Genomic DNA, 56,077 nt, shown 5'->3' on the forward strand with positions numbered 1-56,077 from the left:
GCACGGAGGCGCAATAGATGCAGCCGTTGTAGCGCGAGGTCGCGGCAGCGGCGAGCTCGCGCTCGGCGCGCGGCAGGCCGTCGGCGACGTTGTAGAAGATGTCCTTGTCGGTCTTGGTGCGGGCTTCCAGCACTTCGGGATCGCGCACCAAAAGACGAAAGTATTCCGACTTGGCGCGGGCGCGGTCGACGAGGCCGGCGTAGTGCCGCTCGGTCAGCTCGGCCTCGGGCAGCGGGTCGATCCACGAGACCCAGCCGAGCTCGTCCTGGGTGAAGACGACGGGCGGATTGACGGTGCTCATGATTGGGCCTCCTACGCGCTTGCCGCGGCGAGCGTGCGCAGGCCGCTGACGACGCGCACCTGGAACGACAGGAACGCAACGAGCTGGGACAACGTGACGATGCCGGTGGATGACCAGCCGGCAGCCAGTAGCGCCTTCATGTCGGCGGACGCGGCATCGCGCGGGTGGAAGAGAAGCAGATGCGCGTGCTCCAATGCTGCGACCAGCCTGGCGCCGAGGACAGGCTTGCGCTCCGCGCTGACGCGATAGATCAAGCCGGCCTTGTTCTCGATCGACAACGGACCGGCCGGATAGGCGCCGTATGGGCCGGAGGTCTTGCCGCGCTCGATCTCGGCGTTGATCGCATCGAGCAGAGGCGCGCCATCCGCAGTCGCGGCAAGCTTGTCGCGATAGAAGGCGGCGACGGGGGACTCGCCATGGAGCCCGGTCACGAAGGCCGCGACCACCGCGCGCTCGGCAAGCGAAAAATCGCCGGCCTCGATCGGCTCGAACAAAGCGAGATAGCTCTTCTGCGCATTCTCGCGCGCCTGCAGGCGGCGCGCGCGGATGGCGTCGAGCGTGGAGCCGGGCTCGATGCCGGCGAGCGTGTCGATGATGTCTTGCGTTCCCATTATTCAGCCTCGTGCAACGCGTTTTTCGTTCATTCCGGCTAACCTGCGAGGGCAATGTCTTTGGCGGCCGTCCGGGTCCAGCCCAGCACTGGGGCGACCTGGTCGGCGACGAGCTCGATCGAGCGCAGGACGTCAGGATGCGGCGCATCGACCGAATGCACCTGGAAGACGAGATCGGTCACCCGTTCCAGCGTGGCGTCGGTGCGGAGCGAGGCAATGACGTGGTCGGCATCGCCGACATGGGTGTCGAACGCGGTGATCATCTCCTCCAGCGTCTCGCCCGGAGGGGGATGTCCGCCCTTCATGAATTGCGGCAGCGCGCGGCGCAGTCCGATATCGGCAAGCCGCAGCGCCTCGCGATGGTCGTCGGCAACGAAGATGCTGCGCGAGGCCATGATGCGCGGCTCGCAGCCCGGCGGCAGCGCGGCGAGATAGGCATCGATGATCGGGTTCTGGATCTCGGCGAGCGTCGCGTTCGGCGCGTCCTTGGCCCGTGGCTGCGTGCGCGAGAGCAGGAGGCCGTCGCCGGCCTTGCCGGCGCGGGCGCCGCCAGCAACGGAGAATGTCGCCTGCCAGATGCGCTTATCCAGTTGCGGCCGCTGCGGATAGAGCGTGTCGCCGCCATCGAGCGGCTTGCCGGTCAGGGCGTTGCGGACGATATCCAGATTGCGGCTGAAAATCTCATTGCGCTGGGCGCTGTCGAGGCCGAAGGCGGCGAAGGCGGACGGGTTGCCGCCGGTGCCGACGCCGAGCTCGAAGCGGCCGTTGCAAAGGAGATCGAGCACCGCGGCGTCCTCCGCCACCCGCACTGCGTTCTCCAGCGGCAGCGTGACGATGCCGGTGCCGAGGCGGATGCGCGAGGTCTGCGCGGCCGCATAACCCAGGAACGTGAAGGGCGACGGCAGGCCGCCCTCGCGCTCATGGAAATGATGCTGAGCGATCCACGCGGAATCGAGCCCGGCCTTCTCGGCGCGCACGATCTGCTCGGCGGCGAAGCGATAGCGGTCCGCCGCCGGCGCCTCGTCGAGCAGCCGCGTGAAGAAGCCCAGACGTTTCAGGTTGGCAAAGCGTTTCATACAATCCCTGTCGGGCGAGGATGGGCCCCGATGATGTCGGTTGCCGCAGTTCCCGACAAGCGGGCATTCAAGGCACATACGCAAGCCCCATACGCAGGGCTGCCCGCCGGATCGCCTTCATGTGGACTCTGGGCGGGCAGATTGCCTACCAGCTCGGCAGCACCGCGCCCTTGAACTTGGTCAGGACGAACTCCTTGACCTCAGGCGTGTGGTAGCTGTCCACGAGGATCTTGACCCAAGGCTTGTCCTTGTCGGCGCTGCGCACCGCGATCAGGTTGACATAGGGCCCCTTCGGGTCCTCGCGCAGGATCGGATCCTTGACCGGATCGAGGCCCGCCTGGGTTGCATAGTTGGTGTTGATCGCGGCGGCATCGACGTCGTCGAGCGCGCGCGGGGCCTGCGCCGCGTCGACCTCGATGAACTTCAGCTTCTTGGGATTGTCGGTGATGTCGAGCACGGTCGGCTTGAAGCCGGTGCCGTCCTTCAGCTTGATCACGCCCTTGTCGCGCAGCAGCAGCAGCACGCGGCCGCCATTGGTCGGGTCGTTCGGGATCGAGACCTTGCCGCCCGCGGGGATGTCGCCGAAGGCCTTGTGCTTCTTCGAGTAGACGCCGATCGGGAAGTTCACGGTCAGACCGACGGATTCGATCTTGTAGCCGCGGTCGGCCTTCTGGTTGTCCAGGTAAGGCTGGTTCTGAAACGAATTGGCCTGGATCTCGCCGGCATCGAGCGCGGCGTTCGGCACCACGTAATCGGAGAATTCTAGCAGCTGGATGTCGAGGCCCTGCTTGGCGGCGATCGGCTTCACCGCTTCGAGGATCTGCGCATGTGGCCCGGGCGTCACGCCGATCTTGATGGTCTCGGCCGCGGCTGCGGCGGACCATGCGGCCAGCACGGCAGAGAGAATCAGGGGAAGGCGAAACGGCATCTTGGTCTCCTTGGGTCTTGCGGCAACGGACCCGTATTCCCTTTTCTGCGGTGCGAAATCAATGAAATGGAAATCCAAATTGTCCGCGGCTCGGGGCCAGCCTTTCTCCATTCGGCCGCAAACGGAAAACGAATGCAGAGTGCGACAAAGTGCGCGCGCGTAACCCGGATGAAGCGCCGCGCAAGCAGGGCTGCTGCCGCTCGTGGCAAGAATCCCGGATTACACTTTCGTTCCATCCGCAGCCGGGCCGGCGTCCTTCTCTTTGACTCCACCACGCCCGACGTGCTGAGTTAGCGCGCACTGAGCCGGTGGCGACGAAGTGGGGATCATCCAATGAACGAGAACGAAATCCGCAATCTGGTCGCAGAGGTGAAGCAAGGCACGCTGTCGCGGCGCTCATTCATCAGGACAATGGCCGCGGTCGGAATCGCGGCGCCGATCGCGAGCCAGATCTTGGTCTGGCACGACGTCGCGATGGCTGACGCCACGCTGCCGTACAAGCCGGCCAAGGCCGGCGGCGGCGGCACGCTCAAGATGCTGCTCTGGCAGGCGCCCACCCTGCTCAATCCGCATTTCGCGCTCGGCACCAAGGACCAGATCGCCTCGCGCATCTTCTTCGAGCCGCTCGCCGGCTGGGACAAGGAGGGCAACCTCATTCCCTGCCTCGCCGCCGAGGCGCCGACCAAGGCGAACGGCGGCCTTGCGGCCGACGGCATGAGCGTGATCTGGAAGCTGAAGCGGGGCGTGACCTGGCATGACGGCAAGCCCTTCACCGCCGACGACGTCGTCTTCACCTGGCAATACGCCGCAGATCTCGCCACCGCGGCCTACACCACGGGCTCCTACAAGGACATCAAGGTCGAGAAGATCGACGACCACGCTGTCAAGGTGATCTTCCGGGCGCCGACGCCGTTCTGGGCGGATCCGTTCGTCGGCTCGGTCGGGATGATCCTGCCGAAGCATCATTTCGGCGAGTATGTCGGGGCCAAGTCGCGCGAAGCGCCGGGCAATCTGAAGCCGGTCGGCACCGGCCCGTACAAATTCGTCGAGTTCAAGCCCGGCGACATGATCCGCGCCGAGCGCAATCCCGACTATCACATCAAGAACCAGCCGCATTTCGACATGGTCGAGATCAAGGGCGGCGGCGACGCGGTGTCCGCGGCGCGCGCCGTGCTGCAGACCGGCGAGTACGACTTCGCCTGGAACATGCAGGTGGAGGAGGAGGTCCTCAAGCGCATGGAGGCCGGCGGCAAGGGCAAGCTCGAGATCACGCCTTCCGGCAATGTCGAGTTCATCATCCTCAACACGACGGACCCCTGGACCGAGGTCGACGGCGAGCGCTCGAGCGTCAAGACCAAGCATCCGACGCTGTCCGATCCCGCCGTTCGCCGCGCGATCAACTTCCTGATCGACCGCGATTCGATCCAGAAGTTCATCTACGGCCGCGGCGCCATCGCCACCGCGAGCTTCGTCAACGCGCCCAAGCAGTTCAAGTCGCCCAAGCTGAAATACGAGTTCGACATCGACAAGGCCAACAAGATCCTCGACGAGGCCGGCTGGACCAAGGGCGCGGACGGCATCCGGGAGAAGGACGGCAAGAAGCTCAAATACGTATTCCAGACCTCGACCAACGCGCCGCGGCAGAAGACGCAGGCCATCATCAAGCAGGCGTGCCAGAAGGCCGGCATCGACATCGAGATCAAGGCGGTCACCGCCTCCGTGTTCTTCTCATCCGACGTCGGCAATCCCGACACCTACTCGAAATTCTATGCCGACATGGAGATGTACAACACCACGCAGCCGCAGCCCGATCCGGAGCGCCTCTTGAACCAGTGCGTGTCCTGGGAGATCGCCACCAAAGACAACAAATGGCTCGGCCGCAACAATTCGCGCTATTCCGACCCCGAAGCCGACAAAGCCTACAAGGCCGCGCAGAACGAGCTCGATCCGGTCAAGCGCGCCGCGCTGCTGATGAAGGTCGACGAGATCTTCTGCGAGGCAAACGTGTTCCTGCCGCTGCTGTCGCGCCACGTCGTCAACGCCGGCGCCAACAATTTGATGATCGACATCTCCGGCTGGGACACCATCACGTGGAACCTGGCGGCGTGGTACCGGACCTGAGGGGCTCGTGAGCGCGCTGATGGTTGCAGCGCAGCGCGGCCGTCAGAACGTGACAGCGAATCCTCTCCACTGTGTGCTCCAGATCACAGCGGAATCGCGCACCATCGCCTACAAGGATCGGGCATGGCCGCAAACAAGGTAACGGCGGTACGCACGAGGCTGGGAAGACGATCAACAGCTACGGACTTTACGACGCCGCCAGGGTGAAGAACCCGGCGGCTTTTTTCTTGCTCGCGCGACCGGAACCTGCGGTCCGCGCGCAGAGGACGGAGATACCGCCCGGCGCTATGAAGCGCCCGAGCTCTTTCGCTCCTCGCGTTCATCTTCGATCTGACGTTCGGCTTCCAGCCAGAACTCCAACTCGCGATTGCTCGGCCGTCCCGCCTGCTCCCAGAGCTCATAGGCGCGTGTGCGCACCTTGCCACGGCGCATTATGCGAAGCAGCTTTCGTTTCAGTTCCTCCGCGAAGCTCCTGAAGCGTTGTCCGGTAATTTCATCCCTGACGAGCGAGGCCGCTCGCGTTGCGAGTTCGATCTGGTGCTCTAGCTTCTTCTGCTCGTCCACCACCGAAACTGCCGCGGAAAGAATTGTTGTCGGAGCCGTGCGGACACTAAATTCCTTTCCGGGATGGTCCGTTCCCTGAGGTGCAGCGTTTCGGAAGTGACCAGCCGAGCAGGCATCGGTTGGGCGCCGCTAGTGCCACGTCGTGTCGGCTTCGACGATCACCACCCTGATTTCAGGGTCCTCAGTCGTGTTGCAGGAGCAGGGCATGCCCTCGCCACAGCGGCAGCCGCCGAGCTTCTCGCTCCAGACCCGGAGCGGATGGTTTTCGCAGACCCATCCAAGACCCTGGCAGAATGGGCAGGTCTTGTCGGTCACAGCGTATCCGGCGTCCGCAGCGTGCTCGACCTGTCCTCGTTGCGCAGCTCCTGCTCCGCCGCGTGCCAAAATTCCTCCTCGCGCCCTTCGGGCTTGCCCGCCTGCTCCCACAATTGGTGCGCGCGTTCTCTGATCTCTTGCTCGGTCGGCTCGGACAATTGCACCTCCTGCTTGGAAGCACGGCCCCACCCAGGGGGGTATGGGGGGCTTGGAGGCGGGGCCGTGCAGGCCAGCGATCGGCGGCGATGCTGACCCGCGGAGTCAAGTTTCGATCGGGCGCGAGAGTTCCAAGCTGCGCCTGTGCGGCACGACGCCGCGAAGGAAAATCCAGGACGCGGCAAACAATCCACCATGTTCCCAAGGCGAGCGGCCGCAGCAATTGCCTCAAGGCAGTCGGCACTCGGGGCACAGCTGCTGCTGTGCCCCTTTCTGAGATGCCAAGGACGCGCGTTAGAGCAATCCCACCCTGTGCATGATTTCCCGGATCTGCGCCGGATTCGGATCCACCATCATGGGCGCGACTGCCGCGCCTGCGGTCTGTGCGGGACCGTGAGCGACGGAGCTCGATCCGTTCTTGATCGGATCGACGGACTGCAGATTCATTGCGGCCGCCGTTTGTGCCGGACCGCGCGCCACGTGGATCGCACTGCCGTGCACGGGATCGGCGGACGGCGGCGGCGACCCCACGGGAACCATGCTCGGCGCTTCGACCGACTGCAATCCAAGCAGACGCCGCAACGTTGCCAGCGCAGGGTCGGTTGCGGTAGCGGCGGCGATCACCGGGGCGACGCCGGTTTCCAGGCCGAGTGCCCGCATCACGTTCGGCAATCCCGCGCCGGTCCGATTTGGGTCGCCAAACTGCAGCGGCGTCGCGGTTTCCTTCAGAATTTGGAACAGCCGCTCGACACGGCGTGCGTCGCGATTCTGAAAGTTGCCTTTGGTGAAGTCCGGATGATGCGCCAGCACCAGCGCGGCCAGGCCCGTGACATGGGGAGTCGCCATCGAGGTGCCGTCCCATGCTCCGAAGCCATCGGCGGGAAGCGACGAGACGATCGCCACACCAGGCGCGCAGACGTCGACCTCCGGACCGAAGCAGGAGAACTTTGCCGGAAAATATCCGTCGCGGCTCTGGAAGCCGTCGAGGGCCTGCTGCGAGTGATAGCTGTCGTTGGGGAATTCGCCCCACTTGCCGATCGCGGCAACCGCCAGGCAATGCGGCGTCGACGCGGGAAACTGCACCGGCCCCGAGGAATTGCCCGCGGCGATGATGCAGGCCATACCCATTTGCTTGGCCCGGATGATGCGTTCCTCGATAATGCGCGAAGGCTCGCCGCCGCCCAGGCTCATATTGGCAACATCGATGCCATGCTCCATGCAGTAATCGAGCGCGGAGACGAGATCGCTGAACCGGCCGCCGGGGAAGATGCGGCAGACGTGGATTTCCGCCGCGGGAGCGAAGCCGCGGATGCCGCCACCGGCGCCGACGGGTCCGCCAGCGATGATTCCAGCGCAATGCGATCCGTGGCCGATCGTATCGACGGTCCAGGCCGCCTTGTCGGTCCCGACGATACTGGTGCCTGCCGTGATGCCGTGCAGATTGCGATGGGTCGGCGCCAGGCCGGAATCGATGACTGCGATCTTCATGCCGGCGCCATCGAAGGACGGAGGCAGACGATCAAGGCCCATCGCGCGCTCACCCCATCCTATCAATTGCTGGCCGGGGAAATTCCGCAACACCGCGCCGAGCGCCCTGGCAACGATCCGGTTGACGCTGTTAGGAACGAGCTGCGGACGATCGAGCCAGAAGGTCCAGTAGTCGATCTTCGGTTTGACCAGGATCGAGCGGATGGTCTCGGGTCTTTCGCCTTGCAGGGTCACTGTGGCGCGGCCGGTGGCGTCGGTGATGCCTTGGGCCGGCCACATGCTGCCGAACACATAAACCTCGGCTTCAGGCAGCGGACCATCCTGGCCCAGCACTTCGATCGTGGTCGTGAAGCCGTCGGCCAGCGGTGTCAGCACCCCCGGATTGGGCAGCTGCGGCGTGGTCGGATCGAGCATGTAGCTCAGCCGCTCGTCGCGCTCCACCGCGCAACGCTGTCCCGCCTGGGTCTGCAGCAACTTGGCCTTGTCAGGAGTCATCTTGGCGAGGACCAGCGGGCTGAGCGGCACTTGTCCGAGCTCTGCGCTCTGAAATCCGAACAGGCGCGGCGGAGAGACCGTTTTCACCACTTCGATGTCGGGACTGTTGCTGAGCTGCTGAGTCAGGAAATCGACGCTGAAGGTCGCAAGCCCGGGCTGCTGCTGCGGCGCGATCATGAATTGCGCCGGGCGCGCTGCGATCGTTGCGGGCTCCTGCCCCCGTGACGATGATGGAGCGGTGCCCTGGTCCGGAACGGACCCGTTGCCGTTCATCGCGGCTTCGGTCGCGTCGTGCTCGCCCTGCGTGGAAGTTCCTGATTTGCCTTTCGTGGCCATCTGCGGCCTCCTTGATGTTTTGCGTGTCCAATGTTTGCCCACCGACGTCAGTCGGCATCGAATGGCTTCAGCGCTGAATCCGGTTCGACCACCAGCGTGGCAAACGTCGATTTCAGGCGATCGGCCTGTGTCGTCGTCATCGACAGGATGACGACATCGGGTGCGACTTGCGCGACTCGCTTCACGCCGGGTTCACGCTGCAAGTGTTCGTTGAGCTCACCGGATTGGACCGGGCCTCCCTGCACGATGAATTGCTGCGACGCGGTTGAATCGGCCATCTGGTTTCCATTCACGTCTAAGCGCAGAGGGCGGGCTTGCGCCCGCCCCCACGCGTTGGGTCTAGTGCATCGTGCCAGCGGGCTGGCCGGCGTTGAAGACTCCGAGCTGACGGCCGATATCGAGGCCGGTCTGGGCGCCCTGGCCGATCTTCTTCAGCACGCTCCAGAAGCCCTGCAGCTCGATGTCGGAGACCTGCGCCGCCGCGGGCTGCAGGCCGGGCTGGGCGCTGAACACGCCGAGCTGCTTGCCCACATCCAAGCCGGTCTGCACGCCCTGGCCGATCTTCTTCAGCACGCTCCAGAAGCTCTGCAGCTCCATGTCGGAGACTTGCGCCGCCGCGGGTTGCAGGCCGGGCTGGGCGCTGAACACGCCGAGCTGCTTGCCCACATCCAAGCCGGTCTGCACGCCCTGCCCGATCTTCTTCAGCACGCTCCAGAAGCCCTGCAGCTCCATGTCGGAGACCTCCGCCGCCGCGGGCTGCAGGCCGGGCTGGGCGCTGAACACGCCGAGCTGCTTGCCGACGTCCAAGCCGGTCTGCACGCCCTGGCCGATCTTCTTCAGCACGCTCCAGAAGCTCTGCAGCTCCATGTCGGAGACTTGCGCCGCGGCAGGCTGACCGCCGGGGCCGGCACTGAACACGCCGAGCTGGCGACCGATATCGAGGCCGGTCTGGGCACCCTGGCCGATCTTCTTCAGCACGCTCCAGAAGCTCTGCAGCTCGATGTCGGAAACCTGCGCCGCGGCGGGCTCCAAGCCGGGCTGGGCGCTGAACACGCCAAGCTGCTTGCCGACATTCACGCCGGTCTGCACGCCCTGACCGATCTTCTTCAGCACGCTCCAGAAGCTCTGCAGCTCCATGTCGGAAACCTGCGCCGCCGCGGGCTCCAGGCCAGGCTGGGCGCTGAACACGCCGAGCTGCTTGCCGACATTCACGCCGGTCTGCACGCCCTGGCCGATCTTCTTCAGCACGCTCCAGAAGCCCTGCAACTCCATGTCGGAGACCTGCACGGTACCTTGCATGTCCGGACCGGCCGAGAACGGCAGGAAGCCACCACCGATGTTGCCGATCGCGCCGCCGATCTGCTTCCCCTTCTTGCCGCCGAGCAGGTTGCCGATAACGCGTCCGGCCGCGCCGCCGAGGATCGAGCCGAAGATCCCCTGCGGGTCCAATTGGCCGTAGTCCTCAGTCTGTTGCTGAAATCCAGTCATGTTCAAAATCTCCTGATGAAGTGCTTGAGCCGTGAGCGACACGCGCTCCCCACAGGGAGGCGGGATCACTGCGCACGATTGTGCGAGCGGCTGAAGGCTACGACAGGGATCGTGATGCAGGCGTCACGTCGAGCGTGAAAGTTGCGTCAGAATTCTTATCGCGAGGCAATTTGAGTGAAGTAGATCTCACAGCGGCTCGGAACGTGTGCCGGATTTCGAGCTGCAGCCGTTCCGTCTCTCGCTCCGGCGCTGCGCGAACCTCGCGCCACAGTACGGAGCGGCAGAGATCGTACTGACGGAGCGCATCGGTCCGGCGGCCTTGCTGCGCGTAACAGCGCATCAAGATGCGATGGATCTCTTCCTGCAACGGGTCGATTGCGAGGATCCGTAGCGCGAGTGCGATCGCGATATCCATGTGTTCGCGCCCGCCGGAGTCGAGCAGGCCCGCAAGCGCCCGCATCGCCTGGGTCCGCAGTCGCTGGCGCTCGGCAGACAGCCAGGCCTCGAATTGGCATGAAGTCGAGCCGATGCCCTCGAGAAGGTCGCCGCGATAAAGCACCGCCGCGCGGGCCAGACGTTCGGGATCCCCTCCCGTCAAAAGCCGCTCGAATTCCCCGACATCGGTGTTGATGCTGTTCGGACAGATGCGTATATCATCGCGATCGGCCAGGATCACATCCGAATATCGCGGCAGCTCACGCCGCAACGTGAGCAGGGCTTGTCGAAGACTGGCGCGCGCGCGATCGCCGAAATGACCGTCCCACAACAGCGTCGCGAGCTTGCCGCGCGAAATGGCGCGAGGGGAACTGAGCGCCACGTAGCCCAGGAGAGTTGCAGCCTTGCGACTGGGGATCAACACCGACTCGCCGGTCGCACACACGACCTCGACACCGCCGAAGAGATTGATCTGGAGCAGCGACATTGTCCTTTTCCTTCGGTCATTGTCTTCTGTCCCTCATTCTATCCGGGGGCGAACACTCTTCTTATGATCATGATCACTAGGACACGGACAGCGCCGATTGGCCGCACATCGTCGATCAGACCGGATGCTCTTACGGGCACCATACAATCTAGGTTAGACAAAGCAATGGAACTCGCCTTGGCTCCGCGTCAGCAATTTGTGAGAGCGGAAATTTCAGATGTGTGAGGTAGCCCATAGTCAGCATGCAAATTGCAGGCGCCACAATTGCTCGCATTTGATGCATTTTTCGTGCGGACGCCGGGCGCCGCAAGCTGTCGCATGACGTGACGCACCGAATGCCGTGCGAGTTGTCTCACTCGGCGGTACTCGACAAAGCGAAGTCATGGGTCATGATTGCATCCATATAGAGCAGATCCGTCGACAACGGGTTCCGCGGCTTCGCGACCGCCTTACGTCATTCGAACCCAGACGCCATTACCCGCGGACGACTTCACCGCAGCCTCGATCAACTTCACGCCGGCGAGGCCATCCTCGACCGTCGGGAAGACGACATCGGGATGCGGCTTTTCACCGGCCGCTGCCGCGCGGATGGCGCGCGCCGCCTCGGCATAGATCGTTGCGAAGCCTTCAAGGTAGCCCTCAGGGTGGCCTGATGGGATGCGGCTAACGCGGGCGGCCTCGCCCATTGCGCCGGCTCCGCCGCGGGTCAGGAGCTGCCTGGGCTTGCCGTAGGGTGTGAACCAGAGATGGTTCGGATTCTCCTGCGCCCATTCGAGGCCGCCTTTGCTGCCGTAGACGCGCAGCGTGAGCCCGTTCTCGTTGCCGACGGCAACCTGACTCGCCCACAGCATGCCCTTGGCGCCGCCCTTCCACTTCAGGAGGATCTGGACATCATCGTCGAGCCGCCGTCCCTCGACGAAGGTCGACAATTGCGCGAGCAATTCGTCGAGCTCGAGCCCGCTGACGAAGCAGGCAAGATTGTAAGCATGGGTGCCGATGTCGCCGATGCACCCGCCGGCGCCGGACCGGGACGGGTCGGTGCGCCACGCCGCCTGCTTCTGGCCGGTGGTTTCCAATGGCTCGGTCAGCCAATCCTGCAGATACTCGACCTTGACGAGACGGATCTCGCCGAGATCGCCATTCGCGACCATGGCGCGCGCTTGCCGGATCATGGGATAGCCGGTGTAATTGTGCGTGACGACGAAGATCCTGCCGGTCTTCCTGACCAGCGCCACCAGTTCCTCGGCCTCTGCAACGGTCGTCGTCAGCGGCTTGTCGCAGATGACGTGGATGCCGGTTTCGAGGAAGGCTTTCGCGACCGGGCGGTGCATGTGGTTGGGCGTCACGATCGCGACCGCCTCGATGGCATCCGCCCTCGCCGCTTCAGCCCGCGCCATCTCCTCGAACGAGCCATAGGCCCGGTCGTCGGCGATACCGAGCTCCTTTGCGGACGTCTTGGCGCGAACCGGATCCGACGCGAGCGCGCCGGCGACCAGCTCGAACTGGTCGTCGATGCGCGCGGCAATGCGGTGGACGGCACCGATGAAGGCGCCTTGGCCCCCGCCGACCATGCCGAGGCGGATACGGCGATGGCCGCCGGTTTCATTGCTTGCTTCGATCGCCATGTTGCACCCTCTCTTTTAGGAGATGCCGAGCATCTTGCGGTTGGCAGCCGCGTCAGCGCCGCCGCCTGCGAAATCGTCGAAGGCTTTCTCCGTCACCCTTATGATATGGTTTTGGATGAACTCGGCGCCTTCGGCCGCGCCTTGCTCGGGATGTTTCAGGGCACACTCCCACTCGAGCACCGCCCAGCTGTCGTAATCGTATTGCGTGAGCTTGGAGAAAATGGCGCCGAAATCGACCTGACCGTCGCCGAGTGAGCGGAAGCGGCCGGCACGGTCGACCCAGCTCTGGAAACCGCCATAGACGCCCTGGCGACCGGTCGGATTGAATTCGGCGTCCTTGACGTGAAACGCCTTAATGCGCTGGTGGTAGATGTCGATGTAGTCGAGATAGTCGAGCTGTTGCAGCACGAAGTGCGAGGGATCGTAGAGCAGGTTCGCGCGCGGATGATTGTTCACCCGCTCGAGAAACATTTCGTAGGAGACACCGTCGTGGAGGTCCTCGCCAGGATGGATCTCATAGGCGAGATCGACACCGTGCTCGTCGGCATAGTCGAGGATCGGCCGCCAGCGCTTGGCGAGTTCGTCGAAGGCGGTCTCGATCAGGCCGGCGGGGCGCTGCGGCCAGGGATAGACATAGGGCCAGGCAAGCGCGCCGGAAAACGTTGCCTGGGCCGTCAGCCCGAGCCGCCGAGACGCCAGGATGGCGCGCTTGACCTGATCGACGGCCCATTCCGTGCGGGCCTTGGAATTGCCACGCACGTCCGGCGCGGCGAAGCCGTCGAACGCCGCATCATAGGCCGGGTGAACGGCGACGAGCTGGCCTTGCAGATGGGTCGAAAGCTCGGTGATGGAAAGCCCGTGCCGAGCCGCAACACCCTTCACCTCGTCGGCATAGGTCTGAGACTCCGAGGCTTTGTTCAGGTCGAAGAGCCGCCCATCCCAACTCGGAATCTGAATTCCCTTGTAGCCAAGCGAGGCGGCCCATCCGCATATGGCATCGAGCGAATTGAACGGCGCCGCATCGCCAGCGAACTGAGCGAGGAATATCGCAGGCCCCTTGATCATCTTCATCGCGTGCTTCCTTCCTTGGACGTTTTTGGGCGCTTTTCCGCGCACTTGGTTCGAGGATGCCGGCCATCAAGGGAGAGAGCAATACCGGACTATGCAACGAGAAAAGCTTCAAACGGCCGCAGGACAGATCCAGGCCGCAGCTTCATCGCTTCTGCAACACTGTGGAGAGCGCCGAACCATCGTTCAAGATCGAGAAGATTTCTCGCGAGGATAGATGCTCTGCGGCCTCCTCGAAAGTTTCGCTTGCATCGACCTTGGCACGGCCGACCGCCAGGTTGGCGTCGACCGTATCGGGCCTGGTGGCGCGAGGAGGCAGCAGCTGCGCGAGGTGGAAGGCCAGGAGCGCGGGGTCTTGGCGCAGCTCCACCAAGGCGGGGCTGCCCCCTACGTCTGCCGACGCGCTGAGTTCGTTCGCTCGCCGCAGCACGGAAGGCGGCTCTCGTTCTTCGGGAGTAACAAACAATCTTCCGGAGGCGGGCATGGCGGTCAGCGCGCCTATGGGAACGGCGAACAGCAGCCCAACGATGACCGGCGACATCCAAAGCAGAAGGGGCACCGAAACCGCGTACGCGCTTGCGGCCATCGCAACGCCGCACAGGGTTGGAATGCCGTACTTCCGATAGAGCTCGCGGCGCTCCACCGTGCCGTCGTCGCGCCTCTGGGTCTGCCAGCCGGCATCGCGGCCGGCCAGAATCTCGACGACGGCGATCGACTGAAAGATCATCATCACCGGCGCCATCAGCGCGGACACGACGATCTCTGCGAGAACTCCGGCCGAAGCACGCAACGCGCCGCCGAACTGGCGTCTCACCGAGCCCCGCATCCAAACGAGGACCAGGCTGAGCAGCTTCGGCAACAGCAGCAACCCCATGGTGGCGACGAACACCCAGATGGCGAGCACGGGATCCTGGGCCGGCCAGGTCGGAAACAACGAGAACCCCTTCGGAAAATACTCCGGCCGCACGAACCGAGCCTGCAGCGAGATCAGCATTCCCAGCAGCAGGAACAGCAGCCACAGCGGCGCCGTCAGATACGCTCCTATGCCCACCATGAAATGGACACGCGATACCCAGTGGAGGCCCCGCGCTGGCACGACAGCCAGATGCTGAAGATTGCCCTGACACCAGCGTCGGTCGCGCGCCGCAAAATCGAGCAGCGAAGGCGGCACCTCTTCGTAGCTCCCGCCGAGCGTCGGCAGCATGTAGATGCCCCACCCGGCCCGCCGCATCAAGGCAGCCTCGACGAAATCGTGGCTCAGGATGTGCCCGCCGAATGGCTTGCGCCCGCGCAACTGCGGCAGCGCGGCCGATTCCGCGAACGCCTTCACCCGGATGATCGCGTTGTGGCCCCAGTAATTACCTTCCGAGCCGTGCCACCAGGCGACGCCGGCGGCGATCATCGGTCCGTAGAGGCGGCCCGCGAATTGCTGGACCCGGCTGAACAGGCTTCGCGCGTTGACGACCATGGGGAGCGTCTGGACGAGGCCGGCGCTCGGATTGCTCTCCATGGCATGGACCAGTCGGACGATGGTCTGCCCGCTCATGAGACTGTCGGCGTCGAGCACGATCATGAAGTCGTAGGCGCCGCCGAACCGCGTGATCCACTCGGAGATGTTGCCGGCTTTCCGAGCCGTGTTGTCGGCTCGATGGCGATAGTACAGCCTGGGCGTTCCGACGGCTTGTCGCAGCACGAGGAGCGCTTTTTCCTCGGCGACCCAGATGTCGGGATCGGTGCTGTCGCTCAGAACGTACCAGTCGAACAGCCTTCCTTGGGAGGTCGTCTCCAGGGATTCGATGATCGCGCGAAGCCGCGCCGTCAATCGGTGCGGATCTTCATTGTAGGTGGGAAGCAGCATGGCGGTGCGGCTTGCGATCACAGGCAACTCCGCCTCTGGCGCGAGGGCGCCCGGACGATGGGCCAGCAGCACGACGAAGCCGGCCAGCGCGGAGGCGAACGAGAAGGCGACCCAGGCGAGCAGGACCAGGAACAGCGCCAGCACCATGGCTTCAAGGATGGTGACGCCGCCGACCTGCAGCACGCGATACATCTCATATCCGCCGGCCCCCGTGAGCGCCGCCGTCGAGAGCAGGATGAGGCCGCGCCGCCAGGCCATTGCGGGGGCAACCGGCGCAGGAATACGGTCGGGTACCAGGCTTTTTCCGAGGTCGCCAGGAGCCATCGGAAGGGGGGCCTCCGTCGGCAGCAGGCGCTGGGTCGCGATATCGCCGGCAATCGGCCGCGGTGCAGTGCTCAGGGTGCCCATCGGTAGACCCAGATTTCCGACAAGGGCTTGTCGCCTTCTGCCAGAAATGCCCGCAGCTCGATCGGTTCGCCTTTGACCCGGCACTGGAAGCTGAGCCGCCAGCCACCGGTGTAGGGATTGGGCTGCGTGACGATGTTCTTCACCTCGGACTTCTCCGCCGTCACCACGCCTTTGACGGCGGCAGGATCGACGCCCTTGAGGTTGTCGCCATGCAGATCAAGCACGAACAGGCGCGCATCTCCGCCCCTCGCCCCTATCCCGCTTCGCGTAAATCTGGCCAGCGAATGCGGCTTCGGGCTATCTGGCCCCCAATGCAGCCGATAGGTGTAGTTGTGTTCGCCCTTGGCCTGGAGCGGGCTTTTCGGGCGCCAGAATGCGGCAATGTTGTCGTGGATCTCCTCCTTGGTCGGGATCTCGAACAGCACGACGCCGCCCTCGCCCCAATCGCCGATCGGCTCCATCCAGAGGCTTGGGCGTTTTTCGAAACTGGATTCGATGTCCTGGTAGGCGAAGAAGTTTCTCTCCCGCTGCATCAGCCCGAAGCCACGCGGATTGAGATCCTGGAAGGTGCTGATCTGGAGATTGCGGGGATTGCTGAGCGGCCGCCAGAGGCTTTCGCCCTTCCCGTTGAAGATCGCAAGGCCATCGGAATCGTGGACGGAGGGGCGGAAATCGTCGATGTCGTTGCGGTCGTTCGGACCATAAAAGAACATGCTGGTCATGGGCGCGAGACCGGCGCGCGGCATCTCGACGCGCGGGTAGACCGACATCTCGACGTCGAAGACCGTCGTCTCCCCGGGGCGCACGGTGAATCGGTAGCTCGCGGTGCAGCTCCTGCTGTCGAGCAGAGCATGAATCACCAACGAGGTCGCACCCGGTGCCGGCCGCTCGAGCCAGAAGGCCTTGAACAGCGGAAATTCCTCGCCCTTGGCTTCGCCCGTATCGATCGAAAGTCCCCGGGCGGAGAGCCCGTACGTCTGCCCCTTGGCCACGGCGCGGAAATAGCTCGCGCCCAGGAAGACGCAGACCTCGTCGTAATAGTCGGGACGGTTCATCGGCGCATGGATGCGGAAGCCCGCGAACCCGAGATCGCTGTCCTCGAACGGCGGGACCTTCTCACCGAAGGAGAAGTCCGCCTTGCGGTACTTGAGCTCGGATGCCTTTCCGTCCGCGACCTCGAAGATGTTCACTCTGTTCTTGTAGAAGAAGCCGCGGTGGAAAAACTGCGCTTCGAACGGAAGATTCTTGCCGCGCCAGAGCGCCCGCTCGGGCAAAAATCGGATCGAACGATACTGATCGTAGTCCAGGTCCTTCAATCCGCCCGGGAGCTTCTCGTCCGGCGCCTCGTACGGCTTGCCCGCCAGCCTCCGCGCCAGGTCCCTCACGGTGGACGGCCCGAAAATGTCATCCGAAGGGGCGGCCAGACTGCATCGGGAAGCAAGCAGCAACGCCGGCAGCACTGCCGACCCTTGAACAAGCTGGCGTCGGTTCACGTGCTCTCCCCGATCGTTACTGCTGCCCCGGCCAAGCAAACGACCATCACGCCCACGAGTTCCAGCCCGTCCGGCGCCCAACTCGAGGAGCGGCCAAATAGAGGTAAGCTAAATGCCCAAACCGGATGAAATTCGCCGTCCGGCAGTGTGCCTGGTGCAAGCGCTGGCGATCGGCTTCAATGTCGCAGCTGACTGACATAGCAGGAAGAGGATCATGGCATCGCCTGACGGGACGAGGATTTTGGCTGGGCAGGTGGCCCTGGTGACCGGCGCAGGGCGAGGGCTCGGCCGCGCCTTTGCGGAAAAGCTCGCCGCGCTCGGTGCCAGCGTCGCGATACACGGCATGCGCGAGAACGGACCGGCCGAATATGGCGAGGGCACCACGCTCACTGCCGTTGCCGCGGAGATCAGCCGAGAATTCGGCGTGAGCACCGTGCGCGTCCTTGGCGATCTCACCAGGACCAACGATATCTCGCGGGTGATTGCCGAAACCGAGGCCGCTCTCGGTCCGATCGACATCCTCGTGCACAATGCGGGCGGCGATATCGCGGCTGCGGGTGGCAAGCCCGATCCGAACGATGCCGTGAACATCAAGGAAGCCGACATACGGGCCGTGCTGGAGCGGAACCTGCTCTCGACCATCCTGACCTGCCAGGCGGTCGCGAAGGGCATGATGGAGCGGCGGCGCGGCCGCATCGTCACGCTCGGCTCGGTCGCCGCCTTCAAGGGCCGCACCAACGGCTCGATCTATGCGGTGGCGAAGGCCGGCGTGACGCATTACACGCGTTGTCTTGCCGACCAGCTCCGTGCCTACGACATCGCCGTCAACTGCATCGCGCCAGGTGACACCCGCACCGGCCGATTTCTTGGCACCCGAGCGGTCGACCCCAACCGGATGGTCGAGACCGGGACGCTCGACCGCATCGCCACCGTCGACGAGGTCGCGCGCGTGGTCGAGTTTTTTGCAGGACCCATGGGTGCCTTCGTCTCGGGCCAGGTGTTGCGGATCGACGGCGGTGGACAGGCGTGGCCGGCGTGAGCCGCCGAAAATGTCACCCATGTCGCAAGTCCGATTGCCGGGCACGATGCGTGACCCGCGGACAGGGCGCTTGCGCCGATGGACCAAGGGGCAACATGCCTCCGACAGGCGCCACTCATTGGAGGCGACCTAGCAGCGCCGTTCGTCCGCGCAAGGATGAGCCGGGATGGGCGGGGTGTACGATATTCCGAATTTCGAGCTCCATACCGTGAATTTTGGCCGGCGCGACAGCCAAAGCCTTGCGTCTCATTTCCCGGCAACGAAGTAAAAATCCTGCCGGCCCGAGACCGATCCGTAGCTGAACGGCTTTTGTGCACGATTGGTCGCCTCCATGACGTCGTCACGCACGACGTCGAACAGCCGGCGCACCTCGAGACCGGGCTTGCGCATGTTGTTGACGAACGCCGTGGCGAACGGGCTGTTCCTGCCCTCTCCGTCGAGCGCCATCTCTCCGTCCTTTGCGGCATACACCACCAGCGTGCCCGCCTCGGGCTCGATCGCCGCAAGGCCGCGCGACACCGAACGCGACGCCAGCGTCATGGTGCGCTTCATCCGGTTGGCGAAGGGATTGTCGCGGCAGGCATCGAGGACGATGAGGCGCAGCCGCTTGGCGCGTTCCGCCGCGTTCAACACCTGATCCAGCGCCACGGCTTCGAAGCTGACGTCGCGGTCGGATACGATCTTCGCGTCGATCGGAATCAGGTAGTTGACGCCGCCGACCTCCATGCCGTGACCGGCGTAATACACCATCGCCCAGTCGGCGATTTCCGCCCGCCTTGCAAAGTCGCGCAGCGCCGCGGTCAACGCATCCTTGCGCAGATCGGTCAGCAGCGTGACGGAATCGAATCCGGTGAGCTTGAGCGTTTCGGCGACGAGCGTCGCATCGCGCGCCGGATTGGCGAGCGCTGCGACATTCTCATAAGCGGAGTTTCCGACCACGAGCGCGATGCGCCTGTCATTTCGACTTGACGGTCCCGGCAGCGCGATGACCGACGTGGTGGTGGCGGGAACGGTCTTGATGGACGTATCGTCCAGCGCGGCGAGGCGTTCGCGCGCCTTGTCCATCGCCCATTTCGCGCTGTCGTACTTCTGCGGCGCAGCCAGAGCTGCGTTGAAGTCGGCGCGGGCCTTTGCGACCTCGCCCAGCTTCTCGAACACCATTCCGCGGTTTACCAGCGCGCTCTGATGTTGCGGATCATTGCGCAGCGACTCATTGAAATCGGCGAGGGCTTGATCGTACCTGCCCTGAAGGAGATAGATGTCGCCGCGGTTGTTGTAGGCCAGCGTCGTCCTCGGCAAAAGCCGGATCGCCTCGCTGAAATCGGCCACGGCACGCTCGGACTGGCCGGTGTCCCGATAGGACAGGCCGCGATTGTTGAACGCATAACCGTAGGTCGGGTCAATGCGAATGACCTCGGAGTATTCGGCGATCGCCCGGGTGTGGTCGCCCTTGCCGGCATAGAGCCGCCCTCGATTGAAGTAGGCGAACTTGAACCTCGGATTAATGCGGATCGCTGCGTTGTAATCCGAAAGCGCGCGCTCGGAATCACCTGCTGCGGCATAGGCCATGCCGCGGTCGTTCAAGGCGTTCAGATTGTTTGCATCGAGCCGGATCGACACGGTCAGGTCGGCGATGGCCCGATCCAACTCGTTCCGGCGAAGCAGGGCGGCGCCGCGATGCTGCCAGGCAAGCGCGTATTTCGGATCGATGCGGATGGCCTCGCTGAAATCGGAGATGGCGCGATCGTAGTCGCCCTTGTCGCCGTATTCGGCACCGCGATTGTCGAACGCCACGGCGTCGCGCCCGCCGCTCTTTGCGATCAGCCGCGAGCACGCGGCGATGCGGTCTTCATGGCCGCGCTGCACGCAGATTGTCCGGTCGTCTGCGGCCGCAAGATCAGCAGCTGCCAGAGACGTGAAGAAAAAGAAACTGAAAACCAGTACAATCCGATTCCGCATGGTCGCCACCCTGCTCCGAGCCGGCAATATAGACAGAGAAAGGCCGCCACGCCTGTGATGGTGATCACAGAACAGGTCGCTTGCTTCCCGAGCAAACCTTCGAGGGCCGGCGCGACGGCCAGGTCAAATCGGTATTCGAGCATAAACCGGCGTGAGCGGTCGAGGGTCTCGTCCTTGTCTCCAGCACGGACGGGGCGCCCGCGCCGAGAGAGTAAAGGGCAGCGTCGTGGGGCCCGACAGCGCTTCGCATCACAGACACGCCTTCGCAGCCTCGCGGCTGATTTCGCCCGAGCTTTGCCGGATGTTTCGCCCATCTGAAAGCCAAGAGGGCGCAGGGAAGGCCAGGTGCCGACATCGCACCCGCGGTCTGCTGCGCAAAATGCACACGCAAAAGACCGCACAGCAGCATACAGGTGGTGCCGATCACTCGGCCTTCCCTGCGCGATGGTCGGACGGCTTATGCCGCGCTCTCCCGGGAGCCGAGTTCCTTCTGGCCTCCCTCGCGCCTCGCGGAATTCACCGGCACCCGCGCCGGTTGACGCGACTGCCGCCTCCGCAAGAGCTTGACCGTAGCAACGACGGCCAGGACCACACGGTTTTGCCGTACGCACGGCCCGCCATTTCGCCCGCAGTATTCCCTGACACCGTCGACAGCGCCGGAAACTTACAGACGAGACGAAACCTAGCAGCGCCGTTCGTCCGCGCGCGGCCGCGAGCTCACCGGGGACTACCCTCCCTGCCCGCACCTTTCGCGCCCGACGCTGCCGCGTCCACCGCAAGCCCGGCTCGCGATCAAGACGACGACGCGATCGCCCCTCAGGATGAGCCGGGATGCGTGGGGGTATACGATATTTCCGAAATTCGGTAAAGGTGAATATTTTTGTGGGGAGGGGTTGACGAGATGCGGGTGTTTTGCCCGACGGCTCGCATCGGACAGCTGCGGGCCCAGACCGCAAAGTAAGGGGCGATTCGAAACAGCCATTTGCAAGGCGAGCAACTCGTCGGCGGACCGAAGAGGTTCATTGGAAGTCGCAACGTTCAACTCATACGAGCAGCGTCGGCGGCACTGAACGAGGCTAGGGACGGCAAATCTAAAAGTCGCCATTCTACAAAAAAGAGATCAATAAGTAACACTATGACGTGATCCCTGGCTCACCTGAGAATGGATCGTCTGGCCCAAGATACGTCCAAGCGATACTTTTGCCCTTCTCTTTCACGGTCGCAAGCAAGAGACCCAACCGATCCGGGGCGAGAGCGGCCGATACTTCTCCAAGCAGCTCGTAGTCTGGCCCAAGAATCTGCCCTTTCGATCCATCGCTCGAACCCACGATGCGAAGTGCCGAATCGACGTCTAAGTTCGGCTGCCTTATCTTTGCCGAGCCGCTTGAGCAATCGCGCAACTCGCTTCGGCGAGGAATAGTGATTAGGTACCTCCTTCGCGAGGGCCTCGATGGCTACAGTTCGTTTTGCGGGATCGGCGCTGAGAACGGTCAGACGATTTGCCTTGATCTTCTGATCCACCGGATCGCACCAAGCTTTAAGTTGAGACATGGATGTCCGGGGCTCGTTGGTAAGGCGAAATGATTCAAGATAGTGTATTCTAGCAAGATCAACTAAAAATAGCGGCAACTATTCTAGGTGTTTCGCGGCTGGCTCGAAGCGCAATGCAGCCAGCTACGAAAACGTGAGATGCCCCGCACACCGGAACGGCCGTGCGTGCGCTCGGTCCATTTCCAAGGTAAGCGCAATAGCCACCTTTGCTTGTACGGAACTTGTAACAAGCCTTTCTGAGGATGAGGATGCAGAGAACACGGATCGCATCAAAATGGTAGCGGGGGAGGGACTCGAACCCCCGACCCCAGGATTATGATTCCCGTGCTCTAACCAGCTGAGCTACCCCGCCACAGGGATCGCGGCGGCGACTTGAGGCCGATCTCGCGAACGCGCGGCATATAAGGAAGGGGGCGGGGGTAAGTCAATCCGCCTTCGCTAAAGCTTCGGCGCGACAAGCCCGCTTCGGCCCGATTTCTCACCAGAATTTGCGATTTTTTACGGGGCCGGACTCGTGGATGGTGTCCCCTCACCCGGAATCCGCGCGTCGCGCGGATTCCGGCCTCTCCCAGCGGGGAGAGGCGAAGGGAAGCGTCCCTTATTTCGGCCTTACATTGGGGTCGCCGCCGGGGCTGCCGGGGGGCGGGATCACCGGGGTGTTGCTGTCGGTGCTGGGGGCCGGGGCGTGCATCTCGGGATCGACGCCCGCGGGCGGGCAGAGCACGCCGTCCGTCTTGGCCAGCTTGTCGCCGAGCGGTTCCCGGGACTGGCCGGTGGTGGTGCCGTCCGGCGTCGTGGCCAGCCGGTCGGATGGGGCACATCCGGCGGCGCGTTGCGGGGATGGCGGCGCGGTCGCTTGCGGCGGCGTCGCCGGGGCGGGCGGGGCCTGCGCGATCGCTGTGCCTGAGGCGGCGATCAGGAGGCCCGCGAGAATTAGGTTTGTCGTGCGCATGGGAAACAAACGCGCGCGCGAGGCCCCCTGTTCCCGCAGGTGGCAATCACGATTTGCGGTAGCGGATCAGCGAGAAATGGCCCATCGGCGGCATGGGCCTGCGCTCGGTGAGCGCGACGCCGCCGTGCCTTGCGGCCCAGCCCTCGAGCCGCGCCCATGGGAATTCCGGGCGCCAGCCGAGACGGCGGGCGATGGGCGCGAAGGCGAGCTCGAACAGCTTGCGAGGGCCGCTCTCCGCACCGATGTGGTTGACCAGGATCAGCTCGCCGCCTGACTTAAGCACGCGCATGAACTCGTCGAGCGTGCCTTCGGGATCGGGCACGGCCGTGATGACATATTGCGCCACTACCGCGTCGAAGAAATCATCGGGGAAGGCGAGGTTCTTCGCATCCATCACCGAGAGCACTTCGACGTTGGAGAGGCGGAGCGAGCGCACGCGCGCCTGCGCCTTGCGCAGCATCGGCTCGGAGATGTCGACGCCGCAGACCTTCGTGGTGCGCGCGTATTCGGAGAGCGAAAGACCGGTGCCGACGCCGACGTCGAGGACACGGCCGCCGATGCGGTCGGCCTCCGCGATGGTCGACTGCCGGCCGGCGTCGAACACCTTGCCGAACACGAGATCATAGACCGGCGCCCAGCGGCCATAGGCCTTCTCGACCCCGGCCCGCGAGATGTCTGCTGCCATGCCCCCCTGCCTTGCGCGAAGATTCTCTAAGGTGTGTTTGTTGGTGAGAACGGATCCCGCCCCGCGGGAGGTCTAGTGCCTCTCCCGCGTGCGGGAGAGGTCGCGCCGAAGGCGCGGGTGAGGGTTCTCTCCGCATCGGGAGTATCCCATCGCGGAAGCACCCTCTCCCCTACCCTCTCCCGCAAGCGGGAGAGGGGGCGCACCGTGGCTGCGGTGACAGTTGGGCTCAATCTCATCGCGCTCAGCCGCGCACGGCTTCCGCGAGCGGGCGCGATGTGCCCGTGCCGACCTTGGCCGCGGCGCTCTGGATGAAGCCGCCGCCGAGCACGCGGGCCTGGCCGCTCGCTGCGTCGTAGAACACGCAGGCCTGTCCCGGCGAGACGCCCTCCTCGCCGGCGACGAGCTCGACCTCGTAACGGCCGTTGCTGCCGCGCAGCCATGCCGGTTGGGGGCTGCGGGTCGAGCGCACGCGCACGAACATTTCGAGGCCGCTTCCGATGGCGCGGTCGATGTCGCCGTCGCCGATCCAGTTGACGTCGCGAAGTGCGATGCGGTGCATCTTCAGCGCATCGCGCGGGCCGACCACGACGCGGCGGGTCGCCGCGTCCAGCCGCACCACGAACAGCGGCGCATGGGCTGCGATGCCGAGGCCGCGGCGCTGGCCGACGGTGAAATTGGCGATGCCGTTGTGCCGGCCGAGCACGCGGCCCTCGAGATCGACGATGTCGCCGGGGTCCATCGCATTGGGGCGCAGGCGCGTGATGATGTCGGTGTAGCGGCCGGTCGGCACGAAGCAGATGTCCTGGCTGTCGTGCTTGTCGGCGACCGCAAGGCCAAAGCGGCGCGCGAGCTCGCGCGTCTCGGGCTTGGTCATGTCGCCGAGCGGAAAGCGCAGGAAGTCGAGCTGTTCCTGCGTGGTCGCGAACAGGAAATAGCTCTGGTCGCGGTCGGCGTCGGCGGCGCAGACCAGCGCGCGCGAGCCGTCGCCCCGGCGGCGCGAGGCGACGTAATGGCCGGTGGCGAGCGCCTGGGCGCCGAGCTCGCGCGCGGTCTTCAGGAGGTCGCGGAATTTGACGCTGCGGTTGCACTCGATGCAGGGCACCGGCGTTTCGCCGAGCGCGTAAGAGTCGGCGAAATTGTCGATGACGGACTCGCGGAAGCGGTCCTCGTAATCGAGCACGTAATGGGGAATGCCGAGCTTGGCCGCGACGTCGCGGGCGTCGTGGATATCCTGGCCGGCGCAGCAGGCGCCCTTGCGGTGGGTGGCCGCGCCATGGTCGTAGAGCTGCAGCGTGATGCCGACGACGTCGTAGCCCTCAGCCTTCAGCAGCGCAGCCGTCGTCGAGGAATCGACGCCGCCCGACATGGCAACGACGACCCTGGTGTCCTCGGGACGGCCTTCGAGATCCAGACTGTTGAGCATGGGCCCTAGAGCGTTGTGACGGCGGCGACGCGCGATTTGCTTTCTCGGGGGACGGCGGCGATCCCCCGGAACCTTGGTTCCCGAAGAGCACGACTGCCCAAGTCGAAAGCGGCTGAGAGTAGCCTCTTTAATATAGGCGGCATTCCGGTGAAGCAATCACGCGAGCCCCCCGCTTAGGGCAATTCTTGCCGGGGCGGCAGAAATGGCGGGGTCGGAGCCGGCGGCCCGGCAATGCACCCACATCGCTAAAGCGTTGATTATATTACTGAAATATTCGGTTCGGGGCGCTGGCCCGCTCCTTGCTCCCTCTTGATGCGAAGTTGCTTGCAAGGGGTTGCCTGTGGTCGGTCGGATGTCAGATGTCGTGGCAAGCGTGCAAATCCAGAGCGCGCAGCAGAAGCCTGCCCGGTCGCAAGGCCCGAGAGACACGCCCGCGAGCGAGGCTTTCGGCTCGCTGGTCGACAGCAACACGCAGGCCGGCGGCAACAACGCGCCGGCGCAGGACAGCGCACCACGCCGGAGCGAGCAGACCTCGTCCTCCCCGGCGGCCGAGCGGCCGTCGCGCGACACCTCGTCCACCGACCAGGCTTCGCAGAGCAAGGCGAGCGACGATGCCGACCCTTCCGCGCCGGCGGAGAATGACAGGGGCGAGGCGTCCAGCGATCCGGCCAAGGACGCCGGCAAGGTCAAGGACAAGTCCGAGACGGCCGACGCCAAATCGGCCGACAAATCCGACGAGCCCGAGAGCGACGCGACTGATGGCACCGAGGTCCTCACGGCCGCCGTCGAGGCGGCTGCCGCCGCGCCGTCCGCGACGACGCAGACCGCCCTGCCCGACCCCGGCATCATCGTTGCCGCGCCGGTCGTCCCGGTCGACCCGAATGCAGCTGCGAACCAGGCTGGCGATGCCGCCGCCGCGCCGCTCGCGATCGCCGCGGCAGGTCTTGCCGCCAGCGCCTCCATCGCGGCCCAAATCGCCGGCACCAAGACCGATACTGCCACGGCGAGCGCCAAGGCCGCAGGCGCCGAGGTCGATGCCGAGACCACGACGACGCTCGGCGAGGCCGCGGCCGGCACGACCGAGACCGCCTCGACCGATGGAAAAGCTGGTGGCGGACTGATCGCCGCGGTCAGCCAGGGCACGCCCAAGACTGCGTTCAAGGATGCCGCCACGGTGCAGGCCGAGACCGACATCTCGAATATCGGCCAGGACACCGGCAAGACGAACCTCGCCACGGCGCAGGCACCGGCCGCCAGCGCCGCGCATGCGCAAGGCGTCAAGCCGCAGCCCGATCGCGTCGCGACCGACGCCAAGGCGGGTCCCGCCGACCGCGCCGCCGATCAGGCCCAGGGCACGTCGGCCGCGCCGGCGCATGCCGGCCCGCAAGCCACGATCGCTCCGACGGATACCAGCGCGCAGGCCGCTTCTACCGTGCAGGCGCCGCTGACGAATGCGACCTCGGCCGCGACAGCATCAACCGCGACGCTCACCGCGACCGCGGCGACCCACACTACGGCGGTGCCGATCAGCGGCATCCCGATCGAGATCGCAGCCGCCATTCGGTCCGGCAAGTCGCGGTTCGACATCAGCCTCGATCCGGCCGAGCTCGGCCGCATCGACGTGCGCATCAACGTCGACCGCGCCGGCAACGTCACCTCGCATCTCACCGTCGAGAAGCCGGAGACGCTGCAGATGCTGCGTCAGGACGCGCCGCAATTGCAGCGCGCGCTCGACGATGCCGGCTTCAAGACCGGCAGCAACGGTCTGTCCTTCAGCCTGCGCGACCAGAATTCATCGGGCCAGCACTCAGGCCAGAACAACGACAATGGCGGCAATGCCCGCCGCCTGATCATCAGCGAGGACGACAGCGTTTCCACGGCGCCCATCGGGCGCGGCTATGGCCGCATGCTCGGATCGAGCAGCGGCGTCGACATCAGAGTGTGAGGAGTATCTGGCAATGACCACCACGAATGCCGCCACTTCGCCCCCGGTCGTCTCCGGGACGACCGACCTGCCGAAATCCTCGTCGAATTCGTCGATGAGCTCGACCACGGGATCGACGCTCGCCGGCAATTTCCAGACCTTCCTGACCCTGCTGACGACGCAGCTGCAGAACCAGAACCCGCTCGATCCGCTCGACACCAACCAGTTCACCCAGCAGCTGGTGCAGTTCGCCGGCGTCGAGCAGCAGCTCAAGACCAACGAATCGCTGGCTCAGCTCGTCACCCTGCAGCAGACCACGCAGGCGACCCAGGCGCTGGGCTTCGTCGGCAAGACCGCGCTGGTCGACGGCTCGACCGCGACGATGACCAACTCGACGGCTGTCTGGCATCTCAACGTCCCGACCGACTCCACGGTCGAGATCTCCATCGCCAATTCGAGCGGCCAGACCGTGTTCAACGGCAAATATACCGCCGCCGCCGGCAACGACATTCCCTTTACCTGGAACGGCATGGGCAATGACGGCACGCAATGGCCCGACGGCAAGTACACGATCTCGGCCACGGGCAAGGACGTCGCGAACAACAATGTCGGCATCGCCGCGCAGGTGCAGGGCGTGGTGTCGTCGGTCGATCTGACCCAGTCGCCGCCGCTGCTCACCATCGACGGCGCCAGCTACACGCTGAGCCAGGTGAAGAGCATCATTGCGACGAGCAATTGATAGCGGAACACTGCAGCAACAAATTCAGTGTCATCCCCGCCTAGTGCGCAATTGCGCACGGGGGGCGGGGATCCATAGCCCCAGGAAGTCGTTTTCGCATGAAGCCCTAACCCCGAGGCATCGTCAAACTACTCCCTGGGGTTATGGATCCTCAGATGCGCAATTGCGCATCATAGCTCGCGCTGCGCGCGCCCCGGGATGACTATCAGGGTCTTTGCGACACCACCGCAGACCCCGCTTGTTAGTAGAGTATTTACCTTCTGCCCCGCTCAGCCGGCCGAGATTGCGTCTTTCGCCCGCCGAGTCGGCCGCGTTCCCGCAAGATTCAACGAGAATTGTATTGAACCCTTAGGCTTAGCGGATTTTTAAGCCGCGGGGGTTACGGTTACGGCGTGAGTTCAGTGGTTGAGAGTTTGTGAGTACGCCATGACAGAACCCCATCGCCCGAGGGTAAAATACGTCATCGGGCCGGACGGCAGTCCGTTGACGATCGCGGATCTGCCTGCACCCGGCACCAAACGCTGGGTCATCCGCCGCAAGGCCGAAGTCGTCGCCGCTGTCCGTGGCGGACTTCTCTCCCTGGAGGAGGCCTGCAGCCGTTATACCCTGACGGTCGACGAATTCCTCTCCTGGCAGTTTTCCATCGACCAGCACGGTCTGGCGGGTCTTCGCACCACCCGCATCCAGCAATATCGCCAGTAGGCGATCCGGAATTCTGCGGTCTTTGACGAAAATCGGCCTCGCTTTGCGAGGCCGATTTTTTTCATGATGCACTTTTGTCCGACCTCTTAACCTTCGTTAACCATATCGAAACCATCACCTAGGCAATAATTGCCCAGTCGACCGCTCGGTTGCGGGTCGGATTGGTCGGGGCGGTTGCTTGCAAGGTCTTGCGGACTTCTTAAAAAGTATCGGTGCCGCCCGGTTCGGGGCGATGATCGCGGTCACCGCCGCGCTCATCGGCTTCTTTGCCTTCGTCATCATGCGTGTCACCACGCCGCAGATGACGACGCTGTTCACGGACCTGTCAGTCGAAGACTCCTCCAGCATCATCAAGGACCTGGAACGCCAGGGCATCCAGTTCGAGATCCGCAATGAGGGCTCCATCATCATGGTGCCCAAGGACAAGGTCACGCGGCTGCGGATGAAGCTCGCCGAGGGCGGCCTGCCCAAGGGCGGCGGCGTCGGCTACGAGGTGTTCGACAAGTCGGACGCGCTCGGCACCACCTCCTTCGTCCAGAACATCAATCATCTGCGCGCGCTCGAGGGCGAGCTCGCCCGTACCATCCGCGCCATCGACCGCATCCAGGCCGCCCGCGTCCATCTGGTGCTGCCCGAGCGGCCGCTATTCGCCCGCGAAGCGCCGGAGCCGTCGGCCTCGATCGTGGTGCGCGTCCGCGGCGCGCTGGAAGCCCAGCAGATCCGCGCCATCCGCCACCTCGTCGCCTCCGCCGTCAACGGCCTGAAGCCGCAGCGGGTCTCGATCGTCGACGAGGCCGGCCAGCTGCTCGCCGACGGCGCCCAGACCGATCCGGAACAGGCGATCGGCGAGGAACGCCGCATCGCCTTCGAGAAGCGGATGCGCAAGCAGGTCGAGGACATCGTCTCCTCCGTGGTCGGCTCGGGCCGCGCCCGCGTGCAGCTCTCCGCCGATTTCGACTTCAACAAGGTCACCCAGACCTCGGACAAGTTCGACCCCGAAGGCCGCGTGTTGCGCTCGAGCCAGACCCGCGAAGAGCAGAGCATGACCGCCGACAACAACGGCCAGGTCACCGTCAACAACGAGCTGCCCGGCAACCAGCAGAACAACGGCGTCGCGCCCAAGGACCAGAGCAAGAAGACCGAAGAGACCAACAATTACGAGATCTCCCGCACCACCAAGACCGAGGTGACCGAGGCCGGCCGGGTCAACCGCATCTCGGTCGCGGTGCTGGTCGACGGCATCTACAGCAAGAACGACAAGGGTGAGCTGGCCTACCAGGACCGCACCAAGGAGCAGCTCGACCGCATCGCCACGCTGGTGCGCTCGGCGATCGGCTTCGACCAGAAGCGTGGCGACCAGGTCGAGGTCGTCAATCTGCGCTTCGCCGACGCGCCCTCCACCGCCCCGATCGGCGAGCCTGGCGGCTTTCTCGGCATGCTGCAGTTCACCAAGGACGACGTCATGTACTTCGTCGAGCTCGGCGTGATGATGCTGCTCGGCCTCGTCGTGCTGTTCCTGGTGATCCGCCCGCTGGTCAAGCGCATTCTCGCCTCGGACGAGGTCGCCGCCGCCATCTCCGGCGTGCTGACGGGCCCAGCCGCCTCGGAAGAGGCCGCGCCGGCCGGCCAGCCGCTGCTGCCGAGCGGCGGCACCAGCGCCATCGACGTCGCCACCATTCAGGGCCAGGTCCACGCCCAGTCCGTTCACCGCGTCGGCGAGCTCGCCGAACGCAATCCCAACGAAACCGTTGCAATCATCCGCCAGTGGCTGACTGAGCCGACGAAATAACCAAAGCCAAGTGCATCAAGAAGTGATCTGACATGGCCGCTAATCTGCAAAACGCCAACTCGAACGACATCACCAGCGTGATCTCCACGCTGGGGCAGCGCGCCGGCAATCGCGCCGCCGACGGCAAGGGCCTCGCGCAGCTGCCCGGGCCGAAGCGTGCCGCGATCCTGATGCTGGCGCTCGGCGAGCAATACGGCGGCAAGATCTGGGGCCTGCTCGACGACGACGAGGTCCGCCAGCTCTCGCTGGAGATGTCGACGCTCGGCACCGTCGAGGTCGACACCGTCGAGGACATGCTGCTCGAATTCGTCTCGCGCATGTCAGCCTCGGGCGCGCTGATGGGCAATTTCGACGCCACCGAGCGGCTGCTCCAGCAATACCTGCCGCCGGAACGCGTCAACGGCATCATGGACGAGATCCGCGGTCCCGCCGGGCGCAACATGTGGGAGAAGCTCTCCAACGTGCAGGAAGAGGTTCTCGCCAACTATCTCAAGAACGAATACCCGCAGACCATCGCCGTGGTGCTGTCGAAGCTGAAGCCGGAGCACGCCGCGCGCGTGCTCGGCATCCTGCCCGAGGAGCTCGCGCTCGACGTCGTCAACCGCATGCTGAAGATGGAGGCGGTGCAGAAGGAGGTGATCGAGAGTGTCGAGAAGACGCTGCGCACCGAATTCATGTCCAACCTGTCGCAGACCCGCCGCCGCGACGCCCACGAGGTCATGGCGGAAATCTTCAACAATTTCGACCGCCAGACCGAAACCCGCTTCATCACCTCGCTGGAAGAGGACAACCGCGAATCCGCCGAGCGCATCAAGGCGCTGATGTTCACCTTCGACGACCTGGTGAAGCTCGATTCCGGCTCCGCCCAGACCTTGATGCGCAACGTCGACAAGGACAAGCTCGGCGTCGCGCTCAAGAGCGCCAACGAGGACGTCCGCAACTTCTTCTTCGGCAACATGTCCTCGCGCGCGGCCAAGATGCTCCAGGACGACATGGCGGCGATGGGCCCCGTGCGCCTGCGCGACGTCGACGAAGCCCAGGCGCTGCTGGTCAATCTCGCCAAGGACCTCGCCGCCAAGGGTGAGATCATGCTGACCAAGAACCGCGCCGACGACGAGCTGGTGTACTGATGGCCGCTCCGGCAAAATTCCTGTTCGATACCGACTTCGCGGCGCCCGAGCGCGCGACGCGCGAGAAGGCCGCGACCGCGGCAGAGATCGCGCAGAAGGTCGCGGAAGCCGAGGCCCGCGCCTATCAGGACGGCTTTGCCGCCGGCCAGCGCGAGGCCAAGGCCGAGAGCGACCGCCGCGTCGCGCTCGCGATGGAAGAGATCAACATCGCCATCCGCGGCGTCGCCGCCGGCATCGGCAACATCGAGACCAGAATGGAGACCGAGGCGGTCGAGGTCGCAATCGCGGTGGCTCGCAAGCTGTGCGCCGACCTCGTCGCCGCCGAGCCGCTCGGCGAGGTCATCGCGCTGGTCAAGGACTGCTTCTCGCATCTGGTCGCGACACCGCATCTCGTCGTCCGCATCAACGATTCGCTCTACGACAGCGCGCGCGAGAAGATCGAGCGGCTCGCCAAGCAGAGCGGCTTCGAGGGCCGGCTGGTGATCCTGGCCGAGCCGGAAATTGCCACCGGCGACTGCCGGATCGAATGGGCCGATGGCGGCGTCGTGCTGGAGCGCGGCGCCATCGCGGCCAAGATCGACGAAATGGTCGGACGCTATATCGCGTCCCGCAGGGGGAGCTGAACCATGAGCGACACCGACGGACAGGTCCCGCTGCCCGATCTCAACGGCCCGATGCCGCCTGCCGGCACCGACGTCGGCTACAACGAGGACGAATATGCGGCGCGTGCCGCCGCCGACCTCGAGGCGGTGTTCGACGTGCCGGTGCAGGTCTCGGCCGTGCTCGGCCGCTCCAAGATGGACGTCGGCGAGCTCCTGAAGCTCGGACCGGGCACCGTGCTCGAGCTCGACCGGCGCGTCGGCGAGGCCATCGACATCTACGTCAACAACAAGCTGGTCGCCCGCGGCGAGGTCGTCCTGGTGGAGGACAAGCTCGGCGTGACCATGACGGAAATCATCAAGGCCGAACGCGGCTGACACGCAAGGACATGACGCGCGACGGCGCGAGCAGACGGACAGGAGACTGACATGCGGCTTCTCATCGTTGGCACATTGAAGGGCCAGCTCACCACCGCCACCAAGATCGCGATGGAGAACGGCGCCACCGTGACCCATGCCGAGGATCACGAGCAGGCGATGCGCGTGCTGCGCGGGGGCAAGGGCGCCGACCTCCTGCTGGTCGACGTCGCGCTCGACATCCGCGACCTCGTGCTGCGGCTGGAAGCCGAGCACATCCACGCCCCGATCGTCGCCTGCGGCATCACCAACGACGCCCGCGCCGCGGTCGCTGCGATCCATGCCGGGGCCAAGGAATACATCCCGCTGCCGCCAGATCCGGAGCTGATCGCCGCGGTGCTGGCTGCCGTCGCCAACGATTCCCGCGAGCTGGTCTACCGTGACGATGCGATGGCAAAGGTGATCAAGCTCGCCCAGCAGATCGCCGGCTCGGACGCCTCGGTGATGATCACCGGCGAATCCGGCACGGGCAAGGAAGTGCTGGCCCGCTACGTTCACTCCCGTTCGGCCCGGGCCAAGCGTCCGTTCATCTCGATCAACTGCGCCGCCATCCCGGAGCACCTGCTGGAATCCGAGCTGTTCGGCCACGAGAAGGGCGCCTTCACCGGCGCGGTCGCCCGCCGCATCGGCAAGTTCGAGGAGGCGACCGGCGGCACGCTGCTGCTCGACGAAATCTCGGAGATGGACGTTCGCCTGCAATCGAAACTGCTGCGCGCCATCCAGGAGCGTGTGATCGACCGCGTCGGCGGCACCAAGCCGGTTCCGGTCGACATCCGCATCATCGCGACCTCGAACCGCAATCTCGCCGAGGCCGTGCGAGAGGGCACGTTCCGCGAGGACTTGCTGTTCCGCCTCAACGTCGTGAATTTGAAGATCCCGCCGCTGCGCGAGCGTCCCGCCGACATCCTCGAGCTCGCCCAGCACTTCGTGAAGAAATATGCCGACGCCAACGGCGTGCCGCTGCGTCCGCTCTCGGCCGAGGCGCGGCGCGTGCTCTCCGCCAACCGCTGGCAGGGCAACGTCCGCGAGCTCGAAAACACCATGCACCGCGCGGTGCTGATGGCCCAGGGCGACGAGATCGGGCCCGACGCCATCATCACGCCGGACGGCGACCGCCTCGACCTCGCCAAGACCGCCCCGGCCGTGGCGCATGCCACTATGGCCGCCGAGCAGGTGACGCGCGCGCTGGTGGGGCGCACCGTCGCCGACGTCGAACGCGACCTGATTCTGGAGACGCTGAAGCACTGCCTCGGCAACCGCACCCATGCCGCCAACATCCTCGGCATCTCGATCCGCACGCTGCGCAACAAGCTCAATGAATATGCCGACGGCGGCATCCCGATCCCGCCCGCAGGCACGCCGGGAGAATATCCGCGGATGCCGATGATGGGGGCGTAGGCGCCCGCGACCATCGAGCGGACGCGAATGCCCGGGCCAAGTCCGGGCATTTTTCGTTTGGCGCAGGCCGCCACCCCGTCATTGCGAGCGCAGCAAAGCAATCCAGAATCCCTCGGCGGCGACAGACTGGACTGCTTAGCTGCGCTCGCAATGACGAACCTCAAGAGCATCCTTCGCATGACCGAACCGCGCCACGTGACTATGCCATCCGCGCGGCACGCCCTATAACCCCGCCCGAAAACCACGCGAGGGACCACATGTCTGAAGCTCAAATCACGGATTGGCTGGCGTCGCAGAAGCAGGCGATGATCGACCTGCTCCGCGACGTCGTGAACATCGATTCCGGCTCCTACGACAAGGAAGGCGTCGATGCCGTCGGTGCGCGGTTCGAGCGGCATTTTGCCGAGCACGGCATTCCGTTCCGGCGCGAAAGCCACGGCACGTTCGGCGACGCGATCCATGCCGAGGTGGCAAAGCCCGGCAGCAACGAGAAGCCGGTGCTGTTGATGGGACACCGCGACACGGTGTTCGGCAAGGGCGAGGCCGGGCGGCGGCCGTTCACGATCCGGGATGGCCGCGCCTATGGACCCGGTGTCGCCGACATGAAGTCCGGCCTCGTCATGAACGTGTTCGTGGCCGCCGCCTTCCACAAGTTCGGCGGCGCACCGCATCCGATCAAGGTGCTGATCACCTCCGACGAGGAGATCGGCTCGCCCTCCTCGCGCCCGGTGATCGAGCGCGAGGGACGCGCGGCACGCGCGGTGTTCAATTCCGAGCCGGGCCGGCCCACGGGCAACGTCGTCACCGGGCGCAAGGGCGGCATCTTCATGCACATGGCCATCACCGGCAAGGCCGCGCATTCCGGCGCCAACTTCGCCGCCGGCGTCAGCGCCATCGGCGAGCTCGCGCACAAGATCGTCCAGATCCACGCGCTCACCGACCTCGACAAGGGCATCACGCTCAATGTCGGCCTCATCTCGGGCGGGCAGTCCGTCAACACGACGGCACCTTACGCGGAAGGGCAGATCGACCTGCGCTATGTCGATCCGGCCGATCGCGCGCGGATCATGGGTGCGATCGAAAAGATCGTCGCGACCTCCTTCGTGCCGGGCACCAGCGCGACGCTGTCGATCAAGGGCGAGTTCGTGCCGGTGGTGCAGAGCGCGGACTCGAAGGCGCTGTTCGAAGGCTATCAGTCCGCCGCAAGACAGGTGGGCCTCACCACGCTGCAGGGCGAGTTCTCCGGCGGCTGCGCCGATTCCGGCTTCACCGCCGCGGTCGGCACGCCGACCATTTGCGGCCTCGGCCCGGTCGGTGGGCTCGCGCACACGCCGGAGGAATATTTGGAGATCGACAGCATCGTGCCGCGCGCGCAGGCGCTGGCGCTGGCGATTCTGCGGGGGTGAACGGAGGTGCGTAGGGTGGGCAAAGCGAAGCGTAACCCACCTGGTCATTTTCCGTGGAGACAAACAGTGGTGGGTTACGCCTTCGGCTAACCCACCCTACGAGACCGTCACGAATAGCTCGGCGCATCCGGCTTGCGGAAGATGTGGATGGGATCGCCCGGCACGATCGGAGATCCGGAGAACATCGCGTAGGCGTAGAGCGCGAGATAGGCGATCGCGAGCGCGCCGATGGCGTAGAAGATCAAGGTAGCCACGCGCTTCATCGTTCCGCTCCATGCGTCCGGCGGGACAGTCAGGAGCGCTTCTAGAGCGACGAGGCGGAAAAGGCCAGCCTTGCGCGAGGCTCGCCGACGGCGATCAAATGCCGCGCCGGCCGCGCGCGGGAAGGCTGACATCGGCGAGCCGGGCCGCGTCTTCGTCCTGGTCGACCGCCACGTATTGGCCGTGCCAATAGGCCAGCGCGGCATTGCGGGTCGAGCTCCTGATGTCCCGGACACGGCCGATGACGATGCCGTGCGAGTGCCGCTCGACGATCTCCTCGACTTCGCAATCGAAGGCCGAGAGCGCGCCGACCAGCAGCGGGACACCAGAGACTGCCGTCACCCACTGGCTGCCTGCAAAGCGATCCGCACCCTTCAGCCCGCCCTTGCCGGCAAAGCGTTCGGCAATGTCGAGTTGGTCAGCATTGAGGATGTTCACGCCGAAGGCGCCGTGGCGGCGGATCAGCGGAAACGACGAGGCGTCGCGGTTGATGCTGACCAGCAGCGTCGGCGGCTCGACCGACAGCGAGGTGACCGAGGTCACCGTCATGCCGGAGATGTCCTTGCCCCGCCCGGCCGTGATGACGCTGACGCCGCCGGTAAGGTGGCGCATGGCGCCGCGGAAATCGGCGGACGAGACGGGAATTTCGGTCATGAGCTCGCGGGGGACTACATTCATGGCGCTACTCCCCGCAAGCGGGGTTCCCTCTATTTAGGTACGATCGTCGGCCGACAACAGGTGGCTCAGGATCGAGCCTTCGAGCCCGGCAAGCTCGGCCGAGCCGCGCTGGCGCGGCCGGGCGGCGTTAACCGTGACGTCATGGGCGATGCGGCCCTCCTCGATGACGAGCACGCGGTCGGCCAGCGCCACGGCTTCCGAGACATCGTGGGTCACCAGGATCGCGGTAAAGCCCTGATCGCGCCAGACCCGCTCGAGGAGCCGCTGCATCGAGATGCGGGTCAGCGCGTCCAGCGCGCCGAGCGGCTCGTCGAAGGCGAGCACGCGCGGGCGCGAGACCAGCGCACGGCCGAGCGCGACGCGCTGCTTCTGGCCCCCTGAGAGCACCGAGGGCCATTGATCGCGCTTGTCGGCGAGGCCGACCTCGATCAGCGCCTTCTCGGCGCGGGCATGCGCATCGCTTGAGGCACGATCGCGGCCGAGGCCGACCTCGACATTGGCGAGCACGCGGGCCCAGGGCAGCAGCCGCGGCTCCTGGAACATCACGCGGATGTCCTCGGGCTGAATATCCTGCCCGAAGCTGATGCTGCCGGCATCGATCTTGTCGAGGCCGGCGATCAGGCGCAGCAAGGTGCTCTTGCCGCAGCCGCTCTTGCCGACGATCGCAACGAACTGCCCGGCGGGAATGTGCAGGTCGATGCCGCGCAGCACCTCGTTGTTACCGAAGGATTTGCGCAAGCCGCGGATGCTGAGCGGCAGGCCGCTGGCCTGAACTCGGTGTTCTTTTTGCCGCTCCTCGCGCACCACGCGGGCGTGTGGGGCGAAAGCGGCGCGGCCGGCGAGCTCGGTCTCGGGAAGAGAGGTACGAAGCGCTGTCTGCATGTGATTCCCAGTATTTTGCTCAACGTTTCTGGAAGGCGGGGTGCCAGGAGAGCGTCAGACGCTCCAGCACGCGGGAGGCGCTGTCGGCGAGCTTGCCGAGCAGGGCGTAGATCAGGATCGAGAGCACGACGACGTCGATCAGCATGAACTCGCGCGCTTGCATCGCCATGTAGCCGAGGCCGGAAGAGGCCGCGATGGTCTCGGCGACGATCAGCGTCAGCCACATGATGCCGAGCGCAAAGCGGATGCCGACGAAGATCGAAGGCAGCGCGCCCGGGAAGATGACGCGGCGGAACAGTTCGCCATCGGTCATGCCGTAGATGCGGCTCATCTCGATCAGCTGCGGATCGACGGTGCGGATGCCGTGCAGCGTGTTGAGATAGATCGGGAAGAACACCCCGAGCGCCACCAGGAAGAGCTTTGCGCTTTCGTCGATGCCGAACCAGAGGATGACCAGCGGGATCAGCGCCAGATGCGGCACGTTGCGCACCATCTGCAGGGTGGTATCGGTGAGCCTGGCCGAAAGCTGCGACAGGCCGTTGGCGAGGCCGAAGGCGAAGCCGATGCTGCCGCCGATCAAAAAGCCGATCGAGGCGCGCCAGAACGACACCCAGATGTTGCGGACGAGCTCACCGGAGACCAGCAGCTTCCAGCCCGCGAGCACGACGTCGCTCGGGGCCGGCAGTACCCGCGTCGGCACGAAGCCGGTGACGCTCGCGACCTGCCAGACCGCGATGATGGCGAGCGGCACGATCCACTGGATCAGGCCGTCGGCCCGCGGCAGGCGGATGCTGCGCGGAAGCGAAATGCTGTCGATCAGGCTCATGACTGCGACACCCGGTGCTGCGGACGGAAATCGCTGCCGACGGTCTCGCCGAACGGACCGCCGTTGAAATGCAGCTTCGTCACGTTGCTCGGCTGCTCCAGCGCGAGCAGCGGGAACACCAGCTCGGCGAAGCGATAGGCTTCCTCCAGATGCGGATAGCCCGACATGATGAAGGTATCGATGCCGAGATCCTGATACTCCTTGATGCGGGCCGCAACCGTCTGGGCGTCGCCGACCAGAGCCGTGCCGGCGCCGCCGCGGACGAGGCCGACGCCGGCCCACAGGTTCGGCGCGATCTCGAGCTTGTCGCGCTTGCCGCCGTGGAGCTGCGCCATGCGCTGCTGACCGACCGAGTCCATACGGGCAAAGTTCTTCTGGGCCAGCGCGATGGTGTCGTCGCTGACGTGCCTGATCAGCTCGTTTGCGGCGTGCCAGGCTTCTTCGTTGGTCTCGCGGACAATGACGTGTAGACGGATGCCGAAGGAGAGTTTGCGGCCACGAGCTGCGGCAACCTCCCTCACCTTCGCGATCTTCTCGGCGACCAGCGCCGGCGGCTCGCCCCAGGTGAGATATTTGTCGACGGTGTCCGCCGCGACGTCGATGCCGGCATCGGAGGAGCCGCCGAAATAGAGCGGGGGCCGCGGCGACTGCACGGGGGGAAACAGCAGCTTGCCGCCCTCGATGCGGATGTGCTTGCCCTCGGCGTTCACCGTCTTGCCGGCGAGCAGGTCGCTGTAGACGTTGAGGAACTCGCGGGTGACCTCGTAGCGCTCGTCGTGGCCGAGGAAGATGCCGTCGCCCTTGTTCTCGACGGGATCGCCGCCGGTGACGACGTTGACGAGAAGCCGGCCGTTCGAGACGCGATCGAGCGTCGCGGTCATGCGCGCGGCCACGCTCGGCGATTGCAGGCCGGGACGAACGGCGACGAGATAGCGCAGCCGCTCCGTGAACGGCGCAACCGAAGACGCGACGATCCAGGAATCCTCGCAGGACCGGCCGGTCGGCAACAGCACGCCGAAATAGCCGAGCTGATCGGCGGCCTGCGCGACCTGGCGCAGATAGTTGAAATTGACCTCGCGGCCGCCGATGCCGGTGCCGAGATAGCGGCCGTCGCCATGCGTCGGCAGGAACCAGAGGATGTTGGCGTTTGATTGCTTGCTCATGAGTGTGCTCACGTTCCCGGCTTCCGCGCCACGTCGGAAATCTTGATGGATTTGGGGATCAGGCCGAGCGCGAAGAACGCGTCGGCCACCTGCTGCTGGTCGGCGATGACGGCATCGGTGATCGGCTTGATGCCGTAGGACTGGCGCTTCAGGGCCACCTCGACCACGGGGACCGGGAGACCGATCGAGGGAGCCAGCTGCTCGGCTACGGCGCGGATGTCGCCCTTGGCCCAATCATCGACCGCGCTGAGTTCGGCGAGCACGGCATCGACGATCTTCGGGTTGGCTTCGAGGAATTTCTTGGAGGCGAAGTAGAACTGGTAGTTGGCCACGATGCCGCTGCCATCGGCCAGCGTGCGTGCGCCGGTGGCCGCTTCCGCCGCGGCCTGGAACGGATCCCAGATCACCCAGGCATCGACTGCGCCGCGTTCGAAGGCGGCCCGCGCGTCGGCTGGTGCCAGGAACACGGTCTCGATCTCCGAGTATTTGACGCCGGCTTTCTCAAGCGCCTTGACGAGGAGATAGTGGACGTTGGAGCCCTTGTTGAGCGCGACCTTCTTGCCCTTGAGGTCGGCAACGGATTTCAGCGGACTTTCCTTCGGGACCAGGATCGCCTCGCCCTTCGGCGCCGGCGGCTCGTAGGCCACATACTGGATCGGCGCGCCGGCGGCCTGCGCGAAGATCGGCGGAGCTTCGCCGGTGTTGCCGAAATCGATCGCGCCGACGTTAAGCGCTTCGAGCAGCGGCGGACCGGACGGAAATTCGGTCCACACCACCTTGTAGCCGTCAGCGGCGAGCTTCGGCTCCAGCGTGCCCTTGCTCTTGAGCAGCACCAGCTTGCCGTACTTCTGGTAGCCGATGCGGACCACCTTATCCTGACCGTAGGAGGTGCCGACGGCGGCCGCGACGATGCCGATCGACAGCACGATGGCTGCGATCACGCGTTGAACGATGCGCTTCATGTTCAGACCTTTTTGAACGGGAAGAGTTGTCGGCACGGTCAGGCTGCCGGGTTGCGCCAGACGATGTCGCGAATATGAATCGGCTTCGGGATCAGGCCGAGCTCGTAGAAGCGGTCGGCGACGCCCTGCTGGGTCGCAACGATCTCGTCGGTGACGGGGCCGACCACGAAGTTCGCGCGATTGGCGGCGACGGTCTGGATATCCAAGGGAACGCCGGTGATCGCGGCGAGCGATCTTGCGACCTCGTCGCGGTGCTGCTCGGCCCATTGGCCGGCCGCGGTCGTCACGTCGACGATCTGCTGCAGGATCGCCGCATGGTTCTTCGCGAACTCGCGGTTGGCGATGTAGAAGGAATTGGTCTTGGTGACCTCGCGCGCATTGATCAGGATGCGGCCGTTCTGCTTGGTCTCGCCGATGGCGAAATAGGGATCCCAGATCGCCCACGCTTCGATGCTGCCATTGGCGAAGGCGGGGCCGGCATCCGGCGGCGTCAGGTAGACCGGCGTGATGTCGGCATAGGTGAGGCCGGCCTTCTCCAGCGTCTGCACCACGACGTTGTGGGCGCTGGAGCCCTTGGTGAAGCCGATGCGCTTGCCCTTGAGGTCTTTGATGTCGCGGATCGGCGAATCCTTGGGGACCAGGATGCCCTGGCCGTTGGTGATGGGCTGGCCGGCGGCGTAGACGATCGCCGCGCCCGCGGCCTGGGCGAACACAGGCGGGGAATCTCCGACCGCGCCGAAATCGACGCTGCCGACGTTCATCGCCTCCATCATCGGCGGGCCCGAGGAGAACTCGATCCACTTCACCTCGATGCCTGAGGCTGCGAAATGTCTTTCCAGGGCAGCCTGCTGGCGCGTGATGACCAGCACGCCGGTCTTCTGGTAGCCGATACGAATTTCCTTCACCGCCCCTTGCGCGATCGCAGGCGATGCGAACGCGGCGGCGGCCGCAGTTCCAACCGAAAGTTTCAGAAAGTCTCGACGCTGCATTCCACACTCCCGGCCGCGTGCGGCCGTCATCATTCACGTTTACCGAATGATGGTGCGCGTCATCGGAAGTGTCGAGACGTCCGCGAAAATAGCGATGCGAGCACTGCGCTGCATGCCGCGCGCGTGACTAATCTTTCAAGCGGCGAAGCGAATGAGGATGGAATTTTTCTGCACGCGAATGTGAGGGCTCCACGGATTTGGTCGAGCCCGGACCGGCGGAACATAAAAAGTCGCAAAACAACCCCATGCACAGTAGCCGGGCGTGCGAAAACAACGACTTACGTATTATCCGAAGTGCGGTTGACTCGTCGGGCAAAACAGCGGCAGAATGGCATGATTTCGTAGTGGGTGCCGAGGCGCGGAGCTCCCTCCACCCTCTCGCCGTCATTCCCCGCGAAGGCGGGGAATCCAGTACGCCGCGGCCCGGCGATTCAACCACAACTGTCTCGGAGTACTGGATCGCCCGGTCAAGCCGGGCGATGACACCGAACGTGTGACGGGCGACGTGCCACGAGCACCACCGGCCTATCGCTCCCACCTCACCGGCAGATTCTGCAGCCCGCGGAAGGCCCAGCCGCCGATCCGCACCTCTTCGTCCTCGGCAAGCTCGATGCGCGAGGCGCGCGCGAACAATGTCGGCAGCGCGACGTCGGCGATCATGGCGCGCGAGGCGAAGGCGCCGGCGCAGAAATGCGGGCCGGCGCCGAAGGCGACGCTCTTGGAGGTGTCGCGCCGCACGTCGAACTGATCGGCGCGCTCGAAATGCTTTTCGTCGCGGTTGGCGGAGCCGAACATCAGGAATACGCGTTCGTCGAGCTCGAACGACACATCGCGAATGGTCCAGGGTTTTGCGATGCGGCGCGGCGACATGCCGATCGGCGAGATCCAGCGGGCATATTCCTCGAAGGCCTGCAGCCACGACACCTCGCCGCGCAGGACCAGATCGAGCTGGTCGGGATGGGTCAGCAGCGCCCAGACCGTGCCGGCGATCGCCTTGCGCGGCTCGTTCTGGCCGCCGGAGATGGCGAGCTTGACGTTGGCGCGCACGCTCTCCATCGCCATGTCCGAGGCGAGCAGCACGCCCAAAATGCTCTGGTCGAGATGCTTGCGCATCACCGGCAGAATGTCGTCGATCGCGGCGTCGATGCCCGCGGTTGCCGCATGGCAGCGCGCCTCGACCTCAGGGTCGCCGGCATAATTGGCGATGCCCTCGATCATGCCCTGCGACCACGCGTCCATGTCCTGAAAGCCGATATTGGTGAGGCCGGTGATCGACTTCAGGCATTCGCCGGAGAACGGCAGCGCGAAGTCGTGCATCAGATCGATCCGGCCCGGTTCAAGCGAAGCGATGATGCGATCCGCATGGGACTGGAACTGTGCGGTCCAGTAGCCCTTCACCGTCTTCGGTGAGACCGTCGGAAACATCGCCCGGCGCTCGACGAGATGCGCCTCGCCATCCTTGCGCATCATGTTGTGGCCCATCAGCCGGTTCATCAGGCCGGCGGGCTGGTGCGAGGAGAACACGTCGATCTGCTTCTCCGAGATCGAGATGTCGTCGCGGCTCGTCAGCAGCGTTGAGCCGAGCTGCGGCACGAAGGCGATCGGCGCCTCCTTCCGCATCTTGGCGAGCATCGGATAGGGGTCGGCCCAGAAGGCAGCCGGGTCGATCTCGATGCGCGGCGCGGTGCTCAAGCTTCGCTCCCTTGTCGTCTCCTCGATACCGAGGCTAGCGCCTTTCAGTTGCCGCCGTCTGTCCCCATGGATTGGGACAGGCGGGCCAAAAGCTGCCTTTGTCTGCTTTCAACTCAGATGGCAGCTCCGGCCAGCAAGAAAGCGCCGCCAAGCGCGACCATCACAAGTCCAGGCCAGTTCGATTTGACGCTGAAGCCGCTACCGGGCCTTTCAGGCTCCAGCGTGTCACGTCCGGAGCGAAGCCACTTCCCACCGCTGAATCGACCTCGCCAAATGGGCTGAAACGCCATTTGGAATAGGCCGCCGAAAACAAGGAGCACTCCAAGCCATATGAGGATCATGCTCGCCTCCTCTATCCGCGAACGCCGATAGGTTGATGCGCCGAGAACGGTGGTCCATCAGCGCTGCCCCCGGCTTACGGAATCAGACCGACCTTGGAAAGCCGCCGGGATAACCTCTGACCTGTCAAATAGTTGATATTTGGACATGATTTCTGCTAGGCGTCCATCCGGGCCAGCTTGGGAAATAGTAGCAATTGGTTCCGCCGAAGCGGATTGGTATCAAGAGCCTTGGCGGGCGAAGCATGAAGGCTGCTGCAGAATGCACGCCGCCCGTCTGAAAGATCGGTCGAATCTGATGGGTCCAGCGCAGCAATGACGGGCATCGATTTCGAGCAGATCGTGGACCGCATCCACGAGGCAGCGACCGTTCCAGAGCTCTGGCCTGATGTCCTGGAGAGGATCGCTCATGCCGCGGGCGCCTATGGCATGGTCATGATCACCTCGGACTCCGATCAGTGGTCCGGTGTCTGGAACGGTGTCGTGACGTCGCCGTCGATCCGCGAAGCGTTCTCGGCGTTCCTGCGTGGCGACCTCTCCAGCCGGACGGAGACGACCCCGCGACTCCTGGCGCTCGATCACCCCGGCTTCGTCGGCGAGCACGAGGCATTTTCGCTGGAGGAATGGGAGCGCGATCCCTATCGGGTGGAATGGAACAAGAAGTGGGGCTTCGAGCACGCTTGTGCGACGGCGGTCCGCAGCCCGTCCGGTGAGATCATCGTCTTCCACATGGAAAGACTGGCCGGCCGCCCCGCCTTTTCGCGGCAGGATCTCGATTTTCTCGACCGCTTTCGCCCCCATCTCGCGCGGGCGGCTTTGCTGTCGACACGCTGGCGCCTCACCCGGATGCGGGCGGCAACCGAGGCGCTGTCGCTGGTCGGCTTGCCGGCCCTCGCGATCACGCGCTCCGGGCGGGTTCTGACCGCCAACGCCTTGATCGAAGCCATGACCGACCTTCTGCAATGGTTGCCGAAGGACCGGATCGCGATCAAGGACCGGGCGGCCGACACCCTGCTGCGCGCCGGCCTCGCCCAACTCGATGCGCCGGACAAGGCCGTGTGCTCCTTCGCCGCGCGTCGCGCCAGCGATCTCGATCGGGTGGTGCTTCATCTGGTTTCGATGCCGGGCGAGGCCCGCGACCTCTTCGATGGAGCGGTTGGCCTCCTCATCGCGACGCCGGTCACCGCCTCACAGGCCCCCAGCCTCGCCCTCATTCGCGGCCTGTTCGACCTCACCCCGAGCGAGGCGCGCGTTGCGCGCGGAATTGCGCAAGGACAGACGATCGGCGATATCGCGGCGCATCACGGGCTCAGCCGCGAAACCATCCGCACGCAGGTCAAGGCCGTCCTCGCCAAGACGGGAACGCGGAACCAGAAGAGCGCAGCTGCCCTCTTCGGTGCGATCCCCAAATTACCGCTGAGAGATTGACGCCAGACTTGTCCGGTGGCCTGCCCCGGCAGGGGCAAGCTTCGCTTCACCCAAATGGGTGAAGACACAGGCCGGCGCTCCGGGTTCAACTTCGCCCAAATTGGATGTCTGGCGAGAAGCGGCGGCAATGGCGGGACCGGAATTTCCGATCTTCGAAGTGACCCTGGCGCAGCGCAGGCGCAGGACATGGAGCTGGAGCGTCTGCACCATTCAAGGCGCGGTGGTGATGCAGGGCCGGGAAGCCAGTCGACCCGCAGCAAAGTACCAGGCCGAGAGAGCGCTGTTCATGCTGCTGCTCACCGCGCCCTATCGTTCCCGACTTTCCGCATAGGAAGGGGCTCCTCGAGCGCTGCAGGGTTGCCAGTGTGCGGGACAGCAAGCTAAGCGTCGGTCGGCGAGCGACCATGCGTCAGCCAATGGTCGATCTGCCAGGTCTCGTAACCGAGCAATTCGCCGAAGCGCCGTTCTCGATCATCGGACCAGGCGCCGGGCTCGTTCAGCAGCGCAAGCATGGCGTCAATCCGCCACTCGTGACCGGGCAATGTGTAGAACAGCATCCGATATTCGAGCTGCGGCGCCCCAGGACATGGCTCGATCAGCTCGCGCTTCGTCAGGCGGCCTTCAGCGACATGCCGGTCGAACATGCGCCAATACCGAATACAGATGTCCGGCTCCTGGCCGACGATATCCATGAAATATGCGAGGGGCTTGGTGCCCCGGAGCATCAGGCCGAGCTCTCTGTTGGTGTGAACCAGATAGGGCACTTGACAACGCCGTTTGGAATGCATGTCGAGCATGTTGGCGACGCAACGTTAATTTCCGCTGAGGGACCCCGCGCGAACGTCCTGAGCGAAAGGCAACGACGGCTTCCGGCTCAATCCGGACAATTGCAACGAATTTCACGGTGTGCCCTCGTGACGGTGGGCGTCATGATGGCCAAGGCGTCCAGCAAAGAAACGGCTAACCACGTTGCAACGACCGCATGCGCGAGAGCATGGAGGAGAAATCAACTCATGATAGTATCGGCCTTGTCAGCCGACCAAAGGGAACTGCCGTGACTGAAATGACCAAGCTTCGATCTCGACTTCTGTTGATTGCCTTGTGGGTCAGTCTCGTCGGAGCTCTCGTCGTTTTCTTTGCGTTCGCCAACACACCAGGCGGAAGCGGTGGTTCATCCTGGGTCTTTAATCTGATCGTGTCTTGGTTGCCGTTCCTGGTGCTGGTGGGCGCCTGGCTATGGTACTCGCGCACGATCCGGCGCTCATCATCCGGGGCGAGCTGGGTCGATCTATACGAGCAGCAGGTCGCGGAAAACAGGCGAACCAATGCATTGCTGGAGAGGATCGCGACCGCTCTGGAAAAGCCGTCTCCTGGTTAGCGCGAACACCGGGCATCGCGGGGACGAAGTCATGCGCTCGGGCATTGCCGCCCACATCCTGCTGGTTGTTCTGGCACTCGCAGCCGCCGTCGTCAGCCGGCCAGCGGCTGCCGACGATCGACAAGTCTGTTTGGAACGGACGAAGGAAGCCTCTGCCGAGATCATCGCTGCCTGCACACGCGCGATCCAGAGCGGAGACTACAACGGCGAAGACCTGTCGAGTTTGTATCATGCGCGTGGCTGTTCCTGGCCATGGACAAGCTTCGCCGATCGCGATGACCGCGCCCTGGAAGATTTCACCGCGGCGATCCGGGTAAACCCGAAAGCTGGCGGCTCACTGCTCAACCGGTCGCACATCTACAACCAACGGCACGACCACGACCGGGCAATAGCCGACGTCGACCAGGCATTCGAAGCCGGCCTGTCAGACCATGGAAAGCGAGTCGGATACGGCGAGCGCGGCTACGCCTATCAAAGGAAAGGGGACAACGACCGCGCCCATTGCCGACTATACCGCCACCATCCAGCTGAATGCGAACAATAGCTTCGCTCTCATGGCCCGGGGCAACGCCTATTTTGCCAAAGGCGATTTTGACCGTGCCATTGCCGACTACAACCGGGTGATCGCAGTTGATCCCGAATATGCCCACGACTATGCCGCCTACGGCAGCCGCGCGATTGCGTACCTGCGCAAGGGCGACCTCCGCCAGGCCTTCGCGGACGTCGACCGGAAGCAGGCGCTATCCTGGCTCGCTGCCGGCGTCTTTCTGGCAGCGCTGATCTGGCTTTGTTGCCGAGGGGGCGCACGGGCGTTCGGATGGCGGTCTGGACGAACGATCATCGAGATGTGCGAACAGCAGCTGGTCGACTTGCGGCACACAAACGCCGCCCTGGAGAAAATCGCGGCGGCTGTCGAGAAGCGATCGTCGGGTTAGCTCGGGTTCGCCGGACGTTTGGCCCCGCCGACGTGTGCTAACTTCCGGAATGACCGTTAGCGCTCGTCACCGCGCCAAAACACCAGCTAAGCGGCGTGTGAACCGGTGGAATGCATGGCGTAGGCCTATCACTCTGAACACGAGACCTATGGCCCATTCCGGCGTTCCCAGATGACGGAGCGCCTCGACGCTCCCCTGCTCCATAGTCAGCCGCATATTTTCGTCGCTATAGTATGTGCCTTCGTCACGACACAAATCGAGCCTCTGCGCAATCTCTTCGTGCAAGGCATCAACGTCCGTCAGATGGCGGGCAAAGTCGAGCTCTCTTCTGGCGCAGATCCGTTCGATCCGGGAGCGGGCGGCCTCGTCGTAGTGGATCCCCCAGTTCTCAAGCCGTGCATGGGTCGCCTCATGAACGATAGCGGACGCGATCCATTCGATCGTCGTGGTTTCGGAAGCAACGACGCGTGGGTCAAGCAGGCAGGCGTTCAGGGAATGCTGATAACAGCCTGCGCCGTGTGGAACCAGCTGCACCCAGATTCGAGAAAGGCTCTTCTTGACCCGCTGGTAATGAAGCGGGGCCGACCGTTCAATCAGCCGAAGCGCGGCTTCAACGCGTTGCAGAGCCAGCTCGGGATCATCCGATAGAGTTCCGATCCAAAGGCCATCGATCATGCGGCCTTTCGAAAGCCACAGCTGGATTCTATCGACAAGCGGAGGTTTCACCGAGGAGCCGCGAGATATGGTGGCCAGCATCTCTTTCGCCCAACCTAGCGTATCTCCCAACTGATACAGGGACTCCACTTCGGCGGGTTTAACGAATTCATTCGAACATATCGATTTTTCGGGCACCTCCGCTTTTGGTCAACAGATCGCGGACCAATGTCCCCTAGTTCAGGCCGCGCGGACCCGTCAGCAGGCGCAGCACGATCGCAAACAATTCGCTCTGCGAGGAGATGCCGAGCCGCTCATAGGCGCGCTTGCGGTAGGTCAGGATCGAATGCAGCCTGATGCCGAGCGCCTGCGAAATCGCCTCCGAGCTGAAGCCTCCGAGGATATGGCGGCAGACCTCCTGCTCGCGCAGGGTGAGCGCGGAGAGCGGCTTGCGCGACGCGAACAGGGACGCAAGATCGGACGTCGGCTTCTCCTGGAAATGGCGTGCGACGCTGGCTGCGATCGCCGGTGCGATCGCCCCGAGCCGCTCGCGCTGGGCGGCGCTGAAGCGGCCCTGCGCGGCGATCCGTAGAAGTTGACGTAGAAGCAGGTGTCACCGGTCCAGATCGCGGTCGCACATTTGTCGACGATGCCGGAATCCTGGAAGAAGATCTTGCGGTAGCGCGCGCCGTACATGCGCGGCGCGAAGCGAGGCAGCATGATCGGCGCGCCGCCCTCGCCTTCGAACAGCGCATCGCGGTTGGGATCCGTTTCGTGGAACTGGCCGGCATAGGCGGCGCCGAGATCGCCGCCGATCGGGATGTTGCCGGCATCGAGCAGGCAGCTTGCCGCGCCGGCCCGGCTCAACGCGAACACCATGCAATGGCCGACATCGGCCTGCCGGCGCAACGTGTCGATGAGCACATCGGGAAAATCGGAGCGGCCGATGGCGAGCACCGCGGGCGTGACATCGCCGGCCGACGGATGAAAGGTTATCCCGTTGGGTCGCACCGTATTCCTCCGCAAGACGTTCTTTTGCGAGAGGATAGCAGCAACGGAATCTTACCGGAAGCACTCACGAGCACCGCCGCCCTGAGCCGCTCGGCTGTTGCAGACGCCATTGGCGGGTCTCACGCTGCGCCTCGCCCTTCGAACGGCATCGTCGCGATTTTCTCAGATGAGGCTGATACGATGGCCCACCGAGTCACTTCACCCTGTGCCTGAAAGCAATCTCGCGCAGATGACTGAAAAACTTTGAGAGCCGCTTCAAGCGCTCACTGACCAGCGCGCAAAGAAGCATCAGCCACGTTGCGAGCGCGACACACCACAACAGAAATTCCAATGCTGCGGGCATGAGGGCACCTTTCGAAACGAGTTGCGAAACAAAGGCGGGGCACTAAAGCTCGTTGAAAAACGCGAGCGCTGCGTCTGCGTTGTCAGCCTTTATGGCCTCTCGCGCTGCCGCGATCATGATCGCCTCCGCTGCCGACCGCATTAGAAGGCTATTACGACCTCCTGAATTGCACTAGAATTAATGCTGAAAGTCACAATTCCATCTTTAGGAATGATCCGATGGACAGGCTCGATGAACTTGCGACATTCGTCGCGATAGTTGAGGTTGGAAGTCTGGTAGGCGCAGCAAAGCGATTGAAGCGTTCGCCTCCCGCGGTCACTCGCGCGCTTGCGGCCCTCGAGGAAAGGGTCGGAAGACGATTGGTGGAGCGAACAACCCGCCGCCTTGCACCGACGGATGCCGGACGCCACTTTGCTGAGCGCGCCCGCGAGCTGGTCAACGGCTACTCGACCGTCATGAGCAGGCTTGTCGAGACGGAGGGGGCTCCGCTGCACGGTATCCTGCGAATAGCCGCTCCCACCATCTTCGGACGCCGTCATGTCGCTCCGATCGTATCGAGCTTCCTTGACGCTCATCCGGCGATCCGTATCGAGCTCGTCATGGGCGAAAGATCGCTCGACCTGATCAGTGAAGGCATCGATGTTGCGGTCAGGATAGGTCAGCCGCGCGACTCGCGCCTCGTCGTCAGATCAGTGGGGTCGGTCCGTCGCGTCCTGGTCGCCAGCCCTTCCTACTTGCGCAGGCAACCTGAGCTTCGACATCCGCGAGACATACCGAAGCACGATGTCGTGTTCTTTTCCGGATTTGCGGGGCCGACCGAACTGCGTTTTCAGAATCGAGGTCGCTTGCACACGGTTCGCATGATGCCGCGCCTCATGACGACAGATCTCGACACGGTCATTGCCGCCGTGACATCGGGCCAAGGCATCGCTCGACTGTTATCCTATCAGGTCGAAGCCGAGATTTCGTCAGGCAAGCTCGTGCGTCTTCTTCCGGCCTATGAGCCGCCGGCCGTACCGGTTCAAGTCGTGATTCCCGGTTCCCGGCGCACCGCACCGGCTGTGAGGGCATTCGCGGATCACGCCGCTGCGTCGCTCCGTACCCTTTCGATCATCCGCCATTGACTTCAAGGGAGCTGCGCGGGGCGGGGTGTCCGGTTCTCTGCCTGCAGCCAAACCCATCAGTTCCCCCGCGAGGAACGATTGCAGCCCCGCTTTATTGGTCCGTATCTTCAAGGCTTGATCAGGGCGTTGCCCAGGCCGCTCATCGAAGGATCAGTCGATGCGCATCCTTCTCGTCGGGGCTACAGGACTTATCGGATCGGCGATCCACGCCAGGCTGTCCGCCGAAGGACATGACTGCATCTTGGTGTCGCGTCATCCCGCGGCGGCGCACGATCCTCGCCACGTCGCGCTCGACGTCGCCCGGACCACCGATGTGTCGAAATGGAAGGGCCTTCTCGCCGGCGTCGATGCCGTGATCAATGCAGCGGGTGCGCTGCAGGGACAGGACATGCAAGGCGTTCATGTCGCCGGCAGCGCGGCACTCTATGCGGCCTGCGAGACCGCCGGGGTCCGCAGGGTCATCCTGTTCTCGGCAATCGGCAGCAATGTCGATGCGCTCAGCGATTTTTCCCGCACCAAGCGCGAGGGCGAAGCCGCCTTGATGGCGCGGGAGCTCGATTGGGTGGTGCTGCGGCCTTCTGTCGTGGTCGGCCGGCCCGCCTATGGTGGCAGCGCGCTGCTGCGCGGGCTGGCGGCGCTGCCGGTTCTGCCGGTCATGCCGGACACGGCGGCGATTCAACCGGTGCATCTCGACGACGTCGTTGAGACCGTGCTGTTCTTCCTGCAGCCCGGCGCGCCTTCACGGGTCGCGGTCGATCTGGCCGGCCCGCGGCGGATCGCCTTCAGCGATGCGGTCGCGCTGTTTCGCGCCTGGCTGCGCTGGCGCCCGGCCTATCGCCTGCAGCTGCCGCGCTGGGCGGCTTCAATTGCCTATCGTGCGGGCGACGTTGCGCAGATGCTGGGATGGCCAACGCCCCTCAACACGACGGCACAGGCGGAAATGCGCCGCGGTGCGACCGGCGATCCCGAGCCCTGGCGTCGATTGACCGGCACTCCACCGCGCGATCTCGAAGTCGCGCTCGCACGCGAGCCTGCGTCGGTGCAGGAACGCTGGTTTGCACAGCTGTATGCGCTCAAGCCGCTGATCTTTGGCGTCTTCGGCGCGTTCTGGATCGCCACCGGCATCATCTCGCTGAGCGCGGGCTGGAATATCGGCATGTCGTTGCTGCTTGAAGGCGGGCTGCAAGGGAACGTCGCGGCGCTCGTCGTCACCGCGGGCGCGCTCGCCGACATCGTCATCGGCATCGCCATTCTCTGGCGGCCTCTGAGCCGCTACGGACTCTGGGCCGCACTGATCATCTCGCTCACCTATGCCGTGATCGGCACCATCCTGGTGCCGCGACTGTGGGCCGATCCGCTGGGACCGATGCTGAAGATCTGGCCGGTGATCATGCTCAACCTGGTCGCCATGGCCATCCGCGAGGATCGCTGATGCTCTACTTCCTCGTGAAGATGGCGCACATCATCGGCGCTGCCGTGCTGCTCGGCACCGGGGCCGGCATCGCCTTCTTCATGCTGGTGGCGCATCTGCGCGGCGACCCGCGCGAGATCGCGGGCGTCGCGCGGACGGTGGTGCTGGCCGACTTCCTGTTCACGGCGAGTGCCGTGATCCTGCAGCCGATCACCGGGACATGGCTCGCCTGGTCGAGCGGGTATTCCCTCGGCGACGGCTGGGTGGCGGCGTCGATTGCACTGTATCTCGTGATCGGCGCCTTCTGGCTGCCGGTGGTGTGGATGCAGATGCAAATGCGCGATCTCGCCGTCGCAGCGGTCGCGAGCAACGGCAAGCTGCCCGCCCGCTATCACCGTCTGTTCTGGTGGTGGTTCGCCTTCGGCTTTCCGGCGTTCGCGGCCGTGCTGATGATCTTCTGGCTGATGATCGCCCGTCCGGCCATTCCATACTGGGATTAGGTTCGCCTTCAGGACAACCCACCTGCCTGATCACCCAACCAGAGCGAGGCGCGTGGCCAGCGCACCCCGCTCTCCGTCGCCTCACTACGGAGCCTTCACCTCGGCGCGGGCAGCTGCCGCGGCGTCCATCCCGGCCTGCTTGACTCGGTCCACAATCTCGGCGCCGGTATCGCTGATTTCCGAGACAACCGTGTCCGAGGCTTCACGCAGGGCCTGCGAGACCGCACCGGCGCGCCGGTTCAGGTCAGCCTTCACGTCGTCGCTGACGTCTCCGATGTACTGGTTCTCGATCTCGGAGGCGCGGAACGCGCCCGCCACGGCCGCACCAATTGCGATGCCCACGACCCCTAGCACGAGCGGTTGCCGCTCCAGCATGTCCGCCAGTGACGACTTCGCACTCGCCATGGTGTCCTTGTTCGGAAGCGCATTGCCCAGCTTGCTGAATTGCTCCTGCGCGAAGGCGACGCCCTCGTCGAAACGATCCCGGACGCCCTCGGCGGCCTGCGACATAGTATCGGAAGCGGCGGCGGTCGCGCCACGCAGGGTCTCCCCGACCCCTTGCGAGCCGTCGTTGTCCATTTCGGGGGCGGTCGGCGGCGCGACGGTCCGCTTGATCGCGGATGCTGCCGACCTGAAACCACTCGTCCCAATATCGGCAACGGGTTCGACAGCCTCGGCAGCGGAACGCGCCACAGTCTTCAGCCTCTGGTCTCCGGCCAACAGCCAAAGCGCGCCGCCTCCGATGAGGGCTGCGGCGAGCGGATTGTCCCTGGCGGCCGTTACCAGATTGTCGATAAAGCTGATCTTTGTGCTGGTCATCGCACCATTCCCTTCACGGTGTCCTTGTCTTTTTCCAGCTGGCCGATCGTTTCGCGGGGAGCCAGCTGACGCATATCAAGCCGGTTCATGCCCATGGCCACCAGCGCGGCGGCGATGGCCGCAGCGATGACTGCCGATGTCAGATATGACAGTGGCTGCGACCATCCTGCGGAGATCAATGCGGCCGAGAGGGCAAACAAGGCCATGACGATGGCCGGGATCACCAGAACGGCGCCGCCTACGATCAAGCCGACGGCGCCGCCGATCTTCTGGAGCTTCTCGCCAACTTCTGCCTTTGCCAGGTCGATCTCGTTCTGGAACAGCTTGGCGAACTGCGACATGGCATCGCCGAGCAGCGTCGAGATTTCCCTGAACTCGCTTTTGCTGGTTTTGATATCGCGCTCGATGCTCATGGTAACGTGCTGCCCTGGAAGGATGAGGATTGTTGCGTATGGGGGTTACGGGTCCCGGACTCCCGATTCCAGTTTTGCTCTCCCGCCGAAAACGGTCTCCCGCCCGACGTTTGCCCGCTCCCCGACGTGCTGCCGGGGGTGTTGCGCTGCCCTTGGGATGACGACTGTCCGCCCGATGCCTTCAGGAAGCGAACGGCCGCGAAGCCAGCCAGCACCGATATGCCAAGAAAGGCGGCCGGCTGACGTTTGGCGAAATCGGTCGCGCCTGCGACAAGATCTCGGAAGCTTCCGTCCCGAATCTTCTGGGCGGCATCCTCGACATAGTCCGCCGCCGAACCGATGCCGCGTGCGGCGAACGGTACGTCGCTCTCGAAAGCCCGTCCGGCCTCGCGGATGTTGGCCGCGAGGCGCTCGACGAAATCGGCGCCCGATCGCTGCTGTTCGCGCGCCTGGCTCTGAATCTGGTCCATGGTTCCGTCCGCGACGCCCTTTGCTGCATCCGCGGCCTCGCCGAACTTGTCTCGCGCGACGTCGGCCGATGCCCGGAACGCATCGCCGGCGCGCTGCTTCATCTCCGCTCCGGCATCGCCGATCTGCTCTTTCATGTCCTTCGCGGTGCCCTTGTCCTGGTTCTTTGTGAACTGCTTCACGTTCTGCGGGTCCAAATCGCTCATGATGGTTTCCTTCAGGTGTTGGTTTGAGAGGGGCTAAAGGCAGCTTTGACCACGTCGTCCGCAGCCTCCTTCAGAGTGTCCGCCATGTTCTGCGTCATGCGGCTGGCATGGGTGCCGAGATCAGCATCGGCGACCCTTTGCACCGCAGCATCGGCCGCCGACGTGGTGGCGTCTTTCGCGGCCTCGAACCCGGATTGCGCCGCGGCGGCAGCAGCCTGCTTCACCCCGTCGCTCGTCCGGCCCATAACCTTAGCTTCGACCTTGGTCTCGGGAAGAGCAGCCGCAATGATGGCGCCGATCGCGATGCCCAGGCCGCCGATGAGCGCAGCATTGTCGCCAATGGCCTGCCGGGCCTGGTCAGGCGCGCTCGCGGCGGCATCCCTGGTTGCATTCATGCCACTCTTGAGCTTTTCACTCGCAAAACTGGCAGCACGCGCCGCGCTCTCCCGCAGATCAGCGGCAATGCCGGCGGCCTTCTCCTGCGCGTCATCAGCCATGCCAGCGGTTCGGCTTTGCGCGGAGGACAGCGTCTCCTTGGCATCACCCTGCATCGCCCGTGCGCCCTCGGCCACCCCCTCAAGCATGTGCCCGGCTTTGTCCAAGACCGGGCCGGTGACGTCTGCAGCACGATCGCGCACCGTCTTCGAGGTCAGGGCGAGTCCTGCGCCGATCATGAGAAGTGGCAACGGCGTACCTCGCACCAACCGAAGCAACGGAACGCCCACTGCGGCGCCCGCGGCCACTGCGCCCATCGGGTTGTCCATGATCTGTTGCTTGAGCCCTTCGACCCAGCTCTGGGTCTTGTGGCTGACGTATTCGGTGACTTCGGATTTGATGTGCTGCGGCGAGACTTTGTGGCGAATGTCCTCGGCGGTGTCCGATATCTGCTCCTTCAACCGTCCGACCGTTGCCGCCAGCTCCGCGCGGCTACGCTCGGACTCCCGTCTCAATTCCTCCACGGATCGTGTCATCGCGTTACCCTCTTGCTTTGTTTCTTGGATTTGAGGTCGAACTCACGCTGTGTTGAATCGTTCCTCGCGCCGCTTGGGCGCTTGCTGGGACGACGATATGCGTGAAGCAGCGCAACGGCGCGCGACCTCGGCCGCCTAGCCATTACTGGATGCGGAAGGGTTCGAAAGGTCTGCTCCGGGTCAAAACGCCGCACTGATGCGCGGCTCACCGCACCGGCTTCAGCGCCAGGAAGCAGGACCTGTCGTTGCTTACAGGCTACCCCGCCGCCGCCTTCGCGGGGGCCACGTTGATCGCCAGCTTGCCGTAGCGATCGGTGAAGGCCTCGGTATCGATCTCTTCCAGCTCGATCTCGCCGCTCATCACCCCCTGCTTCCAGGCCGCCTGCGCCGGATCGTTTTGGAACTCCGGCATCACCTCGCTGCCGAACAGCTCCAGCGATTCGCAGATATGTTCGTGGCTGTTCTTGCCGGCCTGGTTGAGCAGGATGACCTGGTCGATGTGCGAGGACTGGAAGCGCCTCAGCTTCTTGCGGATCGTGTCGGGTGAGCCGATCAGGCCGCCACGCAGCGCCGCCTCCTGGGCTTGCGGATTGTCGCGCTTCCACTTGTTGTACTCGTCCCACATGTTGACGGTGTAGGGCGCGGGGCGCTGGCGGTTCTGCGCGGCGCCGTAGAAGCGCAGCGCGAACTGGAAGAAGGTGGCGCCGTCGGCGCGGGCACGCGCCTCCTCGTCGGTCTTGGCGCACATGAAGAACGAGACCAGCGCCATGTTCGGGTTGATTTCGTAGTCGGCGAGCTTGTGCAGCCGCTTGGTGATCGCGTTGTAATAGGCGTGCACCCAGGCGTGCGCGGCATCGGCGCTGACGAACTGGAAGCCGAGCGCACCGAAGCCGTGGCGGCCGGCACGTTCGATGGTCGGCAGCTGCGAGCAGGCCATCCACAGCGGCGGGTGCGGCTTCTGCACCGGCTTGGGCACGACATTGCGCAAGGGGATGTCGAAATATTTGCCGTGATGCTCTGAGCCTGCGTCCTTAAACATCGGGAAGATGGACGCGACCGCCTCCTCGAACACCTCCTTCTTGGTCTCCATGTCGCGGCCGAACGGCTCCAGCTCGGTGATCGAGGCGCTCTCGCCCATGCCGAACTCGCAGCGGCCGTTGCTGAGCAAATCCAGCACTGCGACGCGCTCGGCAACCCGCGCCGGATGATTGGTGGTGAGCTGGAGGATGCCGTGGCCGAGCCGGATGTTCTTGGTGCGCTGGCTTGCGGCAGCCAGGAACGATTCCGGCGAGGGCGAGTGCGAATATTCTTCGAGGAAGTGATGCTCGACCACCCAGGCATGGTCGTAGCCGAGCTTGTCGGCGAGCTCCATCTGCGAGAGCGCATTCTGATAAAGGGCGAGTTCGTCGCCGGCCGCCCAGGGCCGCGGCAGCTGCAGCTCGTAGAAGATGCCGAACTTCATGGCGTCGCTCTCCCGCTTATTGTTGTTAACGGCATCTTAATGCGCGAGGCGACGCTGTCTACGGATGCGCAATTCCGCCACGTGGGAGACGATCCATCCTCCGGCGCAGCGAGAAGCAGCCAACCGACATTGATCCAAATCAACGCGCTGTCGGGTGGAACGTATCTAAAGTGCAGCAAGGCGACGGCCCGGATGCC

General features: G+C 64.5%; 53 protein-coding genes, 1 tRNA gene and 1 pseudogene (1 of these 55 only partly in view). 19 read left to right on the forward strand and 36 right to left on the reverse strand.

All coding sequences use genetic code 11. The annotated features are described in order from the left end of the window. From I6F20_RS11125 to I6F20_RS11140, 4 genes are all read right to left on the reverse strand, one after another. On the reverse strand, positions 1 to 301 hold the 5' portion of the coding sequence (locus I6F20_RS11125) for an alkylhydroperoxidase domain protein (protein WP_036006929.1). Its footprint begins 275 nt before the window's first position; 301 of the gene's 576 nt are visible here — the first part of the coding sequence; it begins with the start codon at positions 299 to 301; its stop codon lies off the left edge, out of view. Between the two features lie 11 nt (positions 302 to 312). Beyond that, positions 313 to 912 carry a CMD domain protein gene (locus I6F20_RS11130; protein WP_036006927.1) on the reverse strand — a complete coding sequence of 200 codons (600 nt, stop codon included), beginning with the start codon at positions 910 to 912 and terminating at the stop codon, positions 313 to 315. Positions 913 to 950: 38 nt separating this feature from the next. Continuing rightward, entirely contained in the window at positions 951 to 1,988 is a 1,038-nt protein-coding gene (locus I6F20_RS11135) for a putative FMN-dependent luciferase-like monooxygenase (RefSeq protein ID WP_225126199.1), read from the reverse strand. A gap of 145 nt (positions 1,989 to 2,133) precedes the next feature. After that, positions 2,134 to 2,916: a MetQ/NlpA family ABC transporter substrate-binding protein gene (locus I6F20_RS11140; protein WP_036027487.1), complete on the reverse strand. Its 783-nt coding sequence runs from the start codon at positions 2,914 to 2,916 to the stop codon at positions 2,134 to 2,136. Positions 2,917 to 3,249: 333 nt separating this feature from the next. Here I6F20_RS11140 and I6F20_RS11145 point away from each other — a divergent pair, with 333 nt between their 5' ends. Further along, complete coding sequence (locus I6F20_RS11145) at positions 3,250 to 5,037, forward strand: peptide ABC transporter substrate-binding protein (RefSeq protein ID WP_057026455.1); 1,788 nt, start codon at positions 3,250 to 3,252, stop codon at positions 5,035 to 5,037. A 285-nt stretch (positions 5,038 to 5,322) separates the two neighbouring features. On the opposite strand, the gene I6F20_RS38155 is transcribed toward I6F20_RS11145, so the two are convergent. The 11 genes from I6F20_RS38155 to I6F20_RS11200 form a co-directional block, all read right to left on the reverse strand. Beyond that, positions 5,323 to 5,601, reverse strand: coding sequence for a DUF2934 domain-containing protein (locus I6F20_RS38155; RefSeq protein WP_225126200.1), 279 nt, complete (start codon positions 5,599 to 5,601; stop codon positions 5,323 to 5,325). A gap of 129 nt (positions 5,602 to 5,730) precedes the next feature. After that, positions 5,731 to 5,916, reverse strand: a complete 186-nt coding sequence (locus I6F20_RS11155) for a hypothetical protein (RefSeq protein WP_074447556.1) — start codon at positions 5,914 to 5,916, stop codon at positions 5,731 to 5,733. Next, positions 5,913 to 6,074, reverse strand: coding sequence for a DUF2934 domain-containing protein (locus I6F20_RS11160; protein WP_074447557.1), 162 nt, complete (start codon positions 6,072 to 6,074; stop codon positions 5,913 to 5,915). The genes I6F20_RS11155 and I6F20_RS11160 overlap by 4 nt, the downstream gene beginning before the upstream one ends. Positions 6,075 to 6,366: 292 nt before the next feature. Next, positions 6,367 to 8,391 carry a S8 family serine peptidase gene (locus tag I6F20_RS11165; protein ID WP_225126202.1) on the reverse strand — a complete coding sequence of 675 codons (2,025 nt, stop codon included), beginning with the start codon at positions 8,389 to 8,391 and terminating at the stop codon, positions 6,367 to 6,369. Between the two features lie 47 nt (positions 8,392 to 8,438). Continuing rightward, positions 8,439 to 8,669, reverse strand: coding sequence for a hypothetical protein (locus tag I6F20_RS11170; RefSeq protein WP_036006916.1), 231 nt, complete (start codon positions 8,667 to 8,669; stop codon positions 8,439 to 8,441). Positions 8,670 to 8,730: 61 nt separating this feature from the next. After that, on the reverse strand, positions 8,731 to 9,879 hold the full coding sequence (locus I6F20_RS11175; RefSeq protein WP_225126204.1) for a hypothetical protein: 1,149 nt from the start codon (positions 9,877 to 9,879) through the stop codon (positions 8,731 to 8,733). Positions 9,880 to 9,976: 97 nt separating this feature from the next. After that, the gene (locus I6F20_RS11180; protein ID WP_109144836.1) at positions 9,977 to 10,801 is read right to left on the reverse strand and encodes an AfsR/SARP family transcriptional regulator; all 825 of its coding nucleotides are present in this window, start codon (positions 10,799 to 10,801) and stop codon (positions 9,977 to 9,979) included. A gap of 449 nt (positions 10,802 to 11,250) precedes the next feature. After that, complete coding sequence (locus I6F20_RS11185; protein WP_225126205.1) at positions 11,251 to 12,426, reverse strand: Gfo/Idh/MocA family protein; 1,176 nt, start codon at positions 12,424 to 12,426, stop codon at positions 11,251 to 11,253. Between the two features lie 15 nt (positions 12,427 to 12,441). Continuing rightward, the gene (locus I6F20_RS11190) at positions 12,442 to 13,497 is read right to left on the reverse strand and encodes a sugar phosphate isomerase/epimerase family protein (RefSeq protein ID WP_225126206.1); all 1,056 of its coding nucleotides are present in this window, start codon (positions 13,495 to 13,497) and stop codon (positions 12,442 to 12,444) included. 142 nt (positions 13,498 to 13,639) lie between these two features. Beyond that, complete coding sequence (gene mdoH / locus I6F20_RS11195; protein ID WP_225126207.1) at positions 13,640 to 15,760, reverse strand: glucans biosynthesis glucosyltransferase MdoH; 2,121 nt, start codon at positions 15,758 to 15,760, stop codon at positions 13,640 to 13,642. Then, on the reverse strand, positions 15,748 to 17,253 hold the full coding sequence (locus tag I6F20_RS11200) for a glucan biosynthesis protein G (RefSeq protein WP_225126208.1): 1,506 nt from the start codon (positions 17,251 to 17,253) through the stop codon (positions 15,748 to 15,750). The genes mdoH and I6F20_RS11200 overlap by 13 nt, the downstream gene beginning before the upstream one ends. A gap of 214 nt (positions 17,254 to 17,467) precedes the next feature. Here I6F20_RS11200 and I6F20_RS11205 point away from each other — a divergent pair, with 214 nt between their 5' ends. Beyond that, on the forward strand, positions 17,468 to 18,292 hold the full coding sequence (locus tag I6F20_RS11205) for an SDR family NAD(P)-dependent oxidoreductase (protein WP_225126209.1): 825 nt from the start codon (positions 17,468 to 17,470) through the stop codon (positions 18,290 to 18,292). A gap of 246 nt (positions 18,293 to 18,538) precedes the next feature. Here I6F20_RS11205 and I6F20_RS11210 read toward each other — a convergent pair whose 3' ends face one another. From I6F20_RS11210 to mnmA, 5 genes are all read right to left on the reverse strand, one after another. Then, the gene (locus tag I6F20_RS11210; RefSeq protein WP_225126210.1) at positions 18,539 to 20,158 is read right to left on the reverse strand and encodes a tetratricopeptide repeat protein; all 1,620 of its coding nucleotides are present in this window, start codon (positions 20,156 to 20,158) and stop codon (positions 18,539 to 18,541) included. 1,919 nt (positions 20,159 to 22,077) lie between these two features. Further along, a tRNA-Met gene (locus I6F20_RS11215) sits at positions 22,078 to 22,154 on the reverse strand. Positions 22,155 to 22,400: 246 nt separating this feature from the next. Further along, the gene (locus I6F20_RS11220) at positions 22,401 to 22,754 is read right to left on the reverse strand and encodes a hypothetical protein (protein WP_225126211.1); all 354 of its coding nucleotides are present in this window, start codon (positions 22,752 to 22,754) and stop codon (positions 22,401 to 22,403) included. Between the two features lie 46 nt (positions 22,755 to 22,800). Next, the gene (locus I6F20_RS11225; RefSeq protein ID WP_109142574.1) at positions 22,801 to 23,439 is read right to left on the reverse strand and encodes a class I SAM-dependent methyltransferase; all 639 of its coding nucleotides are present in this window, start codon (positions 23,437 to 23,439) and stop codon (positions 22,801 to 22,803) included. A gap of 241 nt (positions 23,440 to 23,680) precedes the next feature. After that, positions 23,681 to 24,862, reverse strand: coding sequence for a tRNA 2-thiouridine(34) synthase MnmA (gene mnmA, locus I6F20_RS11230; RefSeq protein WP_225126212.1), 1,182 nt, complete (start codon positions 24,860 to 24,862; stop codon positions 23,681 to 23,683). Positions 24,863 to 25,202: 340 nt separating this feature from the next. On the opposite strand from mnmA, the gene I6F20_RS11235 reads away from it, so the two are divergent. The 9 genes from I6F20_RS11235 to I6F20_RS11275 all read left to right on the forward strand — a co-directional run bounded on the left by I6F20_RS11235 (position 25,203) and on the right by I6F20_RS11275 (position 34,966). Continuing rightward, on the forward strand, positions 25,203 to 26,807 hold the full coding sequence (locus tag I6F20_RS11235; protein ID WP_225126213.1) for a flagellar hook-length control protein FliK: 1,605 nt from the start codon (positions 25,203 to 25,205) through the stop codon (positions 26,805 to 26,807). Positions 26,808 to 26,820: 13 nt separating this feature from the next. Continuing rightward, a complete protein-coding gene (locus I6F20_RS11240; protein WP_109142571.1) occupies positions 26,821 to 27,525 on the forward strand; it encodes a flagellar hook assembly protein FlgD in 705 nt (234 codons plus the stop codon). Positions 27,526 to 27,951: 426 nt separating this feature from the next. Further along, positions 27,952 to 28,227: a CtrA inhibitor SciP gene (gene sciP / locus I6F20_RS11245; protein ID WP_002714638.1), complete on the forward strand. Its 276-nt coding sequence runs from the start codon at positions 27,952 to 27,954 to the stop codon at positions 28,225 to 28,227. 178 nt (positions 28,228 to 28,405) lie between these two features. Beyond that, complete coding sequence (gene fliF / locus I6F20_RS11250) at positions 28,406 to 30,016, forward strand: flagellar basal-body MS-ring/collar protein FliF (RefSeq protein WP_109142570.1); 1,611 nt, start codon at positions 28,406 to 28,408, stop codon at positions 30,014 to 30,016. Positions 30,017 to 30,048: 32 nt separating this feature from the next. Beyond that, positions 30,049 to 31,146, forward strand: a complete 1,098-nt coding sequence (fliG, locus tag I6F20_RS11255; RefSeq protein WP_225126214.1) for a flagellar motor switch protein FliG — start codon at positions 30,049 to 30,051, stop codon at positions 31,144 to 31,146. After that, positions 31,146 to 31,769 (forward strand): FliH/SctL family protein, encoded by a 624-nt coding sequence (locus I6F20_RS11260; RefSeq protein WP_109142568.1) that lies wholly within the window; start codon positions 31,146 to 31,148, stop codon positions 31,767 to 31,769. The genes fliG and I6F20_RS11260 overlap by 1 nt, the downstream gene beginning before the upstream one ends. Before the next feature lie 3 nt (positions 31,770 to 31,772). After that, entirely contained in the window at positions 31,773 to 32,123 is a 351-nt protein-coding gene (gene fliN / locus I6F20_RS11265; RefSeq protein WP_035704875.1) for a flagellar motor switch protein FliN, read from the forward strand. 51 nt (positions 32,124 to 32,174) lie between these two features. After that, positions 32,175 to 33,560, forward strand: a complete 1,386-nt coding sequence (gene flbD / locus I6F20_RS11270) for a sigma-54-dependent transcriptional regulator FlbD (RefSeq protein WP_035999037.1) — start codon at positions 32,175 to 32,177, stop codon at positions 33,558 to 33,560. A gap of 257 nt (positions 33,561 to 33,817) precedes the next feature. Continuing rightward, positions 33,818 to 34,966, forward strand: a complete 1,149-nt coding sequence (locus I6F20_RS11275) for a M20 family metallopeptidase (protein ID WP_225126216.1) — start codon at positions 33,818 to 33,820, stop codon at positions 34,964 to 34,966. A gap of 107 nt (positions 34,967 to 35,073) precedes the next feature. Here I6F20_RS11275 and I6F20_RS11280 read toward each other — a convergent pair whose 3' ends face one another. The 8 genes from I6F20_RS11280 to I6F20_RS11315 all read right to left on the reverse strand — a co-directional run bounded on the left by I6F20_RS11280 (position 35,074) and on the right by I6F20_RS11315 (position 42,419). Then, complete coding sequence (locus I6F20_RS11280) at positions 35,074 to 35,229, reverse strand: hypothetical protein (RefSeq protein WP_035999067.1); 156 nt, start codon at positions 35,227 to 35,229, stop codon at positions 35,074 to 35,076. 94 nt (positions 35,230 to 35,323) lie between these two features. Continuing rightward, positions 35,324 to 35,905, reverse strand: coding sequence for a flavin reductase family protein (locus tag I6F20_RS11285; protein WP_157287384.1), 582 nt, complete (start codon positions 35,903 to 35,905; stop codon positions 35,324 to 35,326). A 33-nt stretch (positions 35,906 to 35,938) separates the two neighbouring features. After that, the gene (locus I6F20_RS11290) at positions 35,939 to 36,787 is read right to left on the reverse strand and encodes an ATP-binding cassette domain-containing protein (RefSeq protein ID WP_225126218.1); all 849 of its coding nucleotides are present in this window, start codon (positions 36,785 to 36,787) and stop codon (positions 35,939 to 35,941) included. Positions 36,788 to 36,806: 19 nt separating this feature from the next. Beyond that, positions 36,807 to 37,613 (reverse strand): aliphatic sulfonate ABC transporter permease SsuC, encoded by an 807-nt coding sequence (gene ssuC, locus I6F20_RS11295; protein ID WP_225126220.1) that lies wholly within the window; start codon positions 37,611 to 37,613, stop codon positions 36,807 to 36,809. Next, a complete protein-coding gene (gene ssuD / locus I6F20_RS11300) occupies positions 37,610 to 38,776 on the reverse strand; it encodes an FMNH2-dependent alkanesulfonate monooxygenase (protein WP_225126221.1) in 1,167 nt (388 codons plus the stop codon). Before ssuD ends, ssuC begins: the two co-directional genes overlap by 4 nt. A gap of 8 nt (positions 38,777 to 38,784) precedes the next feature. Further along, positions 38,785 to 39,738, reverse strand: coding sequence for a sulfonate ABC transporter substrate-binding protein (locus I6F20_RS11305; RefSeq protein ID WP_035999020.1), 954 nt, complete (start codon positions 39,736 to 39,738; stop codon positions 38,785 to 38,787). A 38-nt stretch (positions 39,739 to 39,776) separates the two neighbouring features. Then, a complete protein-coding gene (locus I6F20_RS11310; protein ID WP_225126223.1) occupies positions 39,777 to 40,727 on the reverse strand; it encodes a sulfonate ABC transporter substrate-binding protein in 951 nt (316 codons plus the stop codon). Positions 40,728 to 41,252: 525 nt separating this feature from the next. Next, a complete protein-coding gene (locus I6F20_RS11315) occupies positions 41,253 to 42,419 on the reverse strand; it encodes a cytochrome P450 (RefSeq protein ID WP_225126224.1) in 1,167 nt (388 codons plus the stop codon). A gap of 653 nt (positions 42,420 to 43,072) precedes the next feature. Between I6F20_RS11315 and I6F20_RS11320 the strand changes: the two genes are divergently transcribed. Further along, positions 43,073 to 44,185 carry a helix-turn-helix transcriptional regulator gene (locus I6F20_RS11320; protein ID WP_109142562.1) on the forward strand — a complete coding sequence of 371 codons (1,113 nt, stop codon included), beginning with the start codon at positions 43,073 to 43,075 and terminating at the stop codon, positions 44,183 to 44,185. Between the two features lie 127 nt (positions 44,186 to 44,312). Continuing rightward, entirely contained in the window at positions 44,313 to 44,516 is a 204-nt protein-coding gene (locus I6F20_RS11325; protein WP_050995847.1) for a hypothetical protein, read from the forward strand. A gap of 49 nt (positions 44,517 to 44,565) precedes the next feature. On the opposite strand, the gene I6F20_RS11330 is transcribed toward I6F20_RS11325, so the two are convergent. Continuing rightward, entirely contained in the window at positions 44,566 to 44,949 is a 384-nt protein-coding gene (locus I6F20_RS11330) for a hypothetical protein (RefSeq protein ID WP_225126226.1), read from the reverse strand. Positions 44,950 to 45,239: 290 nt separating this feature from the next. On the opposite strand from I6F20_RS11330, the gene I6F20_RS11335 reads away from it, so the two are divergent. The 3 genes from I6F20_RS11335 to I6F20_RS11345 are packed head-to-tail and all read left to right on the forward strand — an operon-like array spanning position 45,240 to position 46,498. Further along, the gene (locus I6F20_RS11335) at positions 45,240 to 45,563 is read left to right on the forward strand and encodes a hypothetical protein (RefSeq protein ID WP_225126228.1); all 324 of its coding nucleotides are present in this window, start codon (positions 45,240 to 45,242) and stop codon (positions 45,561 to 45,563) included. A 31-nt stretch (positions 45,564 to 45,594) separates the two neighbouring features. Beyond that, on the forward strand, positions 45,595 to 46,107 hold the full coding sequence (locus I6F20_RS11340; protein ID WP_225126229.1) for a tetratricopeptide repeat protein: 513 nt from the start codon (positions 45,595 to 45,597) through the stop codon (positions 46,105 to 46,107). A 10-nt stretch (positions 46,108 to 46,117) separates the two neighbouring features. Continuing rightward, positions 46,118 to 46,498 carry a tetratricopeptide repeat protein gene (locus tag I6F20_RS11345; RefSeq protein WP_225126231.1) on the forward strand — a complete coding sequence of 127 codons (381 nt, stop codon included), beginning with the start codon at positions 46,118 to 46,120 and terminating at the stop codon, positions 46,496 to 46,498. Between the two features lie 66 nt (positions 46,499 to 46,564). Here I6F20_RS11345 and I6F20_RS11350 read toward each other — a convergent pair whose 3' ends face one another. Beyond that, positions 46,565 to 47,254: a hypothetical protein gene (locus I6F20_RS11350; RefSeq protein WP_225126233.1), complete on the reverse strand. Its 690-nt coding sequence runs from the start codon at positions 47,252 to 47,254 to the stop codon at positions 46,565 to 46,567. Between the two features lie 133 nt (positions 47,255 to 47,387). Continuing rightward, positions 47,388 to 48,163, reverse strand: a pseudogene (locus I6F20_RS11355) (helix-turn-helix transcriptional regulator). Positions 48,164 to 48,724: 561 nt separating this feature from the next. Here I6F20_RS11355 and I6F20_RS11360 point away from each other — a divergent pair. The 3 genes from I6F20_RS11360 (at position 48,725) to I6F20_RS11370 (ending at position 51,541) form a co-directional block, all read left to right on the forward strand. Next, positions 48,725 to 49,630 carry a LysR family transcriptional regulator gene (locus I6F20_RS11360; protein WP_225114793.1) on the forward strand — a complete coding sequence of 302 codons (906 nt, stop codon included), beginning with the start codon at positions 48,725 to 48,727 and terminating at the stop codon, positions 49,628 to 49,630. 157 nt (positions 49,631 to 49,787) lie between these two features. Then, complete coding sequence (locus tag I6F20_RS11365) at positions 49,788 to 51,062, forward strand: SDR family oxidoreductase (protein ID WP_225126235.1); 1,275 nt, start codon at positions 49,788 to 49,790, stop codon at positions 51,060 to 51,062. Beyond that, complete coding sequence (locus tag I6F20_RS11370) at positions 51,062 to 51,541, forward strand: DUF2269 family protein (protein WP_225126236.1); 480 nt, start codon at positions 51,062 to 51,064, stop codon at positions 51,539 to 51,541. Before I6F20_RS11365 ends, I6F20_RS11370 begins: the two co-directional genes overlap by 1 nt. A gap of 84 nt (positions 51,542 to 51,625) precedes the next feature. On the opposite strand, the gene I6F20_RS11375 is transcribed toward I6F20_RS11370, so the two are convergent. The 5 genes from I6F20_RS11375 to I6F20_RS11395 all read right to left on the reverse strand — a co-directional run bounded on the left by I6F20_RS11375 (position 51,626) and on the right by I6F20_RS11395 (position 55,880). Beyond that, positions 51,626 to 52,360: a hypothetical protein gene (locus I6F20_RS11375; RefSeq protein ID WP_225126238.1), complete on the reverse strand. Its 735-nt coding sequence runs from the start codon at positions 52,358 to 52,360 to the stop codon at positions 51,626 to 51,628. Next, positions 52,357 to 52,773: a phage holin family protein gene (locus I6F20_RS11380; protein WP_036022122.1), complete on the reverse strand. Its 417-nt coding sequence runs from the start codon at positions 52,771 to 52,773 to the stop codon at positions 52,357 to 52,359. The genes I6F20_RS11375 and I6F20_RS11380 overlap by 4 nt, the downstream gene beginning before the upstream one ends. Further along, complete coding sequence (locus I6F20_RS11385; RefSeq protein ID WP_036022119.1) at positions 52,770 to 53,447, reverse strand: hypothetical protein; 678 nt, start codon at positions 53,445 to 53,447, stop codon at positions 52,770 to 52,772. The genes I6F20_RS11380 and I6F20_RS11385 overlap by 4 nt, the downstream gene beginning before the upstream one ends. Before the next feature lie 11 nt (positions 53,448 to 53,458). Continuing rightward, entirely contained in the window at positions 53,459 to 54,418 is a 960-nt protein-coding gene (locus I6F20_RS11390; RefSeq protein ID WP_225126240.1) for a DUF3618 domain-containing protein, read from the reverse strand. A gap of 256 nt (positions 54,419 to 54,674) precedes the next feature. Beyond that, on the reverse strand, positions 54,675 to 55,880 hold the full coding sequence (locus tag I6F20_RS11395) for an LLM class flavin-dependent oxidoreductase (protein WP_225126243.1): 1,206 nt from the start codon (positions 55,878 to 55,880) through the stop codon (positions 54,675 to 54,677). Positions 55,881 to 56,077 lie beyond the last annotated feature (197 nt).

The sequence above is a fragment of the Bradyrhizobium sp. IC3123 genome (assembly GCF_020193625.1).
In the GTDB taxonomy this organism is placed as follows: domain Bacteria; phylum Pseudomonadota; class Alphaproteobacteria; order Rhizobiales; family Xanthobacteraceae; genus Bradyrhizobium; species Bradyrhizobium yuanmingense.

Excerpts from the sequence above, each read along its gene's own strand:
- I6F20_RS11130 (WP_036006927.1), bottom strand. The coding sequence starts at position 912 with ATGGGAACGCAAGACATCATCGACACGCTCGCCGGCATCGAGCCCGGC.
- I6F20_RS11135 (WP_225126199.1), bottom strand. The coding sequence starts at position 1,988 with ATGAAACGCTTTGCCAACCTGAAACGTCTGGGCTTCTTCACGCGGCTG.
- I6F20_RS11140 (WP_036027487.1), bottom strand. The coding sequence starts at position 2,916 with ATGCCGTTTCGCCTTCCCCTGATTCTCTCTGCCGTGCTGGCCGCATGG.
- I6F20_RS11145 (WP_057026455.1), top strand. The coding sequence starts at position 3,250 with ATGAACGAGAACGAAATCCGCAATCTGGTCGCAGAGGTGAAGCAAGGC.
- I6F20_RS11165 (WP_225126202.1), bottom strand. The coding sequence starts at position 8,391 with ATGGCCACGAAAGGCAAATCAGGAACTTCCACGCAGGGCGAGCACGAC.
- I6F20_RS11170 (WP_036006916.1), bottom strand. The coding sequence starts at position 8,669 with ATGGCCGATTCAACCGCGTCGCAGCAATTCATCGTGCAGGGAGGCCCG.
- I6F20_RS11175 (WP_225126204.1), bottom strand. The coding sequence starts at position 9,879 with ATGACTGGATTTCAGCAACAGACTGAGGACTACGGCCAATTGGACCCG.
- I6F20_RS11180 (WP_109144836.1), bottom strand. The coding sequence starts at position 10,801 with ATGTCGCTGCTCCAGATCAATCTCTTCGGCGGTGTCGAGGTCGTGTGT.
- I6F20_RS11185 (WP_225126205.1), bottom strand. The coding sequence starts at position 12,426 with ATGGCGATCGAAGCAAGCAATGAAACCGGCGGCCATCGCCGTATCCGC.
- I6F20_RS11190 (WP_225126206.1), bottom strand. The coding sequence starts at position 13,497 with ATGAAGATGATCAAGGGGCCTGCGATATTCCTCGCTCAGTTCGCTGGC.
- mdoH (WP_225126207.1), bottom strand. The coding sequence starts at position 15,760 with ATGGGCACCCTGAGCACTGCACCGCGGCCGATTGCCGGCGATATCGCG.
- I6F20_RS11205 (WP_225126209.1), top strand. The coding sequence starts at position 17,468 with ATGGCATCGCCTGACGGGACGAGGATTTTGGCTGGGCAGGTGGCCCTG.
- I6F20_RS11220 (WP_225126211.1), bottom strand. The coding sequence starts at position 22,754 with ATGCGCACGACAAACCTAATTCTCGCGGGCCTCCTGATCGCCGCCTCA.
- I6F20_RS11225 (WP_109142574.1), bottom strand. The coding sequence starts at position 23,439 with ATGGCAGCAGACATCTCGCGGGCCGGGGTCGAGAAGGCCTATGGCCGC.
- mnmA (WP_225126212.1), bottom strand. The coding sequence starts at position 24,862 with ATGCTCAACAGTCTGGATCTCGAAGGCCGTCCCGAGGACACCAGGGTC.
- I6F20_RS11240 (WP_109142571.1), top strand. The coding sequence starts at position 26,821 with ATGACCACCACGAATGCCGCCACTTCGCCCCCGGTCGTCTCCGGGACG.
- sciP (WP_002714638.1), top strand. The coding sequence starts at position 27,952 with ATGACAGAACCCCATCGCCCGAGGGTAAAATACGTCATCGGGCCGGAC.
- fliG (WP_225126214.1), top strand. The coding sequence starts at position 30,049 with ATGGCCGCTAATCTGCAAAACGCCAACTCGAACGACATCACCAGCGTG.
- I6F20_RS11260 (WP_109142568.1), top strand. The coding sequence starts at position 31,146 with ATGGCCGCTCCGGCAAAATTCCTGTTCGATACCGACTTCGCGGCGCCC.
- fliN (WP_035704875.1), top strand. The coding sequence starts at position 31,773 with ATGAGCGACACCGACGGACAGGTCCCGCTGCCCGATCTCAACGGCCCG.
- flbD (WP_035999037.1), top strand. The coding sequence starts at position 32,175 with ATGCGGCTTCTCATCGTTGGCACATTGAAGGGCCAGCTCACCACCGCC.
- I6F20_RS11275 (WP_225126216.1), top strand. The coding sequence starts at position 33,818 with ATGTCTGAAGCTCAAATCACGGATTGGCTGGCGTCGCAGAAGCAGGCG.
- I6F20_RS11280 (WP_035999067.1), bottom strand. The coding sequence starts at position 35,229 with ATGAAGCGCGTGGCTACCTTGATCTTCTACGCCATCGGCGCGCTCGCG.
- I6F20_RS11285 (WP_157287384.1), bottom strand. The coding sequence starts at position 35,905 with ATGAATGTAGTCCCCCGCGAGCTCATGACCGAAATTCCCGTCTCGTCC.
- I6F20_RS11290 (WP_225126218.1), bottom strand. The coding sequence starts at position 36,787 with ATGCAGACAGCGCTTCGTACCTCTCTTCCCGAGACCGAGCTCGCCGGC.
- ssuC (WP_225126220.1), bottom strand. The coding sequence starts at position 37,613 with ATGAGCCTGATCGACAGCATTTCGCTTCCGCGCAGCATCCGCCTGCCG.
- ssuD (WP_225126221.1), bottom strand. The coding sequence starts at position 38,776 with ATGAGCAAGCAATCAAACGCCAACATCCTCTGGTTCCTGCCGACGCAT.
- I6F20_RS11305 (WP_035999020.1), bottom strand. The coding sequence starts at position 39,738 with ATGAAGCGCATCGTTCAACGCGTGATCGCAGCCATCGTGCTGTCGATC.
- I6F20_RS11310 (WP_225126223.1), bottom strand. The coding sequence starts at position 40,727 with ATGCAGCGTCGAGACTTTCTGAAACTTTCGGTTGGAACTGCGGCCGCC.
- I6F20_RS11320 (WP_109142562.1), top strand. The coding sequence starts at position 43,073 with ATGACGGGCATCGATTTCGAGCAGATCGTGGACCGCATCCACGAGGCA.
- I6F20_RS11325 (WP_050995847.1), top strand. The coding sequence starts at position 44,313 with ATGGCGGGACCGGAATTTCCGATCTTCGAAGTGACCCTGGCGCAGCGC.
- I6F20_RS11340 (WP_225126229.1), top strand. The coding sequence starts at position 45,595 with ATGCGCTCGGGCATTGCCGCCCACATCCTGCTGGTTGTTCTGGCACTC.
- I6F20_RS11345 (WP_225126231.1), top strand. The coding sequence starts at position 46,118 with ATGGCCCGGGGCAACGCCTATTTTGCCAAAGGCGATTTTGACCGTGCC.
- I6F20_RS11350 (WP_225126233.1), bottom strand. The coding sequence starts at position 47,254 with ATGCTGGCCACCATATCTCGCGGCTCCTCGGTGAAACCTCCGCTTGTC.
- I6F20_RS11360 (WP_225114793.1), top strand. The coding sequence starts at position 48,725 with ATGGACAGGCTCGATGAACTTGCGACATTCGTCGCGATAGTTGAGGTT.
- I6F20_RS11365 (WP_225126235.1), top strand. The coding sequence starts at position 49,788 with ATGCGCATCCTTCTCGTCGGGGCTACAGGACTTATCGGATCGGCGATC.
- I6F20_RS11370 (WP_225126236.1), top strand. The coding sequence starts at position 51,062 with ATGCTCTACTTCCTCGTGAAGATGGCGCACATCATCGGCGCTGCCGTG.
- I6F20_RS11375 (WP_225126238.1), bottom strand. The coding sequence starts at position 52,360 with ATGACCAGCACAAAGATCAGCTTTATCGACAATCTGGTAACGGCCGCC.
- I6F20_RS11380 (WP_036022122.1), bottom strand. The coding sequence starts at position 52,773 with ATGAGCATCGAGCGCGATATCAAAACCAGCAAAAGCGAGTTCAGGGAA.
- I6F20_RS11385 (WP_036022119.1), bottom strand. The coding sequence starts at position 53,447 with ATGAGCGATTTGGACCCGCAGAACGTGAAGCAGTTCACAAAGAACCAG.
- I6F20_RS11390 (WP_225126240.1), bottom strand. The coding sequence starts at position 54,418 with ATGACACGATCCGTGGAGGAATTGAGACGGGAGTCCGAGCGTAGCCGC.
- I6F20_RS11395 (WP_225126243.1), bottom strand. The coding sequence starts at position 55,880 with ATGAAGTTCGGCATCTTCTACGAGCTGCAGCTGCCGCGGCCCTGGGCG.